This window comes from Streptomyces flaveolus (assembly GCF_014648815.1).
In the GTDB taxonomy this organism is placed as follows: Bacteria; Actinomycetota; Actinomycetes; order Streptomycetales; family Streptomycetaceae; genus Streptomyces; species Streptomyces flaveolus.
The window spans coordinates 1-56601 of record NZ_BMRV01000005.1 but is presented as its reverse complement, the minus strand read 5'-3'; the positions used below and the strand labels follow the sequence as shown (position 1 = coordinate 56601).

Below are 56601 nucleotides of genomic sequence, written 5' to 3'. Positions count from 1 at the left end.
TGCGGAAGAACCCTTTCCGGCAAGCGGGTGTCAGGGGGTGTGGCGGAGCGGAGGGCGGCGGTCAGAGGACCTTGGAGAGGAACGCCCGGGTGCGCGCGTGCCGCGGGTGGTCCAGTACGTCCCCGGGCGGGCCCTGCTCGACGATGCGTCCGTCGTCCATGAACACCACGGTGTCGGCGACCTCGCGGGCGAAGCCGATCTCGTGCGTGACGACGATCATGGTCGTGCCCTGTCGCGCCAGGCCCTTGATGACGTCGAGGACCTCACCGACCAGTTCGGGGTCGAGCGCCGACGTCGGTTCGTCGAACAGGAGCAGCTTGGGCTCCAGGGCCAGCGCCCGCGCGATGGCCACCCGCTGTTGCTGGCCGCCCGACAGGTGCCGTGGGTAGGCGTCCGCCTTGTCGGCGAGGCCCACCCGGTCCAGCAGCCGGCGCGCGGCCTCGGCGGCCTCGCGGCGGGGCCGTTTCAGCGCGGAGACCGGCGCCTCGGTGATGTTCTCCAGGACCGTCAGGTGCGGGAAGAGGTGGAAGTTCTGGAAGACGAAGCCGATCCGGGTGCGCTGCCTGAGCACCTCGCGCTCGGGCAGCTCGCGCAGCCGGTCGCCGGTGCGCCGGTAGCCGATCAGGGCGCCGTCCACGGTGACCGCGCCCCGGTCGACCTTCTCCAGGTGGTTGACGGTGCGCAGCAGCGTGGACTTGCCGGATCCGGACGGGCCGAGGACCACGGTGACCTCGCCGCTGCGCACGGTGAGGTCGATGCCCTTGAGGACCTCCAGGGCGCCGAAGCTCTTGCGGACGGACCTGATGTCGACCATGACGCTCATCGCGTGGACTCCTCGAGCCGGGGGCGGTGGTCCGTCGCGGGACCGGTGGGGGTGTGCAGGAACGCCAGCACGGCCCGTGCGGTGGCGTCGTTCTGCCGGAACGCCACCCCGCCGGTGCGGGGCCGGGTGAACGCGCCGGAACCGCGGGCGTCGGTGTGCGGGCCGAGCGCGAACCGCCGCGGGTGCGGCCGGCCGGTGCGTTCCAGGACCCGCCCGTCGGCGCGGTCGACGGCCAGCAGCCCGTCGGGGGTGGCGGCGGCGCCGTCGGTGTGCAGGGCGCGCAGCAGCGGGTCGCGGGCCCGCTCGACGGTGGGGTGCGGCAGCCGCGCCTCGACCAGGGCCCGGGCCTCCACGACGGAGCCGGGCACGCTCGCGCCGGACGCGCGGAAGACACCGTCCCCGGCGGTGACGGTCATGCCGGCGCCCAGGAAGCGCACCACGCCGGCCCGGGACAGCGCGAGCAGCTGCCGCAGCCGGGGGGCGGGTGGGCCGGAGGCGAGGTAGCTGAAGAAGCCGTGCCACCAGCCGCCGACGTCGCCGAGCCGGACCAGCTGCCCGTAGACGGAGAGCAGGGCGAGGAAGACGGCCAGGTCGGGGCTGTGTTCCGGGTCGTGACGACGCCGCAGGTCGTCCTCGACGTACCGGCGCAGCCCCTCCTGGAGCTCGTCGGGCGTGCCGTAGCGCACCCCGTCGAGAGGCCGGTCGAGGGCGGTGAGGTCGAGCCGGTCGGCGGGGTCGGGCACGGCGGCGGCGACGAGGCCGGCGCGTCCGGCCCGGTCCGCGGCGGCGAAGCGGGCCTCGAAGGCGGGCCAGGCGAGGGTCACCCGCTCGGGATGGGCGGTGAACAGCCGGTGGTAGTGGGCGAAGCCGAGTTCCTTCTCGACCAGCGGCCACACGTCCCGCCGGAAGTCGAAGCCCTCCGGCCGGGCGAGCAGCGCGTCGACCTCGGCGGGTCCGAAGAACCGCGGCAGCGGGGGCCGGTCGCCGGTCCAGTCGTAGCCGATCTTGGCGTGGTACGGCACTCCGCGCCGCGAGCCGACGTACAGCACCGGCTCCCGCCCGGACGGCACGTACGTGTCGCCGTCGTACCGTCCGCCCCTGCCCTCGGTCAGCAGCACCATCAGGTCGACGAAGGCCAGCCCGAAGCCGCGGACGAGGACGGGTTCGCCGGGGCGCAGCGCGGACAGGTCGCTGTCGGCGGTGAAGTCCGGCGGGAGGTGGACGAGGCCGTGGGTGCGGGCGTACGCCGCAAGGTCCCGCTGCTCGTCGTCGGGTTCGGCGTCGAGGTGGCCGAGGGTGAGGACGACCAGGTCGGCGAGGAGGGGGAGGGTCCGGCCCTGGAGCCACACGCGCTGGCGTCCCTCGCGCGGACCGTCGACCCGCACCGCGCGCCGGGCGTGGTGGTACACCACGAAGCCCGGGGGCAGGCCGGCCACGGCACGCTCGTACGCCCAGCGCAGGTACGCGCCCTGCACCCGGCGGCCGGCGAAGGTGCGGCCGTGGAGGCCCGCCCACTCGTGCAGGGTGGGGCCCGGCTTCACGGGACCGGCCATCTCCACCGTCTCGTCGGTGAACATGGTGACGTCCTCGGCGTGCGAGTTCATCCACAGCAGCGGTGACTGCTCCTCGCGCCAGATACGCCCGGCGCCCGGCGGGTGCGGGTCCACCAGGTGGATGTCGAGGCCGGAATCGCCGTACAGCTCGGGCGCGTTGGCGGCGATGCGTTCCAGCAGGCCGGTGCCGCGCGGTCCGGCGCCGACGATCACCAGCGCGGGCCGGGTCATCGGGTGTGCTCCGTGCCGCGTGCGTAGTGCTTCTCGACGTAGTACTGGCCGACGCCGAGCACCGAGGTGACGACGGTGTACCAGACGGTGGCCACCATCAGCAGGGGGATGACCTGGTAGGTGCGGTGGTAGACGAGCTGGACCGAGTAGAGCAGGTCCTGGACGGCGATGACGCTGACGATGGAGGTGCCCTTGAGGGTGCCGATCAGCATGTTGCCGGCCGGGGGCACGATGGAGCGCATCGCCTGCGGGAGCACGATCCGCCGCCACCGGCGCCACCGGCCGAGGCCGAGCGCCTGGGCGGCCTCGATCTGACCCCGGTCCACGGAGAGGATGCCGCCGCGCACCACCTCGGCGGCGTACGCGGCCTCGTGCAGGGTCAGGCCGATGATCGCGACGGTGACCGGGCCGAGCAGGTCGACGGTCTTCACGCCGAGGACCTGGGGGTACAGGGCCCCGATGTTGAACCACAGCAGGAGCTGCACCAGGATCGGTATCGACCGGAACAGCCATACGTAGCCCCAGCTCACCGCGCGCAGCACGGGGTTGGCGGAGAGCCGGAACGCGGCGAGCAGCGTGCCGAGCGCGAAGCCGAGGACCATGACGACGGCGGTCAGCCAGAGGGTGAGCCACAGGCCGCGCAGGACGGCGTCGGAGGTGAAGTAGTCGGCGACGACGTCCCACTGGAAGGCGTCGTTGCGCAGGACGGAATTGACGGCCAGTCCGAGGAGGACGAGGACGGCGACGGCGGCCGTCCACTGGCCGATGCGGCGTTGCGGAACGATCCGCGGGACGTCCGCCTTGTCCGGGGCGTCCGGTACGGCGGCGGGTCGGTCGAGGGTGTCGGAGGACATGCGAAGGCTCCGTGACATCGAGTCAGTCGGACACGGTGGGTGGTGCCTTCACACGGCCGAGCCCCTCAGCAGAGCCGTGCGCCGAGAGTACGGGGCGGTTTCGGTGCGCTGTCAAGGCTGTCCACACTGTGAGCCGCGCGTCTCAAGTCGTTGACGCGGAACCGGATGCCTGTTCCACTTGGCCCATGCATCCACAGCAGTGGCTGGTCACGCGCTCCCACATCGACTTCGGTCGAGTGTGGTCCTGTTCCTGTTGAGCCGACCCCCCTGCCTGCCCTGATCGCCTGACTCCGTCGGGGCTCTTCGGGTTTCCCGTCTTCTCTTCACCGCCTTCGCCTTCACACGCGCACCCCTCCCCTCGTGCCGCCCTTCTGCCTTCTTCCGCTCTCAGGAGACCACTGACATGCGTACGCCCACGCGTGCCCGAAAAAGACTCTTCACACCTTTTGCCCTGATCGCCTCGGCGGCGCTGCTCCTCACCGCGTGCGGCTCGGGTGATCCCGCCGGCGACGTCGCGGGTGCGGCGGCCGGCTCCGACGCGATCCCCACCACGGACGTCGTCTCAGGCGTCGAGAAGAACCCTGCCGCCGTGAAACTGCTGCCGCCCGGCACCGACGGCGTCACCCTCGCCGTCAGCGTCGGCGGTACCCCGCCCGGCACCACCTACCTGACCGACGGCAAGACGCTGACCGGCCAGGACGTCGACTTCGCGCACGCCGTCGCCAAGGCGCTCGGCATCCGGCTCAAGACCGAGCAGGCGTCCTTCGAGGCGATCCTCCCCGCCCTGGACAGCGGCAAGTACGACGTCGGCGCCGCGAACTTCGGTGTGACCGAGGAGCGGCGCAAGACGATCGACTTCGTCACCTACATCAACGACGGCCAGGGCTTCGCCGCCCGCGAGGACAGCGACCTGTCGAAGGTCACCGACCTCGCGCAGCTGTGCGGCCTCAAGGTGGCGACCGGCGCCGGCACCACCTTCGAGGCCACCCTGGAGGAGAACAGGCACCGGTGCACGGACGCCGGGAAGAAGGCCTACGAGGTGCAGACCTACAGCGAGCCCGGCGCCCTGTGGTCGTCCCTCCAGCAGGGCCGCAGCGACGTCGTGATGTCCACGATCAACGGCCTGCGCTACGCGGTCGCGCACCAGCAGGGCCTGAAGTTCCTGAACGAGTTCCACCGCCTGGACGTCGGCTTCGCCCTCAGGAAGGGGTCGAAGCTGGCGCCCGCCCTCCAGGCCGCGGTGAACGGGCTCATCGCCGACGGGACGTACGACAGGATCCTGAAGAAGTGGGGGACGACGGAGTCGGCGATCCCCAGGTCCGAGATCTCGCCCCCCGAGCTGAAGGACTGACGGCCTCTCAGCAGTCGCACCCGCAGCCGTCGCAGCAGCACCCGTCGTCACCGCAGCAGTTGCCGCAGTTGCTGCAGCAGTCACAACAGTCGCAGCAGTCACCGCAGCTCTGGCACAGCCCTTCCCTGCGCTGCCTGCTCCAGGGATCCTCGAACGTGCCGCAGCACATCTGGCACGTGCAGGCCAGCCCCAGCCACACGGCGCACCCCGCGAGCAGGCCCCGCCGGTCGCGGCGCGGCGGCTCCGGAGGCACCGGCGCACCGGGACCGCCCGGTGCGCCGGGCGGGGCGTACGGGTGGCTGCCGTGCGCGCAGGAGGGGGTGCCGAAGGCGCGGTCGACGGAGGTGCCCAACTCGTGCACCAGCAGCCGGTGCACCAGCCGGCCGTCGGTGCTGTGTCCTTCCGGGGAGACCCCGGACCCCCAGGCGACCTCGCGCAGCGCCAGCCGTATCCCGTGCACGGCGTCGTCGGCCAGCCGGCGGGCCTCCGTGCGCGGGGTGCCGGTGGCGGTGAGCGGGTTCCAGGCGCCCGACGCGGCGTCGGTCTCCTGGTCCTCCACGGCGTCCAGGAGATGGGCGAGCCGCCCGAACAGGCGCCCCGCCTCGGCGAGCGGTGCGGCGTTGTCCGGCCGTCCGGCGAGGTGGGCGGTGTGGGCGAACGCGGCGGCGGTCGCGGTCTCGGTCGGCTCGGTGACGGTGAGGAGCGGTGTCCCGGGCCCGGCGAGCACCTCGATGCCGACCTGCCGGTCCACGGCGTCGACCAGGACGGCGGTGTCGAACCCGACGGCACCGCCGCTGCGATGCCCGGCCGCGTCCCAGCCGGCGGCGACCCGGCGGGCGGCGCGGGCCACCGGCCGCCGGGCCAGCAGTCCGTCGCCGTCCGCGACATGGTCGCGCACCTTCGCCGAGGCCAGCACCAGGGAGACGGCCGCCGCGAGCCGGGCGCCCTCACCGTGCGCGACGGACGCGGTGCGCATCCCGCGCAACGGGCACGGCCCCGCCGTGCGCCGGCCGGCGCCCGCGCCGCCCCGCTCGGCCTGAGCCTCCGTCAATACCGATATGAGCAGCCCGTCATAGTTCGTCACGATCCGCGCGAACTGTCCGTGGTCCTTGCGCAGCGCGAGGCACAGCCCGCACAAATGCGCCATCCACTGGCTGGTGAGGTTCTCTCCGAGCCGGTGCCTGCATGGCCTGACGATTCCGAACACGACACTCCCCCGTGGGTTCGTACGACGCTGAGCTGCGGCATCGTACCGACAGCCGCTTTCACCCGTACGCACCCTCTCTCACCCGTCCGCCGGGAAGAATCATATTTCACTCACAGTCAGCATCCGTTTGGGAAACGACCCTTGGGACACAAGGACTCTCGACGGATTCGCTGTGCACCAGTACCGTCACAAACCCCCCGCGCGGCGTCTATCCACTTGGCGCGACGTCCGCATCATGGATGACCATAGGGATGCGGAAGGCACGAAAGACCGCTGTGAGAGGAGGCGTCCATGGGATCGGTACGCAAGGCGAGTGCGTGGCTCGGCCTCGTCGACGACAACGATGACGAGCGCTACTACGACGACGACTACTCCGAGGGCACCGAGTCCCCGGACGCCTGGGTCACGGACCCGCGGGTGAAGGTGGCCTCGGACGTCGCCGAGGAGAGGGGCCGCCGGATCGGCACGGTCACCCCGGACAGCTTCCGGGACGCGCGGGCCATCGGCGAGCTGTTCCGGGAAGGTGTCCCGGTCATCATGAACCTGACGGCGATGGAGGCCGGCGACGCCAAGCGCGTCGTGGACTTCGCGGCCGGGCTGATCTTCGGCCTGCGGGGTTCGATCGAGCGGGTCTCCACCCGGGTGTTCCTGCTGAGCCCGGCGGACACCCAGGTGATCAGCGGCGATCCGGCCGCGCACCGGTCGGACGGTTTCTTCAACCAGAGCTGAGGCGGGGCCGCGCACCACGGCCCCGCCCCCGCCCGCGCCTCACCGGAAGGCGTCGAGTCCGGTGAGCGCCTTGCCCAGCACCAGCTGGTGCATCTCCACGGTGCCCTCGTAGGTGAGCACCGATTCCAGGTTCGTCGCGTGCCGCATCACGGGATATTCGAGGGAGATCCCGTTGGCGCCGAGGATCGTGCGGGCCGTGCGGCAGATGTCGATGGCCTCGCGCACGTTGTTGAGCTTGCCGAAGCTGACCTGCTCGGGACGCAGGCGGCCGGCGTCCATGCGCCGCCCGAGGTGGTGGGCGAGCAGAATCCCCTTGTGCAGTTCGACCGCCATGTCGGCGAGCTTGGCCTGGGTCAGCTGGAATCCGCCGATGGGCCGCCCGAACTGCTCCCTCGACTTCGCGTACTCCAGGGCCGCCTCGAAGGAACTGCGGGCCGCTCCCATCGCGCCCCAGACGATGCCGTAGCGGGCGTGGGAGAGACAGCTGAGCGGTCCGCGCAGGCCGGTGACCTCCGGCAGCACGGCGTCGGCGGGCAGCCGTACGTCGTCGAGGACGAGCTCACTGGTGACGCTGGCCCGCAGGGACCACTTGTGCTTGATCTCGGGGGCGGAGAAACCGGCGCTGTCGGTCGGCACCACGAACCCGCGGACGCCCTCCTCCGTCTGCGCCCACACCACGGCGACGCCGGCCACGGACCCGTTGGTGATCCACATCTTGCGGCCGTTGAGCACCCAGTCGCCCCCGGCGTCGCGCTTGGCGTGGGTGCGCATGTTCGCGGGGTCGGAACCGTGGTCGGGCTCGGTCAGCCCGAAGCAGCCGATGACCTCGCCGGCGGCCATCCGCGGCAGCCAGGCCTGCTTCTGCTCCTCGCTGCCGAAGCGGTGGATGGCGTACATGGCGAGGGAGCCCTGCACGGAGACCAGCGAGCGGATGCCGGAGTCGGCCGCCTCCAGCTCGAGACAGGCCAGCCCGTACTGCACGGCCGTCGCGCCGGCGCAGCCGTAGCCCTCCAGCGACATGCCGAGCGCGCCGATGGAGCCGAGCTCGCGGGCGAGATCCCGGATGCCGGGCAGCTCGCCCTTCTCGTACCAGTCCGCGATGTGCGGCAGCACGCGGTCGGCGGCCCAGCCCCGCACGGTGTCCCGGATCGCCAGGTCCTCCGGCTCCAGCAGGTCGTCGATGCCGAGGGGATCGACGGGGTCGAACGCGGGCAACTTGGGGGACGAGGCCATGGGACACCCTCCGGGGCAGATAAAACTAGCACTGCTAGTCACGGTCGCATGCCGACGTTACGACGCGCCGCCTCCTACGTCCACCATGCTCACCCACCCACGCATCGCCCGCGGCCAGTGCCCCTTCAGCCGGTCACACCGAGACGCGTGACTCCACGGCGTCCCGAGGCGCGGGCACCGTCACCGCCTCCCCCTCGCACTGCATCACCCGCGGCAACCGCAACGCCATCACCGCCCCCAGCAACAACAACCCCGCGCTCACCAGCAACGTCACATGCAGCCCATGCACGAACGCATCACCCGCAGCCCGCCGCAAGGCGAACCCCGCAGGTCCCCCCAGCTGCGCAGCAACCTCGTACGCCTCCCCCAGCGAATGCCCCGCCGCCACCGACGCCGACGCCGGCACCCCGGCGACACCCCCGGTCAGTCCGGGCGCGTACGCCGCGTTCATCACAGTGCCCAGCAGCGCGATCCCGATCCCGGCGCCCAGCTGGTACGACGTCTCGCCGATCGCCGCCGCCCCGCCGGACTGCTCCTGCGGCGCCTCGCTCAGCATCGACTCGTACGCCCCGAACAGCGTCGTCTCCAGACCGAAGCCGAGCAGCACGAACCCGGACAGCATCAGCGCACAGTTGTCCGCCCGGCCCATCGCCGTCAGCAGGACCACCGCCACCGCCGTCAGACAGAACCCGGCGCACACCATCCGGCGCGGCCCGAACCGCCGCAGCAGACGCGCGCCCGCCAGGCCCGCCGCCATCGCCGCGAAGGTCAGCGGCAGCAGCCGCAGCCCGGTCTCCAGCGGTGACAGCCCGAGCACCAGCTGCAAGTACTGGGCCGCGATCAGCTCCAGCCCCACCAGCGCCAGCATGGCCAGCACGATGCAGCCCACCGACGTACTGAACGCCGGCCGCCGGAACATCCGCAGGTCCACCAGCGGATGCGTCCGGCGCCGCTGCCGCCGTACGAAGCCGGTCAGCAGGGCCGCGCCCACCACCAGCGGCACCACGGTGAGCAGGCTCGCCACCGGCTCACCGCCGCCGAGCCGCTTCACGCCCAGGACGACCCCGAACAGCCCGGCCGCCGCCATCAGCGCGCCGACGACGTCCCAGGGCCCGGTGCCGTCGCCCTTCGACTCGGGCAGCAGCAGACGCCCCATCGGCAGGCTGACCAGCATCAGCGGAATGTTGACGAGGAACACCGAGCCCCACCAGAAGTGCTCCAGCAGGAAGCCGCCGAGCAGCGGCCCGACCGCCGCGCCCACCGCGGCCACGGCGCTCCAGATGCCTATGGCCAGCGCCCTCTCCCGCCGGTCGGGGAAGACCTGGCGCAGGATCGACAGCGTCGCCGGCATGATCATCGCGCCGCCGACGCCGAGCAGCGCCCGGGCCGCGATCAGGACCTGGGCGCCCTCGGCGAGGGCCGCCAGCGCGGAGGCGACACCGAAGAGGGCGTACCCGAGGAGCAGGATCCGTCTGCGGCCGACCCGGTCGCCCAGCGTGCCGAAGAGGATCAGCAGCGAGGCGCAGACGAGGGGATAGACGTCGACGATCCAGAGCAGTTCGATCGCGCCGGGCCTCAGGTCCTCCGTGACGGCGGGGACCGCCACGTGCAGGACGGTGGCGTCGACGGCGACGAGCAGCAGGCTGACGCAGAGGACCACGAGGACCACCCAGCGGTTGGCGCCGGCCCCGGCAGCCCGGCGGCGCAGCGTGGCGGCAGCCGTGGTCGTCCCGGACATGCACGTACCTCCAAGATGTTCCCTCGCGTCCGGCGGGCTGCGCGGGGTGGGGACTCCCCGGCGGCTCGGCCGGAGAGGAGCGGGGCCTCCGGGCCGTGCAACGGAACGCGAGTGACTCGCCAGCGTACGCGAGTCCGTCGCACACCCGCGTGGTCGAGCTCACACATCCCGGGTGACCTGTGTGGTGTGCGCCACCGCGCCTGCCGGGCACCGGCGGGGTCGCCGCCCCCGGCCGGCCGCCCCGCCGGGTGCCCAGCGGATAATCGGGCCCGTGACCGATCTTGAAACGCGCGTGGTGGCGGGCCGCCCCGGAGCCCTGCGCCGGGCCGCCCCGGCGCTCCTCGGCTACGCGGCCGTCCGCGCCCTGGGCCTGCTCGTCCTGGCCCTGTGGAGCGCCGCGCGCGACAAGAGCGCGTACACCCTGCTGACCGCCCGCTGGGACTCTCTCTGGTACTCCAGGGTCGCCGAGGGGGGATACGGCTACGAGGTGCGCCTACCCAACGGCGACATCCACTCCGACCTGGCCTTCTTCCCCCTGCTCCCCTGGCTGGAGCGGCTGGGCGCGGCCGCGGGTCCGCTGTCGTACGCCGACGCGGGCTTCGTGGTGAGTCTGCTCGCCTCGCTCGCCGCGGCCTGGGGGATCTTCGCGGTGGCGGATCATGTGTACGGCCGCCGGGCGGGGGTGTGCGCGGCGGTGCTGTGGGCCGTGCTGCCGGTGGGGATCGTGCAGTCGATGGCGTACAGCGAGTCACTGTTCACCGCGCTCGCCGCCTGGTCGCTGTACGCGGTGCTGACCGGGCGCTGGGTGACGGCGGGGGCGCTGGCCGCGCTGGCCGGGCTGACTCGGCCGGTGGGGCTCGCGGTGACGGCGGCGGTGTGGGTGGCCGCGATCGCGGCATTCGGGCGAAGCAGGAGCGGCACCGCCGTGCGCGGCGCCCTTTCTCCGGAGCGCGCCCCCACCGAGGGCGTGCGGCGCGTGCTCGGCATGCTCCTCGCGCCCCTGGGCGCCGCCGGCTACGTGCTGTGGGTCGGCCACCGCACCGGTCAGGGCCCGCTCGGCTATCTCGACGTCCAGGCGGGCTGGCGCAACGGCTTCGACGGCGGCGTGTCCTTCGCCCGGTTCGTCGGCGGGAAACTCACGTCGTTCCCGTCGGCCCTGGCGGGCGTCGGGCTGATCGCCGGGGTCGCCCTCGTGCTGTGGCTGTACGTCGTCTGTGTACGGCAGCGCCAGCCGCTCGCGCTGCTGGTGTACTCGGGGATCGTCACGGCGCTCGCCCTGTGCGCGTCGAGCTACTTCGGCTCGAAGCCCCGGCTGCTGCTGCCCGCCTTCCCCCTGCTGCTGCCGCTCGCCCTGGCCCTGGCCAGGCTGCGAAGCTCCAGGTCGGCGCTGGTGGTCGCGGGGGTCGCCGTCGTCTCGGCCGGGTACGGGGCGTTCTGGCTGAACGGCTCCGGTCCGCCCTGACCGCCCCGTTCGTCCGATGAGCGCCGGGGAAATTGCGTACCAGCATTCGGTTAACGAATTCATAAGCACGATAAAACCGTCGACCGGGCCGATCAAAGGAATTGAAGCCCACAGCGGGGCCGGATTGCGGATTCCTCGGGAAAAGACCACTCCTGAGAGGAATCCCACATCACATCGTCATCACAAAGCCGTTGTTTCGGCAAGGATCACTCCTCACTCGCTGTAACGTCGATTGGGTGCGTACCGAACGGAACCTCACCCGTCTGGACCGGGTGTTCGCGAGACTCGACCGGGAGCCGGAACGACCGGCCCACCTAGATGTGCCGGTGATGAGCCGGCACCGCATCGCGCTGTTCTCCGGCACCCTCGCGTTCTATATCGCGATCGTGTGGGCCGTGCTGATCACCTCGTGGCTGGTCCGGCTCGACTGGCAGGTCATGTTCTTCCGGCCCTACCAGCAGTGGCCCGAGATCCACGCGTTCGTCGACTACTACGTGGTCCTCGGCCAGCGCGGCCCCACGGCGGTGATGGTCGCGGCCTGGCTCGGCTGGCGGTCCTGGCGCCAGCACACCCTGCGGCCGCTGCTCGCGCTCGGCGCCTCCCTGCTGCTGCTCAACGTCACCGTCGGTGCCGCCAAGATCGGCATGGGCCGGCTGGGGCCGCACTACGCGACCACGGTCGGCGCGAACGAGATGTGGCTCGGCGGCGATATATTTCCGAGCGGTCACACCGCGAACGCCGTGGTCACCTGGGGAATCCTGGCCTATCTGGCATCGACGCCGAGGGCGCGGCGCTGGCTGTCGGCACTGTCGGCGGTCACCTCCCTCGGGGTCGGGATGTCCACCGTCTACCTCGGTACGCACTGGCTCAGCGACGTGCTCCTCGGCTGGACGGCGGGACTGCTGATCCTGCTGGCGCTGCCGTGGTTCGAGCCGCTGATCGGGCGCACCGAGGCCGCGATCCTCGGCCTGCGGGACCGGTGGTCCGCCCGGCGCGGCCGTACGCGGCCGGCGAAGGAGCCGGTCGCCGCTCCCGTGGTGCTCGCGCACCCCGTGCCCGGCCGGGAGGAGGCCCCGGCGCGCGAGCCGGTCGCGGCGCCCCGCACCACCCGGGCCCCGGCGTACCTGGCCCCGGGCCCGCACACGGCCCGCTCGGACCGCACGCCGGTCACCCCGGCGGGCAGCCGCCGCCCGCCGCACTCCGACCGGCATCCGCGCAGCACGGCCCCGGCGGCACGGCCCCTGTCCGGCGGCTGACCACCCCCACGGGCCCGCGGGGGCCGGTACGCACAGCCTCTCCCCCGCAGCACGACGGCCCCGGCTCTCCGCACAGGAGGGCCGGGGCCGTCGGCGTGTGTCAGCCCTTCCAGGCGCGGGCCACGCGGCCGTCCTTCACCTCGAAGTTGAGCCGGCCCACGCGGTACTCCATGGTGATGACGGTCCCGGGCGCCAGCGACCGCACCGTCGACCAGCCCCGCTCGCGCGCGAGCCGTTCGGCCGCACCGGAATCGAGGCCCACGTAGGCGTCCGGACTGTCCTGGGGTTCGGTGGGGGGTGTCGGAATCGGTGGCATGTCACCACGCTATGCCCTGCCCCACGGGCGGGGAAGCCCAGGCCCGTATCAGGAGCCACACAGGCCCCTACGGTCACATTTCTGTCACAGGACCACGGGGTGCGTTTTGGTCGAACTCCGTCACCCGGATGGACGCTTCCCAACAGCTTCTGTGAGCGCGGCCGGGCAATTCCCGTGCGACGCTCCGACCCCTCGAATATGCGAACGGAAAAAGAAGCCGAAGCGCCCCGGCGACTGCGTTCTCTTTCTTTCGGGCGAGCCGGAACGGACATGCGGCGATCGGATATCGACACAGGAAACACACCCTTTGCTCACATGTTCCCCGTGCCCGGCGCGGACGCCGTGGACCGGGCGAGGGAGCGCCCGAGCCGGTCGTGGGCCGCCCTCATCACCTCGGTCAGCCCGGCGGGCTCCAGCACCTCGAAGTCGAAGCCCGTCATCATCAGGTGCACCACCATGACGTCCAGGCTCGCCGCGCCGGTGCGCAGGACGCAGCTGTCCTCGCCCTCCGCCTCCAGCACCCCGACGGTCGGTGAGATCCGCTCCGCGGCCTGCTCCAGGGGCACCAGCAGCCGTACGACCGCCCGCGCGGCGTACACACGCGTGGAGACTCCCTCGGAGACGTACGCGGCCAGGTCGTCGGCGGGCGGCTCACGCGGGGTGAAGCGGGGGCCGTGCGGCGGCTTCGGGGTGATGCGGTCCACCCGGAACGTGCGCCAGTCCGCGCGGTCCAGGTCGAAGGCGACCAGGTACCAGCGCCGCTCGGAACACACGAGCCGGTACGGCTCGACGGCACGGCGGGTCTCGGCGCCGTCGTGACCCCGGTACGCGAAGCGCAGCCGTTCGCCGTCCCGGCACAGATGCGCCAGCTCGGTGAGGACGGCCGGGTCCACCGCGGAGGGCAGCGGGCCGCGCAGCATCGGCACGGTGAAGGCGTTGAGGGCGCCCACGCGGCGGCGCAGCCGGTCCGGCAGCACCTGTTCCAGCTTGGCGAGGGCGCGCACGGAGGTCTCGTCGATGCCCTCGATGCCCTGTCCGGCGGCCGTGCGCAGCCCGACGGCGACCGCGACCGCCTCGTCGTCGTCCAGGAGCAGCGGCGGCAGCTCGGCACCCGCGCCCAGCTGGTAGCCGCCGCCGGTGCCGGGGCTGGCGTTGACCGGGTAGCCGAGCTCGCGCAGCCGGTCCACGTCCCGGCGCACGGTGCGCGGGGAGACGCCGAGCCGGTCGGCCAGGGCGGTGCCGGACCACTCACGGTGGGCCTGGAGGAGGGAGAGCAGGCGCAGCAGTCGTGCCGAGGTCTCGAGCATGCGGGCGAGTCTGCCAGTGGTCGCGGACAGCCCGTGTCCGCGATCGTCAGTCGGCCGGCGCGGTGACGGACACCGACAGGTCGTTGTCCGCCGTGTAGCAGGGGCCGGCCTCCACGGGGCCGCGCCGCGTGTCCACGCGCACGCGCGGGAAGAGCAGGACGGGCTCCTTGTCGGCGATGTCGTCCAGCAGCCGGGCGACGCGCACGGCGGGACCCGGCTCCCCGGCGGGCCGCAGCCACAGGTCCCACCGGCCCGGCGCGAGGGCGTCGTAGGCGATCCGGAGCCGGAACTCCGCCCGGTCGGCGGTCAGGCCGAGCCGGCGCACGCCGTCCTCGCCCGCGCCGGGCCGGGTTCGCAGCTCGGCGTGGGCCCCGGCGGTGAGAGGGGTGCCGTAGACCCGTCCCCGTACGCTCAGCCCGTCGTCCGCGAGGTGCAGCTCGGTCGTCTCGGCGTGGGGTGCGCGCAGCCAGCTGCGGACGGTGAGGTTGCCCTGGCGGGTGGCGTACGGGATGCGGACGGCGACGTGGCCGAGCAGACCGCTCGGGGTGCGGTCGGCGAGGGAGCGCAGGTCGGTGACGCCGGGGACCAGGCGCCGCGGAACGCCGTCGGAGATGCGCGCGTAGGCGTCCCAGCGGCCCTCGGGCAGACAGACGCTGCTGGGCAGCGCTGCGCGCAGCCGGCCCTCGGCGGCCGGGGCGAGCGGCAGGCCGACGGTCTCCTCGGCGGCATCGGCGTCGCTGCGGCGCAGGAGCAGGTGGGCCGTGCCCATGGGGTCGTGCGCGGCGACGTCGAAGGTCAGACCGCCCGCGGAGTCGGCGATGCAGTCGGCGCGCAGCGGGGCGGCCGACGGGGTCTGCGACGTCATGCGGTGCGGTTCCTCCCCGCGTCTGTCCGGGTCCGTCCGTCTCTCTCCTCGTCCGGTCAGACCCGGAACCCACTCTTCTGGTTGTCCGCGTCCGATTGCGATGCGGTCACGACATGCGGCGACACGCCGGTCCGGGCGCGGTGCACATGCCGAGGGCCGACTCTTTTCTGCCACCCGGTTCATTCGCTGATTTCCTGATTTGTCGACCTGCCGATGCAGCGACCTTCGGCTCCCTCTTCCTCGGCAACTCCCCTGCAAGCAACGGCTCTTGACGGCGACCCGAGCGTCGTCGCGGCCGCCCGGCTCCGGTGCCGGGCGGTTCGATTCCGTTCGTCTCGGGGCGTGACTCCCGCCGCGGATCGCCCGTTGTCTTCTGCATGAGCCGGGGACCCACCCGGACCGCGGGCCGGGAGCCACCCGGCCCGGTCACGCACCGCATCCCGAGGGAGCCACCCGTGCCGCGCATGCTCGACGTCAGCGACGACGTACGCGCCGAGATCGGCGACGAAGAAGCCGACCGCCTGCTCGCCGGGGAGTCCGCCCCGGGCAGCTACGACTGCACGTCCTGCCGCACTCCGGGCGACTGCGAGCAGGAGCGCACCAGCACCGTTCTCTTCGTCGGCGACGAGACCGCCGTTCTCGCCTTCGCCCACGCCGGCTGCCTGCCCTCACAGGTCGTCAAGGTCACCGAGGAGCAGCTCCAGGGGGCCGTGAAGTCCATCACCGGCGACTCCGCCCGCCCGCAGCCGCAGCCGGCCGCGGCCGAGCAGGCCGTGCTGGGCGTGACCAGCGGACTCGTCCTGATCGCCGACGAGCTGCACCCGGCCCTCGTGGTCGAGCCGACCGCCCCCATCGTGCGGCCGGGCACCACCGGCCGCGGCGACGACTTCCTGCCGCTGCTGATCGAACAGGGCTTCATGCCGGTCGTCGCGCTGTCCACCGCCCCCACCGTGCTGCACGGCTGGTCGGTGCTGCTCGCCATGGGCCAGCTGCACGCGGTGCTCCAGCCCGGGACCAACGGCGGACGGCCGGTCGCCTGGTGGCAGGCGCACCAGCCCCTCCAGGTCACCGAGGGCTGGCGCACGGCGGCCAACAAGCAGCAGCAGGTGCTGATGTTCGCGGCGCCGGTCGGGACGATCGGCCGGCAGCCCCGGGAGGACCTGCTGCGCGACGCGCTGGACAAGGCGGCGGCCAACGGACAGCTGGTCGCCGCCGCGTTGCCCCTGGCAGGGACCTGATCACCGAGCGCGGGTGACCGCCCTCCCGGCCGCATCCCTTCCGGCCCGGGGTCGTTTGGACATACGTGCACGCATACGACTCCTCCCACCGCCACGGTGGCCCCTCGGCCACGCCGATCTACGACGCGCTCTACGCCGAGTACGTCAGGTCCTTCCGCTCGCTGCCGGGGGATCGCAGCGGCGAGGAGGAGCTGGAGTTCACCGGGTTCGGGAACATGTCCCGCGGCCGGGGTTACAGCGCCTACGGCCTGGGCGCCCACAGCACCCGGCCCGGCCAGCAGTCGCCGTGGCAGCGCGTCGGCCAGCTCGGCCCGCACGGCACCGGGACGATGCGCCACGTCCCGGCCGCGCTGCCGCCGGCACCGCGCAGGGGCGTCTGAGAGCGGGTGAGCAACGAGAGGGGGCGGTCCCGGCCGGGACCGCCCCCTCTCGTTGCTCATCGCTACTTCTTCTTCGCGCCGCGCTTCTCGCGGACCCGCACCGAGATGTGGATCGGCGTGCCCTCGAAGCCGAACTCCTCACGCAGCCGGCGCTCGATGAAACGCCGGTAGCCCGCCTCGATGAAGCCGGAGGCGAAGAGCACGAACCGCGGCGGCTTGGTGCCCGCCTGCGTGCCGAACAGGATGCGCGGCTGCTTGCCGCCCCGCACCGGGTGCGGGTGGGCGGCGACCAGCTCGCCGAGGAAGGCGTTCAGCCGGCCCGTCGGGACGCGGGTCTCCCAGCCGGCCAGAGCCGTCTCGATCGCCGGGACCAGCTTCTCCATGTGCCGTCCGGTCTGCGCCGAGACGTTCACCCGCGGCGCCCACGCCACCTGGCCGAGCTCGGTCTCGATCTCCCGCTCCAGGTAGTAGCGGCGCTCCTCGTCGAGGGTGTCCCACTTGTTGTAGGCGACGACGATCGCGCGGCCCGCCTCGACGGCCATGGTGACGATCCGCTGGTCCTGCACCGAGATGGACTCGGAGGCGTCGATGAGGACGACGGCGACCTCCGCCTTCTCGACGGCGGCGGCGGTGCGCAGCGAGGCGTAGTAGTCGGCGCCCTGCTGGAGGTGGACGCGCTTGCGGATGCCCGCCGTGTCGACGAACTTCCAGGTCACGCCGCCCAGCTCGATCAGCTCGTCGACCGGGTCGCGGGTGGTGCCGGCCATCTCGTTCACGACGACGCGCTCCTCGCCCGCCACCTTGTTCAGCAGGGAGGACTTGCCGACGTTGGGCCGGCCGATCAGGGCGATCCGGCGCGGGCCGCCGACGGCGGTGCCGAAGGTCTGCGCCGGGGCCTCGGGCAGGGCCTCCAGCACCTTGTCCAGCATGTCGCCGGTGCCGCGGCCGTGCAGCGCGGACACCGGGTGGGGCTCCCCCAGTCCCAGCGACCACAGATAGGACGCGTCGGCCTCGCCGCTCGGGCCGTCCACCTTGTTGGCGCACAGCACGACCGGCTTGCCGGCCTTGCGCAGCAGCCGTACGACGGCCTCGTCGGTGTCGGTGGCGCCGACCTTGGCGTCCACGACGAAGACGACCGCGTCGGCGGCCTCGATGGCGTACTCGGCCTGGGCGGCCACGGAGGCGTCGATGCCGAGGACGTCCTGCTCCCAGCCGCCGGTGTCGACGACCTTGAAGCGGCGGCCGGCCCATTCGGCCTCGTAGGTGACGCGGTCGCGGGTGACGCCGGGCTTGTCCTCGACGACCGCCTCGCGGCGGCCGATGATGCGGTTCACCAGGGTCGACTTGCCGACATTGGGGCGGCCGACGACGGCGAGGACGGGCAGCGGGCCGTGCCCGGCCTCCTCGATGGCGCCCTCGACCTCCTCCAGGTCGAAGCCCTCTTCCGCGGCGAGCTCCATGAACTGCGCGTATTCGGCGTCGCCAAGCGCCCCGTGGTCGTGCTCCTCGCCCGAACCCTCGGAGTGGATGTCGTCGTTCATGAAGTCCGTACCTCGTTCATCGTGGTGATCGGTGGACACCCCTGTACCGGGTGATCCACTACTCGAGTGTCGCCTGGCGGCCGGTGAGCCGCCTGGCGTTTTCCAGGTGCGCGGTGAGCTGCTTCTGGATGCGTTCGGTCGCCTCGTCCAGCGCCTTGCGGGTGCGCCGTCCGCTGCCGTCGCCCGCGTCGAAGGGGTCGCCGAAGACGACGTCTACCCGGGAGCGCAGGGGTGGCAGCGCCTTTATCAACCGTCCGGGTCTCTCGGAACTTCCCAGGACGGCGACCGGGACGATCGGGGCGCCGCCGCGCACGGCGAAGTAGGCGAGGCCGGCGCGCAGCGAGGCGAAGTCGCCCTCGCCGCGGGTGCCCTCCGGGAAGATGCCCAGCACGCCGCCGCTCTCCAGGACGCCGAGCGCCTGGCCGATGGCCGTGCGGTCGGCGGAGTGACGGTCCACCTTCAGCTGGCCGATGCCGGTCAGGAACGGTCCGAGCGGCCCGACGAACGCCTCCTTCTTGATCAGGAAGTGCGTCGGCCGGGGCGCCACGCCCATGACCATGGGGCCGTCGACGTTGTGCGCGTGATTGACGGCGAAGATCAGCGGGCCCGTCGTGGGCACCCGCCAGGCGCCGAGCACGCGCGGCTTCCACAGGCCGTACATCAGGCCGACGCCGATGCGCCGCCCGACCTCGGCGCCCTTCTCGGAGGGAACGGAGGGTGAGGTCACTTACCCGCCCGCTTCTCCTCGACGAGGGTGACGACGCACTCGATGACCTGCGGCAGCGTGAGGTCGGTGGTGTCCACCTCGACCGCGTCGTCCGCCTTGGCGAGCGGCGAGGTCTTGCGGCTGGAGTCGGCCGCGTCCCGCTTGATCAGGGCCTCGCGGGTGGCCTGCACGTCGGCGTTCTTGAGCTCGCCGCTGCGGCGGGCGGCGCGGGCCTCCGCGGAGGCGGTCAGGAAGATCTTCAGGTCGGCGTCGGGCAGCACGGTCGTACCGATGTCGCGGCCCTCGACGACGATGCCCCGCTCGGCGGCGGCGGCGATGGTGCGCTGCAGCTCGGTGATCCGGGCCCGCACCTCGGGGACGGCGCTGACCGCGCTCACCTTGGAGGTGACCTCCTGGGTGCGGATCGGGCCGGCCACGTCCACACCGTCGACCGCGATGGTCGGGGCCGCCGGGTCGGTGCCGGAGACGATCTCGGGCTTGCCGGCCGCGTCCGCGACGGCGTGGGGGTCGGCTATGTCGATGCCGTTGGTCACCATCCACCACGTGATCGCCCGGTACTGGGCGCCGGTGTCCAGGTAGCTCAGGCCGAGCTGCGCGGCGACGGCCTTCGACGTGCTCGACTTGCCCGTGCCGGAGGGGCCGTCGATGGCGACAATCACGGCCGGGGCGGTCGGGGCGGCGCCGTTTTCCACGAGGGGACACCTTCCTGGTGCGGTGCGGTGGGTGGTGTGCGGGACGCGAGCGCGTCCCGCACAAGGTTACTGGGTCCGCGGGGCCCCTCCGACAGGCGCATGACCCCGCGCGGCCCCGGGCCTCACTGCCGGATCGCCCAGCCCCGTTCCTTCAGGGCCGCCGTCAGCACGGCGGCGGCCTTCGGTTCCACCATCAGCTGCACCAGACCGGCCTGCTGTCCGGTGGCGTGCTCGATCCGCACGTCCTCGATGTTGACGCCGGCCCGTCCGGCGTCCGCGAAGATGCGGGCGAGCTGTCCCGGCTGGTCGTCGATGAGGACGACCACGGTCTCGTAGACGCGCGGCGCGGAGCCGTGCTTGCCGGGGACCCGGACCTGGCCGGCGTTGCCGCGTCGCAGGACGGCCTCGATGCCGGCGCTGCCCTCACGGCGCTTGTCGTCGTCGGAGGACTGCAGGGAGCGCAGCGCGCGCACCGTCTCCTCCAGGTCGGCGGCGACGTCGCCGAGCAGGTCGGCGACCGGGCCCGGGTTCGCGGAGAGGATGTCGATCCACATCCGGGGGTCGGAGGCGGCGATCCGGGTCACGTCGCGGATGCCCTGCCCGCACAGCCGTACGGCGGCCTCCTCGGCGTGCTCCAGGCGGGCGGCGACCATGCTGGAGACCAGGTGGGGCATGTGGGAGACGAGAGCCACGGCACGGTCGTGGGCGTCGGCGTCCATCACGACCGGCACGGCACGGCAGTGCGAGACCAGTTCGAGCGCGAGGTTGAGCACCTCGGTGTCGGTGTCCCGGGTCGGGGTCAGCACCCACGGGCGGCCCTCGAAGAGGTCGCCGGTGGCGGCCAGCGGGCCGGACTTCTCGCGGCCGGACATCGGGTGGGTGCCGATGTAGGCGGAGAGGTCGAGTCCGCGCGCCTCCAGTGCGCGCCGGGGGCCGCCCTTGACGCTGGCGACGTCGATGTAGCCGCGGGCGAGCCCGCGCTCCATGGCGTCGGCGACCACGTCGGCGACCAGGGCCGGCGGGGCGGCGGCGATGGCGAGGTCGACGGGGCGCTCGGGTGCCTCGTCGGTGCCGGCGCCGAGGGCGGCGGCGGTGCGGGCCTGCTCGGGGTCGTGGTCGGCGAGGTGCACGGTGACGCCCCGCTGGGTGAGAGCGAGGGCGGCGGAGGTGCCGATGAGGCCGGTGCCGATGACGAGTGCGGTTCTCACTGGGCGATGTCCTTGCGCAGGGCCGCGGCGGCGCCGAGGTACACGTGGGCGATGTCGGCGCGGGGCCGGTCGGACTCGATGTGGGCGAGGACCCGGACGACGCGGGGCATGGCGCCCTCGATGTCCAGTTCCTGGGCGCAGATCAGCGGGACGTCGGTGATGCCGAGCTTGCGGGCGGCGGCGGCCGGGAAGTCGCTGTGCAGGTCGGGCGTGGCCGTGAACCAGATGCTGATCAGGTCGTCGCCGGTCAGCTCGTTGCGTTCCAGGATGGCGGTCAGCAGGGCCGCGACCCGCTCGTCCATGTGCCCGGCTTCGTCCCGTTCCAGTTGGACGGCGCCCCGGACCGCTCGTACCGCCACGGCGATGCTCCTTGCTGACGTGCGTTTCGGCTCTTGGTCCGTCCAGCGTAGTCAGCCCGCGCCGGGCCGGTGCGCGGCGCCCGCCTCCTGAGACGCTGGTGCCGGCCGCGACCCCCGCCCCCCTCACTCCCGGAGCGACGCCATGACGCACAGCACGACCCGCCGTACGGTCCTTCTCTGCACGGGCGCGGCGGCGCTTGCCGTGAGCTGCGGCGACGGGGGCGACGACAGCGGCTCCTCGGCCGTCTCGCCGGGGCGGGAGCTGGCGGCGACGAGTGACATCCCGGTCGGCGGCGGCAAGGTCTTTGACGCCGAGAAGACCGTGGTGACCCAGCCGGAGCAGGGCGACTTCAAGGCCTTCTCCGCGGTCTGCACCCACCAGGGCTGCATCGTGGCGGACGTGCGCGACGGCACCATCCTCTGCGCCTGCCACGGCAGCAGGTTCGCCATCACCGACGGCGCGGTGGAGCAGGGCCCGGCCACGAAACCGCTGCCCGAGAAGCGGATCACCGTGGAGGGAAATTCGGTCCGCCTGGCGTGAGGGTCCGACGTACGCTCCCGGGCATGCACCCCGAGACCCTGGTACGCGACCACACGATCTACGCCTGTGTCATGGGTTCGCGCGCCTTCGGTCTGGCGACGCAGGACAGCGACACGGACCGCCGGGGCGTCTTCCTCGCCCCGACCCCGCTGTTCTGGCGCTTCGAGAAGCCGCCGGCCCACGTCGAGGGGCCGGCCGAGGAGCAGTTCAGCTGGGAGCTGGAGCGCTTCTGCGAGCTGGCGCTGCGCGCGAACCCGAACATCCTGGAGTGCCTGCACTCCCCGCTCGTGGAGTACGCCGACGAGACCGGCCGCGAACTCCTCGCGCTGCGCGGGGCGTTCCTCTCCCGCCGGGCCCACGAGACGTTCACCCGGTACGCCCACGGCCAGCGCCGCAAGCTGGACGCCGACGTGCGCACGCACGGCGTCCCGCGCTGGAAGCACGCGATGCACCTGCTGCGGCTGCTGACGTCCGCCCGCGACCTGCTGCGCACGGGCACGCTCACCGTCGACGTCGGCGACCGGCGCGAGGCGCTGCTCGCCGTGAAGCGCGGCGAGGTGCCGTGGCCGGAGGTGGACTCCCGGATGGCCCGCCTGATCGAGGAGAGCGAACAGGCCGTCCGCCACAGCCCCCTCCCCGACGAACCGGACCGGCACCGCGTGGAGGACTTCCTCGTCCGCGTGCGCCGCGCCTCAGCCCTCCAGGCGGGTCCGTACGACGAAGTCGTGCAGGGCGTCGTACGCGGCCGGGGCGCCGGGCAGCACTGACGCCGCCTGCGCCTCGTCCAGGACCGTGTGCAGCCGCTCCACGTCGGCCCGCACGCGCGCGTGGTCGACGTCGGCGTCGCCGTGCTCGCGCTCGGCCTTGGCGGCGATCAGCTCCGGCAGGAAGGCCGGGGCGGCGTCGACCTCGCCGACGAGCGTGGGCAGATGGGGCTGCACCTCGCCGGCGCGCATCAGGTGGATGCCGGTGAGCAGGACCCGGAAGGTGTACAGCAGCGGCTTGAGCTCGCCGCTCTTCTCGAACAGCCGCCACTGGGTCTGCGCGAACCCGCGGTAGTGGTGGGCGTGGTGGCTGGTGAGCACGCCCGGCGCCAGCGCGGCCAGTTCCCGGTGCGCGTCGGTGGTGTGCACGACCAGCGGCGACAGCAGCTGCTCCAGCACATAGCCGTTGCGCCGGAGCATCAGCCGGACGAACTTGCGCAGGTCGTGCGTGACCAGGTCCATCTCGACGCCGTCCCGGTCCCACATCCGCGACCGCGTCTCCTCCGGCTCGCGCAGGCCGACCAGGTCGGCGGCGGGCAGCAGGTGGACGCCGCGCAGGTCGACGTCCGAGTCGCGGGAGGGGAAGCCGTACAGGTGGGCGCCGGAGACGGTGGCGAACAGCACCGGGAAGGGCTGCTCGGCCACCACCGGGGCCAGGTCGATGTCCAGGGCGCCGATCATGGCTCAAGCGTCCCAGAGCCGCCCGAGGTCCAGCAGGCCGGCCCGGTACTCGATGCGGTCGGACCATGCGGCCGGCCATGCGTCGGCGCCCAGGTGGGCGCCCGCGAAGGCGCCGGCGAGGCAGGCGATGGAGTCGGAGTCGCCGGAGGTGCAGGCGCCGCGGCGCAGGGCCGTCAGCGGCTCGTCGACGAAGAGCAGGAAGCAGAGCAGCCCGGCGGCCATGGCCTCCTCGGCGATCCAGCCCTCGCCGACCGCCAGGCACGGGTCGGTCTCCGGGGAGACGGTGCGCACCGCGTGCTGGAGCCGGTCGAGTATCGCCAGGCACTCGTCCCAGCCGCGGGCGATGAAGTGCTCGGGCGTGGGGTCCTGGGCGCGGGTCCACAGGTCACCGAGCCAGCGCTCGTGGTAGCGGGTGCGGTTGTCGTAGGAATAGGAGCGCAGCAGGCCGACCAGTCCGGTCGGCTCGGCGCCCTCGGCGAGCAGCCGTACGGCGTGCGCGGTGAGGTCGGAGGCGGCGAGCGCGGTGGGATGGCCGTGGGTGAGCGCGGACTGCAACTGGGCGGCGCCGGCGCGCTGTTCGTCGCTGAGGCCGGGGACGAGTCCGACGGGGGCGACGCGCATGTTGGCGCCGCAGCCCTTGGAGTGGATCTGGCTGGCGTCCTGCCAGGGGCGGTCCCCTCGCTCCAGCAGGTCGCAGGCCGTGAGGCAGGTGTTGCCCGGGGCCCGGTTGTTCTCCGGCGACCGGTTCCAGGCGATGAACTCCCGCCGTACCGGCTCGGTCATCCCCTCGGGCGTCAGGCTCCCTCGGTCCATGGCCGTGCGCAGCCCCCGTCCCAGGGCCAGCGTCATCTGGGTGTCGTCGGTGACGATTGCGGGCCGGGGCAGCTCCATCTGCCGCCAGGGCCCGCACTTGGCGAGGATCGACGGGACGTCGTTGAACTCGGTGGGGAAGCCCAGCGCGTCCCCGAGGGCGAGTCCGGTGAGCGCCCCGGTGGCGGCGCGCTTGGTGACGGTGGTCGTGGTCATGCGGGGCGTCCTTCCCGAGGGGTTCGGAGCAGGGGCGGGTGCAGGGCGGTGGCCGGGCCGGCGCGGTAGAGGGCGGCCGGTTTGCCGCGGCCTCCGGTCAGCCGGGCGGCCCCGGGGACCGGTTCGACGAAGCCGGGCGTGGCGAGGACCTTGCGGCGGAAGTTGGGCCGGTCCAGGGCCGTGCCCCACACCGTCTCGTAGACCTGCTGGAGCTCGCCGAGCGTGAACTCGGCCGGGCAGAAGGCGGTGGCCAGGCAGCTGTACTCGAGCTTGGCGCCGACGCGCTCCCGGGCGTCCGCCAGGATCCGGTCGTGGTCGAAGGCGAGGCCCTGCGCCTTGTCGTACGGGACCCAGCGGGCCTCGGCCGCGTCGGTGCCCGCGTGCGGTTCGGGTGGGTCGGGCAGCAGCGCCGTGAACGCGACGGACACGACCCGCATCCGGGGGTCCCGGCCCGGCTCGCTGTAGGTCCGCAGCTGCTCCAGGTGCAGCCCGGTCACGTCCGCCAGGCCGGTCTCCTCGGCCAGCTCCCGGCGGGCCGCCCGCTCCGCCGACTCCTCGGGCAGCAGAAAGCCGCCGGGCAGTGCCCAGCGGCCGGCGTACGGCTCCTGACCCCGCTCGACGAGCAGCACGTGCAGCGCGCCCGCGCGGAGCGTGAGGACGGCGAGATCGACGGTGACGGCGAAGGGCTCGAAGGCGTGCTTGTCGTAGCCGAGCACGGGCGGCCACCCCCTTAATAGTCACTCAGACTATAAAAGGGGGTGGCCGCCCGTCACAACCCTCCGGACCCCTAGAGGTCGACCTCCTGCATCAGCATCCCGACCTCCGTGTTGGACAGCCGGCGCAGCCAGCCCGACTTCTGGTCGCCCAGCGTGATCGGGCCGAAGGCGGTGCGCACGAGCTTGTCCACGGGGAAGCCCGCCTCCGCCAGCATCCGGCGGACGATGTGCTTGCGGCCCTCGTGGAGCGTGACCTCGACCAGGTAGTTCTTGCCGGTCTGCTCCACCACCCGGAAGTGGTCCGCGCGCGCGTACCCGTCCTCCAGCTGGATGCCGTCCTTCAGACGCTTGCCGAGGTCGCGCGGGATCGGGCCGACGATGTGCGCGAGGTACGTCTTCTTCACGCCGTACTTCGGGTGGGTCAGGCGGTGCGCCAGCTCGCCGTGGTTGGTGAGCAGGATGACGCCCTCGGTCTCGGTGTCGAGCCGGCCGACGTGGAAGAGACGCGTCTCACGGTTGGTGACGTAGTCACCGAGGCATTGCCGGCCCTCCGGGTCCTCCATGGTGGACACGACACCGGCCGGCTTGTTGAGCGAGAAGAACTGGTACGACTGCGTCGCGACGGTCAGACCGTCGACCTTGACCTCGTCCTTCTCCGGGTCGACCCGCTTGCCCTGCTCCAGGACGATCTCGCCATTGACCTCGACGCGCGCCTGCTCGATCAGCTCCTCGCAGGACCGCCGGGAGCCGTAGCCCGCGCGCGCGAGGACCTTCTGCAGCCGCTCGCCCTCCTGCTCGGCGCCCGGGAAGGTCTTGGGCAGCTTGACGTCCTTCTTGCCCGCGTACCGCTCGCGGTTGCGCTCCTCGGCGCGCGTCTCGTACTCGCGGGACGTGGCCGGGACCGAGCGCCCCCGCTGCAGGGGCTTCTTCGGCCCGCCCTTGGCACCGCCGCGCGCCGAGGGGCCGCGGCCCGACTTGGGACCCTCCTGGGTCGCGCCGGGACCCACGTCGTAGCGCCGCTCCTCGGGGCGCGGCTTCTTGGGACGGCCGCCCTGCCTGTCGTCGCGGTTGTTACCGGCGCCGCGGGGGTTACCGCGGCCACCGCTGCTCCCGCCGCGGCCGCCGCTGTTGCCACCACGGCTCCCGCCGTTGTTTCCGCTGCTGTTCCTGCCGCTGCTGCTTCGCATCAAAGTTCCGTCTTGTCGTCTGCGTCCTCGGAATCCGGGGCGTCCGGATCGAACGACGGGACCCCTTCCAGCGTCTCGGCCTCGATCGCCGCCGCCTCCGGGAGGAAGGGCGCGAGCTCCGGAAGCTCGTCCAGGCCGCGAAGGCCCATCCGCTCCAGGAAGTAGTTCGTCGTCACGTACAGGATCGCACCTGTTTCGGGTTCCGTGCCCGCCTCCTCCACCAGACCCCGTTGCAGGAGGGTGCGCATCACGCCGTCGCAGTTCACGCCGCGCACCGCGGAGACGCGGCTGCGGCTGACCGGCTGGCGGTAGGCGACCACCGCGAGGGTCTCCAGCGCGGCCTGGGTGAGACGGGCGTGCTGGCCGTCCAGGACGAAGCCCTCGACGGCCGCGGCGTACTCGGGGCGGGTGTAGAAGCGCCAGCCGCCCGCGACGAGCCTGAGCTCGAAACCGCGGCCCTGGACGGTGTACTCGTCGGCCAGCTCGCGCAGCGCGTCCGCGATCTGCCGCCGGGGCCGTTGGAGGACCTTCGCGAGGTGCTCCTCGGTCGCGGGCTCGTCGACGACCATGAGGACGGCTTCGAGGGCGGGCCTGAGGTCGAGGGCGGCGACGTCACGCGGCCCGTCCGGGAACTCCGTGGTCCCGTCACTCACGTCACTCACCCTGCTGCTCCTCCTCGGTCTTCTCGTTCTCCCCGGGCTCCCGGTCGAACTCGTCGGTCACCACCGGCCCGGCGTCCCCGTCCCCGCCGGTCCAGCGCACCAGCAGATCGCCGAGCGCGGTCTCCTGGTCGAGCGCGACGGCCTTCTCGCGGTACAGCTCCAGCAGCGCGAGGAAGCGGGCCACCACGGTCAGGGTGTCCTCGGTGTCGTCCACCAGGACACGGAAGCTGGCCTCACCCAGCTCCCGCAGCCGGGCCACGACGATCTGGGCCTGCTCCTGCACGCTCACCAGGGGCGCGTGGATGTGCTCGACGTACACCTGCGGCTTGGGCTTGGGCTGCATCGCCTTCACTGCGAGCCTGGCGAAGCCCTCCGGGCCGATGCTGATGACGACCTCGGGCAGCAGCTCGGCGTGGTGGGGTTCGAGGCCGACGGTACGGGGGTAGCGGCGGGCCTCGGCCTCCAGACGCCCGTTGAAGATCTCCGCGATCTGCTTGTACGCGCGGTACTGCAGCAGCCGCGCGAAGAGCAGGTCGCGGGCCTCCAGCAGCGCGAGGTCGGCCTCGTCCTCCACCTCGGCGGCCGGGAGCAGCCGGGCCGCCTTCAGGTCGAGCAGGGTGGCCGCGACGACCAGGAACTCGGTCGTCTCGTCGAGGTCCCAGTCCGGCCCCATGGCACGGATGTGCGCCATGAACTCGTCGGTCACCTTGGACAGCGCGACCTCGGTGACGTCCATCTTGTGCCGGGAGATGAGCTGGAGGAGGAGGTCGAAGGGCCCCTCGAAGTTGGCGAGCCGGACCTTGAAGACCCCGTCACCCACGCCCTGGGGCGCGTCGTCGGCAAGGCCGTGGGACGCCGCTCCGGAAGCGGACCCCTCGGGCCCGCCCGCCGCCGAAGTGACCGGATCCGCGTGGACGGGCTCCAAGCCCCCCGGAGACGGGCCGGCGGCCCCCTCGGGACCGCGCACCGGGCCCTCCGCCACGGTGCCGGACCTCCTCGGCCCGGCTGCCGCCCGCACGTCGGACTCGGACGCCGCACGTGGCGTCACCCCGCCCGGCGACGGGACCTCTACGGCGGGGACCGCCTGCATGGCTTCGGAGTGCTCCGGAGCGCCGTGCGGCGGATGCACGCGGTCCGTGGGCCGTTCCCCCGGCCCGGGTCCCTCCGGCGAGGCCTCCGGACGTCCCGCGGCGGACGGCCGCGGTCCGTGGGCCGTGTCCCCCGGCCCGGGTCCCTCCGGCGAGGCCTCCGGGGCGTCCTGCGGCAGATGTCCGCGAGTGGTGGGCCCGCGCTCCGGCCCGGCCGCTTCGGGGCGGGAACTCGTCGGGGCTTCCGGGGCGTCCGGCGTGGTGGCCTCCCGGCCGACGGGCCCCGCGTCGGGCTCCGCTGCCGTACCCGGCCCCGCTTCGGGCAGCGCCTCCGCGGGCCCGGTGCCCTGCGTGGTCTCCTCGGGCGGCGGGGCCACCCGAGGCATCCCGGGCCCCCTGCCCAGCGCGCGCCGACGGCCGGCGGGGGCGCCGGGGCGGGGAGCGTCGTTCGAGGTCATGGCCCCCGCAGGCTACCGCTACCGCCCGCGCAGCCGCCGTACGAGGATGCTGGCGTCCCCGCGGCTCTCCAGGTCGGCGAGGACCACGGCGACCGCCTCGCGGACGATCCGGCCGCGGTCGACGGCCAGCCCGTGCTCGCCCCGGAGCACCAGTCGGGCGTGCTCCAGATCCATCAGCTCCTCGGCGGAGACGTACACGGTGATCTTCTCGTCGTGCCGCTCACGGCCGCTGGGACGCCGCGAGGCGGCCCGGCCGCGCTTGCGGGACTGGGCGGCGGCAGAACCTTCCTGCGCGTCCGTTCCGGGGTCCGGGCGCCGCGCCGAACGCTCCGCGCCCCGGCTGCGCGACTCTCCCGCCGCGCCCGGTTCCGCGTCCGCCGCGGCGTGCTCCGCGCCCTCGCCGTCGCCGCCCTGGGCGGGCACCGACTGCGGCGCGTCCTCGGCGGCCGCCTGGTCGCTCTCCCCCGCCGGAGCCGGTACCCGGGCGTCGCCGCCCCCCGGTCGCCGCGGGGTGGACGCCTGGAGCGCCATCCCCCCTGTCGTACGGAAGAGTTCGTCGGCCCCCGGCAGACTCACTCGGCGTGACACCGGGCGAGCACCTCCCTGGCGAGCTGGCGGTAGGCGGCGGCACCGACGGAGTTGGAGGCGTACGTGGTGATCGGCTCACCGGCGACCGTGGTCTCCGGGAAGCGGACCGTGCGCCCGATGACCGTGTGGTAGACGTGGTCGTCGAACGCCTCGACGACACGCGCGAGCACCTCACGGCTGTGCACCGTGCGCGAGTCGTACATGGTGGCGAGGATGCCGTCGAGCTCCAGGTCGGGGTTGAGCCGCTCCTGGACCTTCTCGATGGTCTCGGTCAGCAGCGCCACACCGCGCAGCGCGAAGAACTCGCACTCCAGCGGCACGATCACCTTGTGCGCGGCGGTCAGCGCGTTCACCGTGAGCAGGCCGAGCGAGGGCTGGCAGTCGATGACGATGTAGTCGTAGTCGTCCATCAGCGGCTTCAGCGCCCGCTGGAGCGTGGACTCGCGCGCGACCTCGCTCACCAGCTGCACCTCGGCCGCCGACAGGTCGATGTTGCTGGGCAGCAGGTCCATGTTGGGGACCGCCGTCTTCAGCAGCACCTCGTCGGCCGCCATGCCCCGCTCCATGAGCAGGTTGTAGACGGTGAGGTCGAGCTCCATCGGGTTGACGCCGAGGCCGACCGACAGCGCGCCCTGCGGGTCGAAGTCGACGAGCAGCACCCGGCGCCCGTACTCGGCGAGCGCGGCACCCAGGTTGATGGTCGACGTCGTCTTGCCGACGCCGCCCTTCTGGTTGCACATCGCGATGATCTTCGCGGGGCCGTGATCGGTCAGCGGGCCCGGGATCGGGAAGTAGGGCAGCGGGCGTCCGGTCGGGCCGATGCGCTCGCGGCGCTGGCGGGCCGCGTCGGGCGCGAGCGTCGCCGCGTACTCGGGATCGGGCTCGTACTCCGCGTCCGGATCGTAGAAGTGCCCCTCGGGCAGTTCGTCGTAGTCGGCGAAGTGGTTGCGGGGCGCGCCACTTCCGTCGCCGGCCATGGCGTTCACGTGTTGGCCATCCATACTCATGTGTGCTGTCTGAGTTGCCTGCGGACTCTGGTGGGCGGCTGCGAAGGTGCGTACAGCGACGGAGCCGACAGCCTCGAGACGCCCGGGGCCGTGGGCCCGTGCAGGCATTCCTGGTTGACCACCCCCGGGAGTAAATGTCGACTCATTCACAAGTCGTCTTACCTCCTTGGTGACCAGGAAACTTCTCGACAGGTCAGCGTGACACCATGCCGACGTTCGGCGACTCTATGGCGTGTCGGCCGTCCGCAGCAACACAATCCGCCGGACCCGGCCCGATGTGTCGGCAATGAAACATCCCTCTGTCAAGGGCGTACGGCCGTCGCACAGCAGGTTTCACCGGTGCGCGAATCGGTTGAAGCGTTACGTTCGAGGCGAGTTGGCCGAGAATCGCAAAGTGACCATACACACACCCGGCCGGACCTTGTCGGGCAAGGTCCGGCCGGGTGTGCGGGGTTGACGACGTCTGTTGACGTATCGCCTTTCCCGGTTGCTGACTTAGCCGATGTACCGGCCGCGACGGGTCAGGCGAGCAGCGAGTCCAGCTCGACGTGCTCCAGGCCGTGCGCCTCGGCGACCTCCTTGTAAACGACCTTGCCGTCATGGGTGTTGAGGCCCTTGGCCAGCGCGGGGTCGCGGCGCAGCGCGTCGGCCCAGCCGCGGTTGGCCAGCTCCACGATGTACGGCAGCGTGGCGTTGGTCAGCGCGTAGGTGGAGGTGTTCGGGACCGCGCCGGGCATGTTGGCGACGCAGTAGAACACGGACCCGTGCACCGGGAAGGTCGGCTCGGCGTGCGTGGTCGGGTGCGAGTCCTCGAAGCAGCCGCCCTGGTCGATCGCGATGTCGACAAGGACACTTCCGGGCTTCATCCGGGACACCAGCTCGTTGGTGACCAGCTTCGGGGCCTTGGCGCCCGGGATCAGCACGGCGCCGATCACGAGGTCGGCCTCCAGGCAGGCCTTCTCCAGCTCGAAGGCGTTGGAGACGACGGTCTGGATCTTCGTACCGAAGATCTTGTCGGCTTCCTTGAGCTTGTTGATGTCCTTGTCGAGCAGGGTCACGTGGAAGCCCATGCCGATGGCGATCTGCGCGGCGTTCCAACCGGAGACGCCGCCGCCGATGACGACGGCCTTGCCGGCCAGCACGCCGGGGACACCGCCGGGCAGCACGCCGCGGCCGCCGTTGGCGGCCATCAGGTGGTAGGCGCCGACCTGCGGGGCCAGGCGGCCCGCGACCTCGGACATGGGGGCGAGCAGCGGCAGCGCGCGGTTCGGGAGCTCGACCGTCTCGTAGGCGATCGCGGTGGTGCCGGACTCGATGAGCGCGTCGGTGCACTCCTTGGAGGCGGCCAGGTGCAGGTAGGTGAAGAGCGTCTGGTCCTTGCGGAGGCGGTGGTACTCCTCCGCGATGGGCTCCTTGACCTTGAGCAGCAGGTCGGCGGTGGCCCAGACCTCGTCGGCGGTGTCGAGTATCCGCGCACCGGCGGCGATGTACTCCTCGTTGGGGATCGAGGAGCCGACGCCGGCGTCACGCTCGATGACGACCTGGTGACCGTGGCGCACCAGCTCATGCACGCCGGCGGGGGTGATGGCCACCCGGAACTCGTTGTTCTTGACCTCGCGGGGAATGCCGACCTTCACGTGGATCACGGTCCTTGGCTCAGAGAATGGGGCTATTACAAGGCATACCCGCTCAGGCTCGGGCACACCGGGGTAGACCGCAGGAGAACGTGCGGCAGAGCCAGTCTAATGAAGGTGTTCCCGCTGTCTAGCCTTTCAAAGCATCAATCTTCATCGGATGTGCTGCGGATTTCGCAGGCATCAGCGGCTTCCTCCCTCAACATCCGCTCGGCCGTGCTCCGGTGCAGGCCGGCCGCCGTGGGGTCGCCGAGGTGGTCGAGGGTGTCGGCGAGCCTGAGGTGCAGGGCGGCCTGGAGCCGGACGTCCTCGGCCCGGCGCGCCCACTCGACGGCCTCCTGGCAGGTGCGCAGCGACTCCTCGGGCCGCCCGGCGTACTCCTGGACGCGGGCCAGCTCGCTCAACGCCCGCGCGTGGGCCGGGAGATCGCCGGTCCTGCGGTACCCGGCGACCGCCGCGCGCCAGGACCGCGCCGCCTCGCCGTAGCGGCCGGCGTAGGTGTGGGCGGTGGCGATGCGGCCGTAGATCCGGGCGGCGTCGGCGCGCTCCTCTCGGGCGAGCCGCTGGGCGAGGGCCCGGCCGAACCAGTCGGCGGCCCGGTCGTAGTCCCCGAGCTCCAGGTGGGCGCCGCCTACGGATTCCATCGCGCGGCCGGTCGCGTACGGGTCGTCCGCCGCGCGTCCGGCGTCCAGCGCGGCCCGGTAGCGCGCCAGCGCCTCGGCGGTACGGCCGGTCCGGGCGTCCAGGTCGCCCAGGTTCAGCAGGGCGGCCGCCTTCTCCCGGGGCAGGTCGCGGCGCTCCGCCACGTCGAGGACGAGCCGGTGGACGTCGTACAGGTCGGGCGCCGCCGCCTGGGTGCCGAAGTGGGCCACCATGGCCCGCACCAGCTGGGACATCAGCCTGCGGGCGAGGGTGTCCAGCTCCCCGTCGGCGACCGCGAGCCGGGCCGCGGCCAGCAGGGCGGGCCGGCGGAGGCGCAGCCAGTCGGCGGCGGCCCTCGGGGTGGGGAAGCGCAGGGCCCGCGGCATGCCGTCGAGCTTCTCGCGGGCCCGGTCGCTGTCGGTCTCGGTGATCGCCCGGCACGACTGCAGCAGCCGCACCGTCCGCTCCAGCATCCGGGCGCGGGCCAGCTGGAGCTCGGCGGGCCGGTCGTGCCGCGCGGCGAGGGTCCTCAGCAGGGGATGCAGGCAGCCGGGGACCTCGTACTGCGGCAGCGCCGACCCGACCGGGTGCAGCAGGCCGAGGGCGACGAACTCGTCCAGGACCGAGCGCGCGTCGCCCACGGAGCAGCCGGCGAGCGCGGACGCGGTGTGCGGGTCGACCAGGCCGGCCGGGGCGAGGGAGAGCAGGCGCAGCATCCGGGCGGCGGAGCCGGGCAGCGACGCGTAGGCCAAGCGGAAGACGCGGCTGAGCGGCGTTCCCTGGTCGTCCTCGGCGTGCACCTGCTTGGCGAGGTCGGCTACGGCCGCCTTGGGGCGGGCGGCGAGCCAGCCGCCGGCCAGGATGAGGGCGGCGGGCTGCGCCTGGCAGATTTCGGCCAGCTGCTCGGCGGCCCGGGGGTCGACGGTGATGCGGACCGAGCCGGTGAACCGGGACAGCAGCTCCACGGCGGACTTCGTGTCCAGGCCCCCCAGCGTGCACGGGCGGACGTCCGCGATGCCGGTCAGCGGGCCCTCGGAGACGGCGACGGCCAGGCAGTCCGGGGTGTCCGGGAGCAGGGCGTCGACCTGCTCGGCGTCGGCGGCGTCGTCGAGCAGCAGCAGGACCCGGCGGTCGGCGAGTGCCTCGCGCAGGGCGGCGGTGAGGTCGTCCTCGCAGGCGCCGGGCGGGGTCGGGCGGTCCAGCTCGGTGAGCAGGTCGCGGGCGAGCCGCCCGACGGGCACGCGCCGGCCGTCCGGTTCGCTCAGCCGGGCCCGCAGGACCCCGTCGGGGTAACGGTCGGCGACCTGGGCGGCGAGTTCCTCGGCGAGCGCGGTGCGGCCGGAGCCGGGCCGGCCCGCGATGAGCAGCACCCGTGCGCGGGGCGCCTTGCGGCCGGAGATGGTGTCGAGCCCCGCCCGCTCGATGTCGGCGCGCAGCTGTTTCAACTCGCGGGTGCGGCCCAGGAACCGAGTTTCCTCGGCAGGGTCGCCCGACAGCCGTACGCCGTCCGTGTCCACCGCCTGATCCGTCACGGGCCACACTCCCGATCCCACCGCACGCCGGCGCCCGCCGGAACTCCGGTTCGGGCGTTTCCCGAGCCTAGTTCACGCTGTGCTACGGACCGGGTGGAGCGCGGCGGGCACATCCCCTGATCGGATCAACAGATGGTCACACCGCAGAGGAGGGGCGGGCGCCGCGCAGGGCGGTCACGGGCGCCGCGCGGGACCGGAGGGCCGCTCTCAGGCCTCGAACGGGCGGGCCGGCCACGGTGCCTCGGCCGGGCGCAGCGCGTCCAGCCCGTCGCCGTGCTCCGCCGCGACCAGCGAGAGCACGCCCACGACGAGGCAGTTGTTGTGCAGGTCGCCCGCGAGCACCCCCCGGACCAGGTCCGCGACGGGCACCCGCTCCAGCTCCATGTCGGCCTCTTCGTCCTCGACCTCGAAGCGCTCGCCGTCGGCCTCGGACAGGTTCCGGGCGAGGAAGATGCGTACGGCCTCGTCGCAGCCGCCGGGGGTGGTGTAGACGTCGCTCAGCACCCGCCAGTCCTCGGCCTTGACGTGCGCCTCCTCGTACAGCTCGCGCTGCGCGGCGTGCAGGGGGTTCTCGCCGGGCACGTCGAGCAGGCCGGCCGGGATCTCCCAGAGCTTCTCGCGCACCGGGTGCCGGTACTGGCGGATCACCAGCACCCGGCCCTCGTCGTCCAGGGCGAGGACGGCCACGGAGCCGGGGTGGACCTGGTAGTCGCGGCTCGCGACGGAGCCGTCGGGCATGACCACCTCGTCCGTGCGGACGGAGGTCTTCTTGCCCCGGAAGGGGGTCTCCGTCGCCCGGACCTCCCACTCCTCGGGGGTGTCCTTGATGGTCGTGCCCGTCATGCCCTGTCCTTCCAGACGTACGCGAAAAGGCCGGGACGCGCCCCGTTGAATGGACGCGTCCCGGCCACCGTACAACTGGTGTGCTACTTCGACGTCTTCCGCTCGACCGCGGCCTTGACCAGCCCGGCGAACAGCGGGTGCGGGCGGGTCGGGCGCGAGCGCAGCTCCGGGTGCGCCTGCGTGGCGACCAGGTAGGGGTGGACCTCGCGCGGGTACTCGACGTACTCGACGAGCTTGCCGTCCGGGGAGGTGCCCGAGAAGACGATGCCGGCCTTCTTCTCCAGCTCCGCGCGGTAGGCGTTGTTCACCTCGTAGCGGTGACGGTGCCGCTCCTCGACGTACTCCTTGCCGTCGTACACCTCGCGCGCGATGGAGCCCTCGGCCAGCTTGGCCGGGTACATGCCGAGCCGCATCGTGCCGCCCATGTCGCCCTCGCCGGCCACGATGTCCAGCTGCTCGGCCATCGTGGAGATGACCGGGTGGGCGGTGGCGGGGTCGAACTCGGTGGAGTTGGCGTCGGTGATGCCGGCCAGGTTGCGCGCGGCCTCGACCACGATGCACTGCAGGCCGAGGCACAGGCCGAGCAGCGGGATCTTGTTCTCGCGGGCGTACTTGATCGCGCCGACCTTGCCGAGCACGCCGCGGTCGCCGAAGCCGCCCGGGATGCAGATGGCGTCGACGTCACCGAGCTGTGCCTTGGCGCCGGCCGGGGTCTTGCAGTCGTCGGACGTGACCCACTTGATCTTCACGCGGGCCCGGTTGGCGAAGCCGCCCGCACGCAGCGCCTCGGTGACCGAGAGGTACGCGTCGGGCAGGTCGATGTACTTGCCGACCAGGGCCATGACGATCTCGTGCTCGGGGTTGTGGACGCGGTCGAGCAGGTCGTCCCAGGTCGTCCAGTCCACGTCGCGGAACGGAAGGTCCAGCTTGCGGACGACGTAGGCGTCCAGGCCCTCGGTGTGGATCACCTTGGGGATGTCGTAGATCGAGCGGGCGTCGGGGCAGGCCACCACGGCCGCCTCGTCGACGTCGCACATCAGCGAGATCTTGCGCTTGATCGCGGTCGGCACCTCGCGGTCGCAGCGCAGCACGATCGCGTCCGGCTGGATACCGATGTTGCGCAGCGCCGCCACCGAGTGCTGGGTCGGCTTGGTCTTCAGCTCGCCCGAGGGGCCGATGTACGGCAGGAGCGAGATGTGCACCACGAAGACGTTGTCGCGGCCGACCTCGTGGCGGACCTGGCGGACGGTCTCCAGGAACGGCAGCGACTCGATGTCGCCGACCGTGCCGCCGACCTCGGTGATCACGACGTCCACCTCGTCCGTCGCCATGCGGCGGATGCGGTGCTTGATCTCGTTGGTGATGTGCGGGATGACCTGCACCGTGTCGCCCAGGTACTCGCCGCGCCGCTCCTTGGCGATCACCGTCGAGTAGACCTGGCCTGTAGTGACATTGGCGGAGCCGTCCAGGTCTCGGTCGAGGAAGCGCTCGTAGTGTCCGATGTCCAGGTCGGTCTCGGCGCCGTCGTTGGTGACGAAGACCTCACCGTGCTGGAAGGGGTTCATCGTGCCAGGGTCGACATTGAGGTACGGGTCGAGCTTCTGCATCACGACGCGCAGACCGCGAGCCTTGAGCAGCATGCCGAGGCTGGAGGCCGTCAGCCCCTTCCCGAGCGAGGAGGCGACACCCCCGGTGACGAAGATGTGCTTGGTCGTCGAGGCTGTGCTGTTTCGGAAAACAGTGGGCGGCATGGCCAAGAGGGGGCTCCCGTGGTCGCGGTCTGGGGTGCTGTGCGTCCGTCGTACGGCCCGGTTCTCCCGGGTTGTCGTCGGCGGCGCCGTCGCTGCGGTTCCGGGGTTTGTCTCCCACCGGTCCACGGGCTACCAGCGTATCAGCGCCGGAGAGCGAAGGCTTCCGGCCACGCTCCGCGCACACCCGGACACGGACGCGCGCGGCTCACCGGATTCTCACCCGGTGGTCACTCGTTCGGCGGACCCGTGTTGCCCCGAGGGGCACACAGATCATCTACGTGCGTCGTATCCTGCTCGGACGTTCGCTGCCGAGCCCGCCCGGCGACAGGGCACCACCCCTCGCCCGTCAGCGCCGGAACAACGAGAGCTCGTCAGTTCGTTGAGCGACAATTGTCGTTTGCGGCACAGCGTTTGGCTTCAGGGCCGGACGGCTGCTTTGCTTCATGGCTCAACAACGCATGACACCCCCCTTGACCGCACTAGCGACCGCCCCCACGCGGGGTGACGTGGCCGTTCGACTGGAGTTGCACGTGGCCGGGCGCATCGAAGACTACGCACTCATCGGAGACATGCAGACCGCTGCCCTGGTCTGCCGGGACGGCACAGTCGACTGGCTGTGCCTGCCCCGCTTCGACTCGCATGCCATCTTCGCCGGTCTGCTGGGCACCGGGGAACACGGCTTCTGGCGGCTCGGGCCCGCCTACGCCCCCGGCGCCGAGCCGCCCGTCGCCGCGCGGCGCGGCTACCGCGGCGACTCGCTGATCCTGGAATCCGAGTGGGACACCCCCCGCGGCACGGTCCGGGTGACCGATTTCATGCCGCCGCGTGACGGTGCCCCGCAGCTGATCCGAATCGTGGAGGGCGTCTCCGGCCGGGTGCCGATGCGTTCGGAGCTGCGGATGCGGTTCAGCTACGGCCGGGTCGTGCCGTGGGTGCACAAGCACGAGGGCCGCACGGTGGCCGTCGCGGGCCCCGACTCCGTGTGGTTCGACACAGAGGCCGAGACCTACGGCAAGGCGCTCACCACGTACGCGGACTTCACGGTCGCTCCGGGTGACCGGATCGCGTTCACCATCTCCTGGGAGCCCTCGCACAAGGAGCCGCCGGCGCTGCCGGAGCCCGAGCAGTCGCTGGTGGCGACGGAGGACTTCTGGCGCGAGTGGGTCGAGCACTGTACGTACCACGGTCCCTACCGCGAGGCCGTGGTCCGCTCCCTGATCACGCTGAAGGCGCTGACGTACGCCCCCACCGGCGGCATCGTCGCCGCGCCGACCACCTCCCTGCCGGAGGAGATCGGCGGCGTCCGCAACTGGGACTACCGCTACACCTGGCTGCGCGACGCTGCGATCACCCTGTCCTCGCTGCTGCGCACCGGATACCGCGAGGAGGCCCGCGCCTGGCGCGAGTGGCTGCTGCGCGCGGTCGCCGGCGATCCGGAGAACCTGCAGATCATGTACGGCATCGCCGGCGAGCGCGAGCTCGGCGAGGCGGAGCTGGACTGGCTGCCCGGCTACGAGGGCTCCACCCCGGTCCGGGTCGGCAACGGCGCGGCCCACCAGCTCCAGCTGGACGTGTACGGCGAGGTCACCGAGGCCCTGCACCTGGCCCACATGACGGGCCTGGCCCGCAACGACTACGCCTCGGTGCTCCAGCTGAAGCTGATCCGCTACCTGGAGGACCACTGGCAGGAGCCGGACGAGGGCATCTGGGAGGTGCGCGGACCGCGCCGCCACTTCGTGCACTCCAAGGTGATGGCCTGGGTCGCCGTCGACCGCACCATCAAGCTGATCGAGTCCGGCGACGCCGACGGCCCGCTGGAGCGCTGGAAGCAGCTGCGCGACGACATCCACCGGGACGTGTGCGAGAAGGGCTACGACAAGGAACGCAACACCTTCACGCAGTCCTACGGCTCCCAGGAGCTGGACGCCTCGCTGCTGCTGATCCCGCAGATGGGCTTCCTGCCGCCGGACGACAAGCGGGTCATCGGCACCATCGAGGCCATCCAGCGGGAGCTGTCCACGTCGGACGGCTTCATCCTGCGCTACCCGACGGACGGCAAGGACGAGGGCGTCGACGGTCTGCCCGGTGACGAGGGCGCCTTCCTGGCCTGCTCGTTCTGGATGGCCGACGACCTGGCGATGATCGGCCGGGTGGACGAGGCGCGCAAGCTCTTCGAGAAGCTGCTGTCCCTGCGCAACGACCTGGGCCTGCTCGCCGAGGAGTGGGACCCGCGCCTGCAGCGCCAGGTCGGCAACTTCCCCCAGGCGTTCAGCCACGTGCCCCTGATCGACACGGCCCTGCGTCTGACGGCGAGCGGGGCGTACGGGGGCTGAGGACGCTGAGGAGGAGGACGTGGCCGCACCCGCCTAGGCTGGAGGCAGACTCCAACCCCTTTCCGGACGGGGGCGGCCATGACTTCCCTTTCGACGGCGGGTGCGGCGATGGCCGCGCTGCGCGAAGAACTCACCGGCGAGGTGTTCGCCCCCGGTGACCCGGGTTACGACGAGGCCCGGGCCGTCCACAACGCCATGATCGACCGGCGGCCCGCCGTGATCGCGCGGTGCGCGCACGAGGACGACGTGGTGCGCGCCGTGCGCTTCGGCAGAGAGCTGGACCTGCCCATCGCGGTACGCGGCGGCGGCCACAGCGTGTCCGGCCAGGCCCTCAACGACGGTGGTCTGGTGATCGACCTGCGTCTGATGCACGAGGTGACGGTCCACCCCGCGGCCCGGGCGGTACGGGTCGGCGGCGGGGCGACGATGAGTCACCTGGACCGCGGCACGCAGCCCTACGGCCTCGCCACCACCGGCGGCCGCGCCTCCACCACCGGCGTCGGCGGCTTCGTACTGGGCGGCGGCACCGGCTGGCTGGACCGCTGGTGCGGACTGGCCGTGGACAATCTGCTCGGTGTGGAGCTGGTCACCGCCGACGCCCGCAGGATCCAGGCCGGCCCCGAGGAGAACGCGGACCTCTTCTGGGGGCTGCACGGCGGCGGCGGGAACTTCGGCATCGCCACGGCGCTCACCCTGAAGCTGCACGAGCTGCCGGAGTTCTCCCTCGCCCTGGTGCTGTACCCCCCGGAGGCCGGAGAGCTCGTCGTCCGCACCTTCCGTGACGTCATCGAGTCGGGCCCCGACGAGGTGGGCGGCGGCGTGCTCTACTTCACCGGCCCGCCCGCGGAGTTCGTGCCCCCGCACCTGGTGGGAACCCTGCTGTGCGGGATGCTCCTCACCTACGCGGGCCCGGAGGCGGGCCTGCGCGGGTTCGCCGAGCCACTGCTGGCGCTGCCTCACGAGGCGGAGGTCGTCGGCGCGGTCCCGTACGCCGACCTGCAGTGCATGATCGACGACCCGCCGGGGCTGCGGAACTACTGGTCGGCCGAATACCTGACGGGGCTCCCCGACGAGGCCGTGGACGTGTACTGCGCCCGCGCGGCCTCCATGCCCGTGCCGAGCGGCACCCAGCACACCCTGTTCCCGCAGGGCGGCGCGATCTCCGACGGGCCGTCCGACTACCCGGTGCCCTACCGGGACGCCTCGTGGGTGGTGCACCCCTTCGGGGTGTGGGAGGACCCGGACGACGACGAACGCGGCGTCCGCTGGGTGCGGGACGTCCGCGCGGACGTGCGGCCGTGGAGCACCGGCGCGGTGTACCTCAACTTCATCGGCGACGAGGGCGCGGACCGGGTGGTGGCCGGGCTGGGCACCGAGAACACCCGCAGGCTCGCGGAGCTGAAGCGGCGGTACGACCCTGACAACGTGTTCCGGTTCAACCACAACATCCGTCCCGCATGACGCACCGGCGTGGGGCGACCGGGCGCGATGTGCCCGGCAGCGGCCCCCGCGGGTAGCGTCCGGCTCATGGACAGCGGCAAAGTCAACAGCGGCGACGGCTTCGGGGACGGCGGATACGGGCCACGGGGGGCCGGCATCACCGTGCAGCGGGCCCTGGAACTCCCCGGGCTGCGCAGCGGCCTGCCGGAGATCCTCGCCGGCGCCGACCGCCTGCACCGCACCGTGCGCTGGGTGCACGCGGGCGAGGTGCCCAACATCGCCTCCCTCCTCAAGGGCGGCGAGCTCCTGCTGACCACGGGCTACGGCCTCGGCACCCGCCCCGCCGAGCAGCGGGCGTTCGTCCGCACGCTCGCCGAGCGGGGCATCGCGGCCCTGGTCGTGGAGCTGGGACCGCGCTTCGCCCGGCTGCCCGCGACCCTCGTGGACACCGCCCGCGCGGCCGGTCTGCCGCTGGTCCAGCTGCACCGCGAGGTGCCGTTCGTGACGGTCACCGAGGAGATCCACACCGAGATCGTCAACGGCCACTACGCGCTGCTCCAGCGGGCAGAGGAGGTGCACCGCCGCTGCACCGGGGCCCTCCTGGGCGGCGGCGGGGTGCCCCAGGTGCTCGGCATCCTCGCCGAGTTCGGCGACAACCCGGTCTTCCTGGAGACGACCGACGGCCGCCTGCTGTACGCCGCCGGCTCCGGACCCGAGGGCGCCGATCCGCTCCAGGTGTGGGAGGGGCTGCGGGGCCAGCACAAGGAGACCCCGCCCCCGGCGGGCTCGGTCCTGGTGGACGTGCCCGGGGGCGGCCCAGGCGCCGGGTCGGTGCGCGCCCGGCTGGTCCTGCTGCCCGTACGGTCCCCGCTGGCGCCGGTGCACCGGATGGCGGCGGAGCGGGCGGCCGGCATCCTCGCCGTGGTGCTGATGCAGGCACGGCAGGAGGAGGAGCTGGCGGCGCGCGGGCGCGGTGACTTCCTCACCGACCTCGCCGAGGGCCGGATCACCGCCGAGGACGCCCCTGCGCAGGCCCGCGTCCTCGGCTTCAAGCCGGGCGGCAGCCCGCTGCTGCCGGTGGTGATGCGGCTCGGCGACGCCCTCGCCCCCACGGGCGGCGGCTGGGCGGTGCTGGCCCGCGCGGTCTCCGAGGAGCTGGCATCGGTCGGGGTACCGGTGCTGCTGGGCGTGCGGCCGGTGGAGGGCCGGGTGCCGCTCCTGCTGGGCCTGCGCTCGGAGTCGGAGCGGGCGGCGGTCGCCGACCGGGTCGCGGCGGCGCTGCGGGCGGGCGTGGAGCGGGCCGGGATGCAGCGCCCGGGCACGCACCCGCCGGTCGTGGTCGTCGGGGTGGCCGGCGGTTGGGCGGCGGCGTCGGCCGGTCTCCGGCACGCGGCGGAGACGGCGACCGCGGCCCAGGGCCTCGGCGACCGGCCGTGGTACGACGCCCGGCGCCTCGACATCGACCTGCTGCTGTGGCGGCTGCGCGACCATCCGGACCTGGCGGCGTTCGTCGGCCGGGCGATCGGCCCCCTCCAGGACCACGACAACCGTTCCAGGCCGCCCCTGCTGCCCACCCTCCAGACGTACTTGGCGCACGCGGGCCGCAAGGCGGAGACGGCACGCGAACTCCACCTGAACCGGCAGACGCTGTACAACCGGCTGGCGCGGATAGGGGAGTTGCTGGGCACGGACCTCGACGACCCGCAGACCGTACTGGCGTTGAGCCTGGCCCTGCGGGCACGCCGGCACCTGCCCTAGGTCGAGAACGCCTAGAGCAGCGGCGTGGGCCGGGTCAGCTCGTCGTAGACGCTGAGGACCTGCGCGACCGTCTCGTCCTCGGTCGGCCAGGTGGCCGCCTGCCGTACGCCCCGGTCGCGCAGCGCCTCGCGCCGCGCGGCGTCGCCGAGCAACCCGACGACGGCGTCGGCGAGTGCCCCGGCGTCCCCGGGCGGGACGAGTTCGGCGGCGTCGCCGACGAGTTCGGGGATGCCGCCGGTGGCGCCGGCGACGAGCGGCAGGCGCGCGTGCAGGGCCTCCTGGGCGAGAACGGAGCGCCCCGCTCCACGGTGGTTCGGCAGCAGCGCGAGGTCGGCCGCCGCCAGCAGGTCGGTGACGTCGTCGCGGCGGCCGATGAGCACCACCGGCAGTCGCTCGTCCTCGATCCGCCGCTGCAGCTCCCCGCGCAGCGGGCCCTCCCCGGCGACGACGACCAGCGGCACGGGGTCGAGACGGCGCCACGCGCGCGCGGCGTCGAGCAGGACGTCGTGCCCCCGGTGCGGCTCCAGGGAGCCGACCGCGATGAGCAACGGGCGGCCGACGGCGCCGAGTTCGGCCCGGACCTTCGGACGCGTCCGGTCGGGGTCCTCCGGCCCGGCGGCCCGGCGGGGACGGCCGGGAAGCGCGACGGGACCGAGCCGGGCGTCCCGCGCGCCGGTCAGCCGAGCCCGGTCGACCAGGTCCGAGGTGGTGCCGAGCACCACGGTGGCGGCCCGCATCACCCGCCGTTCCAGCACCCGCAGCAGATGGGCGCGCGCCCCTTCGGCGTGGGCCCGGTCGTGCCAGGTGACGACGAGCGGGGTGCGGATCCGGCGCCCGCCGAGGGCGAGCACGGCACGGAAGGAGGCGTGCAGCCCGTGCGCGTGCACCAGGTCGGCGTCCGCGCACACCGTCCGCAGCGCCGCCACGGAGACGGGGTCGCTGCTGCGGGGCACGTGCACGTGGTCGGCTCCGGCGCCGGCGAAGTCGTAGGTGCGTTCCGCATCGGCGGGGGCGCACACCGTGACCTTCACGCCCCGCGCGACGAGCCCCGCGGCCAGCGAGCGCACGTGCGCGCTGCTGCCGGCGTTGCCTCCGCCCAGCACCTGCACGGTGCGCAGCGGCGCCGGGCCGAGCGGTGAGTGGCTGCTCACGGGGGTCACGTGTCCCGGGACTCCTGGTTCGGCGGGGGACGGTCACGAAGAACGTACAGAAGGATGGTGCGGTCGGGGCGCGCCGACGGTTTCCTGTGCGTCACTCCGTCAAGGATGCCAGCACGTACGGATGTTCCGGGAACGACGATCCCCGCGCGCACGCGACCACGGGGGCAACGAAGCAGGACCGGTTCACTCACACGAGTGACGCGCCAGCTCGCTCACCCGGTCTCCGCAGACCGCCGCGGCCACCAGCGCGACGGCGTGCGCGGCGAGTCCCGCCCTGCCGTTTCCCTGCACGACGGCGGCGCCCAGGGCCGCGCCGAGTGCGTGCGCTCCGGTGTCGCCGAGCATCGTCCGCCCGGCGACGTCGTCGGGGAGTACGGCCGCGGCGGCCCCCATCGTGGCGGCGGCCGTCTCCGCTCCGGGCCCCTGCCGCAGCAGCCCCGGCGCCCCGAGCGCGAGGACGACGGCGGCGGCCCTGCCGGGGCGCACGTCCACGAGGTTGACGAGGTGCGCGGCGCCGGCGATCACCACGCCCGCGAGCGCCTTGTCCAGCGGCCGTTCCCTCATCACCGCACCCGCGAGGAGCCCGGCCCCGCAGATCCCGAACAGCTTCACCGCCCCGCTGGTGACCTCACCGTCCCGCAGCGCCGTCAGATGCGCCCGGAACCCCCGCCGGGGATCCTGGGCCCCCGCCACGTCGTCGTAGGCCCCGCAGACCCCGGCGGCGAGCACGGCGAGCCCGGCGGCGGGCCGCACCCGCCCCGCCCCGACCGCCACCGCCACGGCGGAGGCGGGCCCGGCATACAGCCCGACGGTCCGCCCGGCGTGGTTCTTCCGCTCCCAGCGGTCCCGGCCGCCCGGAGCCGCGGCCCGCAGCGCGGTCAGGCCGGTCCGGGCCACGGCGGCGGCGAGGGCGAAGGAGACACCGGTCCGGCGACTTCGCTTGATCATCCGGCCACCCTACGGNCCCCCCCCCCCCCCCCCCCCCCCCCCCCCCCCCCCCCCCCCCCCCCCCCCCCCCCCCCCCCCCCCGATCCCGCCCGAACCGCCGCCTGAGGCTCGCACCGGGTCCTCCGTGCCGCCCCCGCCCACGGAGCCGCCCCTGCGGAGGACGTGCGGCCCGAAGCCCGCCGACGCGGCGTCCGCGCACGAAGCCACCCCAGCGGAGGTCGCCGCGGCCCAGAAGCCCGCCGACGCGGCGTCCGCGCACGAAGCCACCCCCGCGGACGGCGTGCGTCCCGGGGTCGCCGCGCCCGGCAGGCCGCCGACGCGGCGTCCGCGCACACGGCCACCGCCTCCGGAGGTCAGAGGCATCCCGGCGGGTCACCGCGGCCGGCGGCCCCGCCGACGCAGCGCCGGCCACCGCACCGGCGTCCGCCGGGCCACGCGCCTACCCGTCGTCCCTCGCCGTCGCGAGCAGCTCCTCCGCGTGGGCGCGGGCCGTCTCCGAGTCCTCCTGGCCCGCGAGCATTCGGGACAGCTCCCGGATCCGCTCCTCGCCCTCGAGGACCTTCACCCCGGAGCGGGTGACCGAGCCGTCGTTCGTCTTCTCCACCAGCAGCTGCCGGTCGGCGAACGCGGCGACCTGCGGCAGATGCGTGACCACGACGACCTGCGCGGTCTTCGCCAGCCGCGCCAGGCGCCGCCCGATCTCCACCGCCGCCTTGCCGCCGACCCCGGCGTCGACCTCGTCGAAGAGGTACGTCGGCACCGGGTCGGTCCCCGCGAACACGACCTCCACGGCCAGCATCACCCGCGACAGCTCGCCGCCGGAGGCGCCCTTGGCGATGGGCCGCGCCGGCGCGCCCGGGTGCGGGGCGAGCAGCAGCTCGACCTCGTCGGCGCCCGACGGCCCGTACGCGACCGTACGTCCGCCGACCTCGACGCCCTCGGGGTCCTCGGTCTGCCGGACGTCGAACGACACGCGCGCGTGCGGCATGGCGAGCGAGGCCAGCTCGGCGGTCACCGCGGCGGCGAACCGCTCGGCGGCCTCGGTCCGCGCGTCGGTCAGCGCCTGCGCCAGCCCGCCCAGTTCCGCCCGCAGCGCGTCCCGCTCGACGGTCAGCTCGCCGATCCTCTCGTCGTCGCCGTCCAGCTCGGTCAACCGCGCGGCGCTCTGCTCGGCCCAGGTCAGCACGGCGGTGACGTCCTCGCCATACTTCCTGGTCAGCGCGGTGAGCGCGGCCCGCCGTTCCTCGACCGCCGCCAGCCGCAGCGGATCGGCGTCCAGGTCGTCGGCGTACCCCGCCAGCTCCCCGGCCACGTCCCGCAGCAGGATCCCGACCTCGCCGATCCGCTCGGCGAGCGCGGCGAGTGCCGGGTCGTGCGACCGCACGGCGTCCAGGGCCCGCTGCGCGCCCGCGACGAGCGTCGCCGCGTCCACGCCCTCGGGGTCCTCCGGATTGCCCGCCAGCGCGGCGTGCGCGGCCGTCGCGGCCGATGCCAGCGCCTCGGCGTGCCCGAGCCGCTCGGCCTCCTCCGCGAGTTCCACGTCCTCGCCGGCGCGCGGTTCGACGGCCGCCACCTCGTCGAGGCCGTAGCGCAGCAGATCGGCCTCCTGGGCGCGCTCGCGCGCCCGCGTGGTGATCTCCTCCAGCTCCGACACGACGGCGCGCAGCCGACGGTAGGCCCCGGCGTACTTGGCGAGCGGCACGGCGACCGCGTCTCCGGCGTACCGGTCCAGTGCCTGCCGCTGCCGGGACTGCTTCAGCAGCCCCTGCTGGTCGGTCTGCCCGTGCACGGCCACCAGCTCGTCGGCGATCTCGGCGAGCATCCCCACGGGCACGGACCGCCCGCCCAGATGCGCCCGCGAGCGCCCTTCGGCGGAGACGGTACGGCTGATCAGCAGGGCACCGTCGTCCAGCTCGGCCCCGGCCTCCTCGGCCCGCAGGGCCGCGGCGGCGTCACCGGGCACGGCGATCCGCCCCTCGACGACCGCGTTCTTGGCCCCGATCCGCACCAGGGCCGCGTCCGCGCGCCCGCCCAGGAGCAGCCCGAGACTGGTGACCACCATGGTCTTGCCCGCGCCCGTCTCACCGGTGACAGCGGTGAACCCGGGCGACAGCTCGACAACAGCGTCGTCGATGACTCCGAGCGACCGTATCCGCATCTCCTCAAGCACGGACACGACCTTACGAGGTCCGGGGCGTGGAGTGCGACCGGCCCGCCCTTGTCACCCGGGCGGGTGGAAGCGCCCCCTCAAGGACGCGGGGCTGTGCCGATCTGCGGCTGCGCCGCGCGGGCGCGAGGAACCACATACAACCCGCACACGCCGGCGCTCCCGTGCCCCTACGGCGCTAATGCGGAGCACCCCGCCACCCGGAGACGGGCAGCGCGAACTTCGCCACCAGCCGATCCGTGAACGACGCGTGGTGCAGCCGGGCCAGCCGCACCGGCACCGCCCCCCGCCGGACCTCCACCCGCGCCCCCGGCGGCAACTCCACCGTCCGCCGCCCGTCGCACCACAGCACCCCCGGCGGGATGTGCGGCAGCACCTCCACCGCGAGCACCGAGTCCGGCGAGGTCACCAGCGGCTTCGCGAACAGCGCGTGCGCGCTGATCGGCACCATCAGGAGCGCCTCGACCTCGGGCCACACCACCGGCCCGCCGGCCGAGAAGGCGTACGCCGTCGACCCGGTCGGCGTCGACAGCACGATGCCGTCGCAGCCGAACCCCGTCACCGGCCGCCCGTCGATCTCCAGCACGACCTCGAGCAGCTTCTCGGCACCGGCCTTCTGCACGGCGGCCTCGTTCAGCGCCCAGTCGGTGTGGACGATGTCGCCGTTGCGGTGCACGACGACGTCGACGGTCATCCGCTCCTCGACCTCGTACGCCCGGCTCACCACCCGGTCGACGACCTTGTCGAGGTCGTCCCGCTCGGCCTCGGCGAGGAAGCCGACCCGGCCGAGGTTGACGCCGAGCATCGGCACCCCGGAGGCCCGGGCGAACTCGGCGCCGCGCAGCAGCGTCCCGTCACCGCCCAGCACGATGAGCAGCTCGCACCCGTCGAGGCACTGCGGAGTGGCCTCCCCGACCAGCTCCACCTCGTCCGGCAGCGGCAGGTCGCGCGCCTCGGCCTCCAGGACCCGCACCCCGATGCCGGCCAGCAGCAGCCCCTTGACCACGAGCTCGGCGCTGCGGATGGCCGCGGGCCGCCCGGTGTGGGCGAGCAGGAAAACAGTTCGAGCTCGGTTCTGTGTCAACGCGGCCCCTCCGCCACTGCACGGTCAACGTCGGCCGGGTCCAGTTCACCGGCCCCGGCCCGCAGCCACAGAAAGTACTCGACGTTCCCGGAGGGACCGGGCAGCGGACTGGCGGTGACCCCCTTCACACCGAGCCCCAGGTCCCAGGCCCTGCGGGCGACACCCCGTACGGCCTCGGCCCGCAGCTGCGCACTGCGTACCACTCCCCCGCTGCCCAGCCGCTCCTTGCCCACCTCGAACTGCGGCTTCACCATCATCACCAGGTCGGCGTCCGGCCGCGTGCACCGCACCAGGGCGGGCAGCACCAGCCCGAGCGGGATGAAGGACAGATCCCCCACGACAAGGTCCACGGGCTCCCCATCGATCGCGTCCAGCGTCAACTCACGTACGTTCGTACGGTCCTTGACGGTGACGCGTTCATCCTGCTGGAGGGACCAGGCGAGTTGTCCGTATCCGACGTCCACGGCGACGACGTGCGCGGCGCCCGCCCGCAGCAGGACGTCGGTGAAGCCGCCGGTGGAGGCGCCGGCGTCGAGCGCGCGCCGCCCCTCGACGACGAGGCCCTGCGGCAGGAACGCCGCGAGGGCGCCGGCGAGCTTGTGGCCGCCGCGCGAGACGTAGTCGGGGTCGCTGTCGTCCTGGGTGACGACGATGGCCGCGGCCGTCTCCACCTGGGTGGCGGGCTTGGTCGCGACGGTCTTGCCGACGCTCACCCGGCCGGCGGCGATCAGCTGGCTGGCGTGCTCGCGCGAGCGCGCCAGCTTGCGGCGGACCAGCTCCGCGTCGAGACGGCGGCGTGCGACTCCTGCCACGTTCGGTTCAGCTCCTGTGTTCGTGCGGCGAATGGGACTCGTGGCCCGACGGCCCCCGTTGAGGGGTGGTGGTCGGGCGACGGGTGGGCACCGGAGGTCCCGGGCGGGCGTCGAGCGCGGTGAGCGCGTCGCGCAGCCCCCGGTGTACATCCTCGTACACCTTGACGTGCCCGTCCGTGGCGAGGTGGTCGGCGTCGGCCAGGCGCCGCAGTCCGGCGTCCACCTCGGCGTCGCCGGTGGGTGTGCGCGGGACGCCGAGGGGGGCGGGGCCGGCCGGGGCGTACTCGTCCCGCGCCTCCCGGGGCCCCGCCTCGGCGTCCGCCTCCTGGCCCCCGGCCCGCGGTACTGCGTCGTTCATGCCCCGACGCTACCGCGAACGCTGCGGTACGGTCTGTCCCGATGGCGACGACTGAGGAGTGCCGTGACGCACTCGACAAGCTCTCGGACAACATGCACGGCGCCGAAGGGGACGTGCGGGCGGCGACCGCGCTGGACCGCTCGGTGAGCTGCCACATCACCGACCTGGACGTCACCTTCGCGGGCCGCATGGCGGACGGCCGGATCGACGTGCGCGAGACCCTCGACGGGCCGCCGCGCGAGAAGGCCGAGATCAGGCTGGCGATGACCGGCGACGATCTGGTGGCCCTGGTCGACGGCGAGCTGAACTTCGCCAAGGCCTGGGGCTCGGGCCGGGTGAAGCTGGAGGCGGGTCTGCGCGACCTGTTCCGCCTCCGGAAGCTTCTGTAGCCGCCCTCAGGACGCCTTTGCCGCCGACACCTTCTCGCGCTCGCCGGTGACGCGTGCCTTGCGCGCGGCCGGCACCACCAGCGGCGTGCCCGTCTCCGGGTCGTCGATGATCTGGCAGCGCAGTCCGAAGACCTCCTCGACCAGTTCGGCCGTGACGATGTCGTTCGGCGCGCCCTCGGCGATGACCTTCCCGCCGCGCAGGGCGATGAGGTGGGTGGCGTACCGGGCGGCGTGGTTGAGGTCGTGCAGGACGGCCACCAGGGTGCGGCCCTGGGTCTCGTGGAGTTCCGCGCACAGGTCAAGGACGTCGATCTGGTGCTGGATGTCCAGGTACGTCGTCGGCTCGTCGAGCAGCAGCAGCGGGGTCTGCTGGGCGAGCGCCATGGCGATCCACACGCGCTGGCGCTGCCCGCCGGAGAGTTCGTCGACGTAGCGGTCGGCGAGTTCGGTGATGCCGGTCTGGGCCATCGACTCCTGGACGACTCGCTCGTCCTCGCTCGACCACTGGCGCAGCAGGCCCTGGTGCGGGTAGCGGCCCCGGCCCACCAGGTCGCCGACGGTGATGCCGTCGGGCGCGATGGACGACTGCGGCAGCAGGCCGAGGGTCCGCGCGACCTGCTTGGCGGGCATCGACTGGATGACCGACCCGTCGAGGAGCACCCGGCCCCGCGTCGGCTTCAGCATCCGCGACAGGGCGCGCAGCAGGGTCGACTTGCCGCAGGCGTTGGGGCCGACGATCACCGTGAAGGAGTTGTCGGGTATCTCCACCGACAGCTGCTCGGCGATGACCCGCTGGTCGTAGGCGAGGGTGACGTCCTCGGCGGACAGACGGTTCACGATGCTCCCTTGGTTGTTCAGTCCGCTGGTGGCGGTGGCGCCGGCGCTCATATCCGGCCCGCCTTGCGCTCGGTGACCAGCAGCCACAGCAGGTAGACACCGCCGAGGACGCCGGTCACCACGCCCACGGGCAGCTGGTCGGCGCCGAAGGCCCGCTGCGAGACCCAGTCGGCGCCGACCAGCAGGGTGGCGCCCATGCAGAGCGACGGCAGCAGGTTGGGGCCGGGCGAGCGGGTCAGCCGCCGGGCGAGCTGCGGCGCGGTGAGCGCGACGAAGCTGACCGGCCCGGCGGCGGCGGTCGCGGCGGCGGTGAGCAGCACGGCGGCCACCATCAGCAGCATCCGCACGCGCTCGACGCGCACGCCGAGGGCGTACGAGATGTCGTCGCCCATCTCCATCAGCCTGAGCGCCCGGCCGTTGACGAGGACGAGCGGCACGAGCACCGCGCACAGCGCCAGCAGGGGCCAGACCTGGGCCCAGTCACGGCCGTCGAGGGATCCGGTCATCCAGACGACGGCACGGGCGGCGTCGACGATGTCGGCCCGGGTCATCAGGTAGCCGTTGATCGCCGTGACGATCGCGGACATGCCGATGCCGACCAGCACGAGTCGATAGCCGTGCACTCCCCGCTTCCAGGCGAGCACGTAGATGCCGATGCCGGTCACCAGTCCGCCCGCGAGCGCGCCGAGGGTGACCTGGGTGGCGGTCCCGGAGAACAGGACGATCATCACGAGGGCGCCGGCCGTCGCTCCCTGGCCGAGGCCGAGCACGTCCGGACTGCCCAGCGGGTTGCGCGAGATGGCCTGGAACAGCGCGCCGCCCAGCCCGAGCGCGGCACCGACCAGCAACCCGACCAGGACCCGCGGCAGCCGCAGTTCGTTGACGATGAACTCCTGGCTGGGGTTCCCGTCGCCGGCCAGGGTCTTCAGCACGTCCCCGGCCGGTATCTCGAACTCGCCGGTGCCGATCAGCAGGACGCTCGCGGCGAGCGCGACGACCAGCAGGAGGGCGACGACGGCCACGGCCCGGACGTCCAGACGCAGCGAGAGCCCTCCCGGACTCCGTACAGCACGATGGGTCTTCACAGCTGGGCCGTCCTCCGCCGTCGTACGAGAAAGATGAAGACCGGTCCGCCGAGGACCGCGGTGACGATGCCGACCTGGAGTTCCGAGGGCCGTGCGACGATCCGGCCGAGGACGTCCGCGCCGAGCAGCAGCACGGGCGACAGGATCGCGGCGTACGGCAGGATCCAGCGCATGTCGGGCCCGGTGAAGGAGCGCACGATGTGCGGGACCATCAGGCCGACGAACACGATCGGTCCGCAGGCTGCGGTCGCGGCCCCGCACAGCACGGTGGCGGCGAGCATGGACAGCGCCCGCGTGCGGTTCAGGTTGGCGCCGAGCGCCCTGGCGGTGTCGTCGCCCATCTCCGTGGCGTTGAGCGGCCGGGCGAGCGCGAGGGCGAGGACCGTGCCGACGGCGAAGAACGGCAGCACCTCCTTGATGGTCCCGTTCGTCGCCGAGGACAGCGAGCCGACGGTCCAGAAGCGCATCCGTCCCAGCGCCGCGTCGTCCATGATCATGACGGCCTGGAGGTAGCCGAAGAGCGCGGCGCTGATCGCGGTGCCGGCCAGCACCAGCCGTACCGGCGTGGCCCCCCGGCTGCCGCCCAGGAACCACACCAGCGCACCGACGCCGGCCGCGCCGAGGAAGGCGAACCAGACATAGCCCGTCAGCGAGGTGACGCCGAAGAAGGTGATGGCCGTGACGACGGCCGCCGAGGCGCCCGCGTTGATGCCGAGCAGGCCGGGGTCGGCCAGCGGATTGCGGGTGAGCGCCTGGAGCACGGCCCCGGCGAGGCCGAGCGCGGCGCCGGCCAGCAGACCGAGCACGGTCCGCGACAGCCGCTCGCTCACCACGACGTCGCCATAGGTGCCCGAGTCGTGGAACAGGCCGTGCCAGACCTGAGCCAGCGACAGGTCCTTCGCGCCGATCGCGAGGCTCGCCATCGCGATCAGCACGAGGATCGCTGCGGAAACGGGCAACCCAACGGCACGGAGCGCACGGCGCTTCGGGGGCGCGGGAGCGGTCTCCGCGCGCTGTTCGGGGGGACTGTCGACCAACACGCAGTTAGGTTAGCCTACCCTGCCAACCGATCACGATCCCCGGGATGCCGCCCCGGCACCGCTGTTGAAGCCAGGCGGGCTCCTTCCCCTTCCTCCGGTGCCCAACCCCGGCTCACAGCCCCAGCCGCGCCAGCGCCTTCCCCGTGTCCAGCGCGCACGCGCTCTCCCCGCCCGCCGTCCAGGCCGCCGCGCACAGCGCGCGCAGCCCGTCCAGCGCCTCGCCTTCGCCCTCCAGCTCCAGCCGCTCGTCACCCGCGGTCGCCGTCCAGCCGCCGCAGCGGAACCCGCCGTCCTCGTCCCCCGTGACCTCCGGCTGCCCGGTGAGCAGTCCGCGCAGATCGGCGTCGACGTACGTCGGCCGGTGCTGCGGGGGCGCGGCCAGCAGCTGGGCGCCGTCGGTCACCCCGGTCAGGACGAGCAGCGAGTCGACGTCCCCGTTGAACGCGCCCTCGATGTCCGTGTCCAGCCGGTCCCCGACCACCAGGGGCCGCTTCGCGCCGGTCCGCAGGATCGTCTCCCGGTGCATGGGAGGCAACGGCTTCCCCGCGACCTGGGGATCGGCCCCGGTGGCGATCCGCACGACCTCCACCGCCGCGCCGTTGCCCGGTGCGATGCCCCGGGCGCCCGGAATCGTCAGGTCGGTGTTGGAGGCGTACCACGGCACGCCGCGCGCGATGGCGTAGCACGCCTCGGCGAAGCGCCCCCACGGCAGGTCGGGCCCGCCGAAGCCCTGCACCACGGCCGCCGGGTCGTCCTCCGCCGACTCGACCGGCACGAGCCCGCGCTCGCGCAGCGCCACACGCAGACCCTCCCCGCCGATCACCAGCACCCGCGCGCCCGACGGCACCTGCTCGGCGATCAGCCGCGCCACCGCCTGCGCCGAGGTGATGACGTCGTCAGCTTCCGTCGGTATGCCCAGCTCGGTCAGGTGCGCGGCGACCGCGTCGGGCGTGCGGAGCGCGTTGTTCGTGACGTACGCCAGGTGCATGCCGCCCGACCTGGCCGTGGCGAGGGACTCCACCGCGTACGCGATCGCGTTCCCCCCGGCGTACACCACCCCGTCCAGGTCAAGCAGCGCCGTGTCGTACGCCTCGCTCAGGCCCCGCCCACTGCCGTCGGGCCTCGTCCTGACGCTCCGGCTCATTGCACATCGCTCCTCATCAGACGCCTTTCCCCCGATCATCCCCCATGCCGCCGACAGTCGTACGATGCCGGGATGGATACTGCGGGTCACCCGGAAGCAACGGCGCGCCGGGGCCTGGAACTCACCCCGTTCCGAGGCCTCCGCTACGACCCCGACCGGGTCGGCAGCCTGGCCGCCGTGACGTCCCCTCCGTACGACGTCGTGGTCCGCCCCGACGGACTGCTCCACCTCGAGTCCGCCGACCCGTACAACATCGTCCGGCTGATCCTGCCCCAGGCCGCCACACCGGAAGCCCGCAACGAGCAGGCCGCCGACACCCTGCGCAGCTGGCAGTCCGAGGGCGTGCTGACCGCCGATGCGGAACCGGGCCTGTACGTGTACGAACAGCGCGACGGTGCCGGCCTGCTGCAACGCGGCATCATCGGCGCCCTGCGGGTGTCCGACCCCTCGGACCGGGTGGTGCTGCCGCACGAGGACGTCATGCCGCACGTCGTCGCCGACCGCGCGGCACTGATGCGGGCCACGTCGGCGAATCTCGAGCCGCTCCTGCTGACCTACCGGGGCAACGACGCGACGGCAGCGACGACCACCGTCGTGGAACGCGTCGCCGAACGGCCGCCGCTCCTGTCGACGACCACGGAGGACGGCTTCTGCCACCGGCTGTGGTCGCTCACCGATCCGGAAGCCGTGGCCCGCGTCCGGGCCGAGCTCGCGGAGCACCAGGCCCTGATCGCCGACGGCCACCACCGCTGGGCGACCTACCGCAGGCTCCGCGCGGAGCACCCCTCCCCCAGCCCCTGGGACCACGGCCTCGTCCTCCTCGTCGACACGGCCCGCTATCCGCTCCGGGTCCGCGCCATCCACCGCCTGCTGCACGGCCTCCCGGTGAGCGACGCGGTGACGGCCCTGGACGGCCGCTTCCGCGTCCGGCGCCTGGAGACGTCCCTGACCGAGGCCATGGACGCCCTGTCCCGGGCGGCCGGTGCGGGCAACGCGTTCCTGCTCGCCGGCGACGGCACCTTCCACCTCGTCGACCGTCCGGACGCCGGCCTCCTGGCCCGCACGGTCCCCGCCGACCGCCCCGAGGCCTGGCGCACCCTGGACGCCACCGTGCTGCACGCCACGCTCCTCGCCCACGTCTGGCACATCCCCGAGGACTCCGCGGCGCACATCTCGTACATCCACGACACGGCGGCCACGGTCGAGAAGGCGGAACGCGACGGCGGTACGGCCGTACTGATGCACCCCGTGCGCGAGGAGGTCGTCCGCGACCTGGCCCGACAGGGCGTCACGATGCCCCGCAAGTCGACGTCGTTCGGCCCGAAGCCGGCCTCGGGCCTGGTGCTGCGCGCACTGGATCTGTGACCGGACATGACGAAGGGGCGGGACCTTGTATGGTCCCGCCCCTTCGTCATGCTGTGCGGACGTCAGTCCTTTTCGACGTCCTCGACGTCGTCGCCGGACGGACCGTCCACGTCGCTCTCGCGCACGCCGTCTTCCTCGCGCTCGTCAAGGGCGTCCATGAACTCCACCCCGTCCAGCTCGGCGAGGCGGTCGGAGGCGTCCGTGCTGCCGTCCCGGTCGGACTCGACGGCCTTGGCGAACCACTCCCGCGCCTCCCGCTCCCGGCCGGCGGCCAGCAGCGCGTCGGCGTAGGCGTACCGCAGCCGCGCGGTCCACGGCTGCACGGAGTTGGAGGCCAGCTCGGGGCTCTGCAGCGTCACGATGGCCGCGTCCAGCTGCCCCATGTCGCGCCGGGCGCCGGCGGCCACGAGCCGCATCTCGACCTGCCCGGCCTTGTCCAGCTTCTGCACCTCGGGGGCACCGGCCATGTCCAGCGCCTTCTCCGGCCGGCCGAGACCGCGCTCGCAGTCGGCCATGACCGGCCACAGCTCCACGGAGCCGGTCATCCGCCGGGCGGCCCGGAACTCGGCGAGCGCCTCCGCGTACTTCTGGTTGGCGTACGCGGCGAAACCGCCCGCCTCGCGCACGGCGGCCACACGCGACGCCAGTCGCAGCGCCACCTTGGAGTAGCCGTACGCGGCCTCGGGGTCCTCGTCCAGGAGCCGGGCCACCATCACCAGGTTCCTGGCGACGTCGTCCGCGAGCGTCTTGGGCAGGCTCTGCAGCTCCTGCCGTACGTCCTTGTCGATCTCCTCGCCGGTGACGTCGTCCGGGATCGGCAGCCGCTTGATCGGCTCCCGGTCGCGGTCCCGCTCCTCGCGGAAACGGCCACCGCCGCCCTGCCGGTCGTCGCGTCCACGGTAGCCACCCGGGCGCCCGCCACGGTCGTCACGGCGGGGTCCGCGGTCATCCCGGCCCCGGAACCCGCCACGGTCGCCACCACGGCTGTCGTCCCGACGGAAGCCACCGCGGTCACCGCGGTTGTCGTCCCGACGGAACCCACCGCGGTCGTCGCGCCGGTCGTCACGTCGGTCGTCACGACGGTCGTCACGACGGTCGTCACGACGGAAGGTGGGACGGTCCCCGCGATCCCCGCGGTCGTCTCGACGCTCGTCACGACGGAAGGTGGGACGGTCGCCACGGTCGTCACGACGGAAGGTGGGACGGTCCCCACGGTCACCGCGGTCGTCACGCCGGAAGGACGGACGGTCCCCGCGGTCATCACGCCGGAAGGACGGACGGTCGCCGCGGTCGTCGCGGCGGAAGGTGGGACGGTCCCCGCGGTCACCGCGGTCATCACGCCGGAAGGACGGACGGTCGCCACGGTCGTCGCGGCGGAAGGTGGGACGGTCCCCGCGGTCGCCACGGTCGTCCCGGCGCTCGTCGCGACGGAAAGACGGACGGTCGCCACGGTCGTCACGACGGAAGCCACGGTCGCGGTCACGGTCGTCGCGGCGCGGACCACGGTCACGGTCGTCACGCTGCCCGTACCCGCCGCCACCACCACGGTTGTCGTCGCGGCGGAAGCCACCGCGATCCCCGCGGTCGTCACGTCGCTCGTCACGCCGGTCATCGCGCCGGAAACCACCACGCGACCCGCGGTCATCGGGCCGGCGGTCATCGCGCCGGCCGAAGCCACCACGCTCACCGCGGTTGTCGTCACGACGGAAGGCGGGGCGGTCACCGCGGTCGCCACGGTCGTCACGCCGGAAGGTCGGACGGTCACCCCGGTCGTCGCGGCGCGGACCACGGTCACGATCGTCACGACGCGCGTACCCGCCGCCACCGCCACGGTTGTCATCGCGGCGGAAGCCACCGCGGTCACCGCGGTCATCACGCCGGTCGTCCCTGCGGAAGCCGCCACGATCGCGGTCGCCGCCCTCACGGCGGCCGGAACCACCGCGGTCGTCGCGACGGAAGCCGCCACGGTCCCCGCGCTGACCACCGCGTTCACCGCGGTCCCCACTGTCCCGTCGCCGCTGGTCGCGCTCCGGTCGATCGTCGGGAGAGTTGGTGGACATCGGTGACTCCTGTCTTCGGTACCGCAAAGTCGTTCTCACGCAACCGGGTACCCGGTGCGCCCTGGAAAAACGAAAGGACCCCTGGTCCCAGCTGAACGCTGGTGACCAGGGGTCCTTCCCAAAGATTGTTCGGCGGCGTCCTACTCTCCCACAGGGTCCCCCCTGCAGTACCATCGGCGCTGTAAGGCTTAGCTTCCGGGTTCGGAATGTAACCGGGCGTTTCCCCTACGCTATGACCACCGAAACCCTAATGGTTTCGAGCGAACAAGCACACTCTTTAATTGTGCGTTCTACTCAAAGCCGGCAACAGTCGTTGCCTCAGAACTAACACAGTGGACGCGAGCAACTGAGGACAAGCCCTCGGCCTATTAGTACCGGTCACCTCCACACCTTGCGGTGCTTCCAGATCCGGCCTATCAACCCAGTCGTCT

At 72.9% G+C, this 56601-nt stretch carries 52 protein-coding genes and 2 rRNA genes (1 of these 54 only partly in view); 13 read left to right on the top strand and 41 right to left on the bottom strand.

The window, feature by feature from the left end:
- The 4 genes in view from IEZ05_RS13990 to IEZ05_RS13975 are tightly spaced (at most 60 nt apart) and all read right to left on the bottom strand, a layout consistent with a single transcriptional unit that may run on beyond the window.
- On the bottom strand, position 1 holds a 1-nt sliver of the coding sequence (locus IEZ05_RS13990; RefSeq protein WP_189230412.1) for an LLM class flavin-dependent oxidoreductase. The gene continues 1088 nt to the left of window position 1, outside the view; a 1-nt sliver of its 1089-nt coding sequence is all that appears in the window; only part of the start codon is in view: it crosses the left edge, with 1 base visible at position 1; its stop codon lies off the left edge, out of view.
- 60 nt (positions 2-61) lie between these two features.
- Positions 62-823: an amino acid ABC transporter ATP-binding protein gene (locus IEZ05_RS13985; RefSeq protein WP_308426930.1), complete on the bottom strand. Its 762-nt coding sequence runs from the start codon at positions 821-823 to the stop codon at positions 62-64.
- The gene (locus tag IEZ05_RS13980; protein ID WP_189230411.1) at positions 820-2607 is read right to left on the bottom strand and encodes an FAD/NAD(P)-binding protein; all 1788 of its coding nucleotides are present in this window, start codon (positions 2605-2607) and stop codon (positions 820-822) included. Before IEZ05_RS13980 ends, IEZ05_RS13985 begins: the two co-directional genes overlap by 4 nt.
- A complete protein-coding gene (locus IEZ05_RS13975; RefSeq protein ID WP_189230410.1) occupies positions 2604-3461 on the bottom strand; it encodes an amino acid ABC transporter permease in 858 nt (285 codons plus the stop codon). The genes IEZ05_RS13980 and IEZ05_RS13975 overlap by 4 nt, the downstream gene beginning before the upstream one ends.
- Positions 3462-3864: 403 nt before the next feature.
- On the opposite strand from IEZ05_RS13975, the gene IEZ05_RS13970 reads away from it, so the two are divergent.
- A complete protein-coding gene (locus tag IEZ05_RS13970) occupies positions 3865-4812 on the top strand; it encodes an ABC transporter substrate-binding protein (protein ID WP_189230409.1) in 948 nt (315 codons plus the stop codon).
- Positions 4813-4819: 7 nt separating this feature from the next.
- Here IEZ05_RS13970 and IEZ05_RS13965 read toward each other — a convergent pair whose 3' ends face one another.
- Entirely contained in the window at positions 4820-6019 is a 1200-nt protein-coding gene (locus IEZ05_RS13965; protein WP_189230408.1) for a DUF5685 family protein, read from the bottom strand.
- Positions 6020-6310: 291 nt separating this feature from the next.
- Between IEZ05_RS13965 and IEZ05_RS13960 the strand changes: the two genes are divergently transcribed.
- Positions 6311-6748 (top strand): cell division protein SepF, encoded by a 438-nt coding sequence (locus tag IEZ05_RS13960; RefSeq protein ID WP_189230407.1) that lies wholly within the window; start codon positions 6311-6313, stop codon positions 6746-6748.
- 39 nt (positions 6749-6787) lie between these two features.
- Here IEZ05_RS13960 and IEZ05_RS13955 read toward each other — a convergent pair whose 3' ends face one another.
- Positions 6788-7981, bottom strand: a complete 1194-nt coding sequence (locus IEZ05_RS13955; RefSeq protein ID WP_189230406.1) for an acyl-CoA dehydrogenase family protein — start codon at positions 7979-7981, stop codon at positions 6788-6790.
- Positions 7982-8114: 133 nt separating this feature from the next.
- Complete coding sequence (locus tag IEZ05_RS13950) at positions 8115-9719, bottom strand: MFS transporter (RefSeq protein ID WP_189230405.1); 1605 nt, start codon at positions 9717-9719, stop codon at positions 8115-8117.
- 271 nt (positions 9720-9990) lie between these two features.
- On the opposite strand from IEZ05_RS13950, the gene IEZ05_RS13945 reads away from it, so the two are divergent.
- Positions 9991-11181 carry a mannosyltransferase family protein gene (locus IEZ05_RS13945; RefSeq protein ID WP_189230404.1) on the top strand — a complete coding sequence of 397 codons (1191 nt, stop codon included), beginning with the start codon at positions 9991-9993 and terminating at the stop codon, positions 11179-11181.
- A 236-nt stretch (positions 11182-11417) separates the two neighbouring features.
- Positions 11418-12437, top strand: a complete 1020-nt coding sequence (locus tag IEZ05_RS13940) for a phosphatase PAP2 family protein (protein WP_189230403.1) — start codon at positions 11418-11420, stop codon at positions 12435-12437.
- A 100-nt stretch (positions 12438-12537) separates the two neighbouring features.
- On the opposite strand, the gene IEZ05_RS13935 is transcribed toward IEZ05_RS13940, so the two are convergent.
- The 3 genes from IEZ05_RS13935 to IEZ05_RS13925 form a co-directional block, all read right to left on the bottom strand.
- On the bottom strand, positions 12538-12753 hold the full coding sequence (locus tag IEZ05_RS13935; RefSeq protein ID WP_189230402.1) for an I78 family peptidase inhibitor: 216 nt from the start codon (positions 12751-12753) through the stop codon (positions 12538-12540).
- Between the two features lie 311 nt (positions 12754-13064).
- A complete protein-coding gene (locus IEZ05_RS13930; RefSeq protein ID WP_189230401.1) occupies positions 13065-14060 on the bottom strand; it encodes a helix-turn-helix transcriptional regulator in 996 nt (331 codons plus the stop codon).
- 46 nt (positions 14061-14106) lie between these two features.
- Positions 14107-14925 carry a hypothetical protein gene (locus IEZ05_RS13925; RefSeq protein ID WP_189230400.1) on the bottom strand — a complete coding sequence of 273 codons (819 nt, stop codon included), beginning with the start codon at positions 14923-14925 and terminating at the stop codon, positions 14107-14109.
- 455 nt (positions 14926-15380) lie between these two features.
- Here IEZ05_RS13925 and IEZ05_RS13920 point away from each other — a divergent pair, with 455 nt between their 5' ends.
- Positions 15381-16163, top strand: a complete 783-nt coding sequence (locus tag IEZ05_RS13920) for a hypothetical protein (RefSeq protein ID WP_189230399.1) — start codon at positions 15381-15383, stop codon at positions 16161-16163.
- 65 nt (positions 16164-16228) lie between these two features.
- A complete protein-coding gene (locus IEZ05_RS13915; RefSeq protein WP_189230398.1) occupies positions 16229-16543 on the top strand; it encodes a hypothetical protein in 315 nt (104 codons plus the stop codon).
- A gap of 62 nt (positions 16544-16605) precedes the next feature.
- Here IEZ05_RS13915 and der read toward each other — a convergent pair whose 3' ends face one another.
- The 5 genes from der to aroH all read right to left on the bottom strand — a co-directional run bounded on the left by der (position 16606) and on the right by aroH (position 21070).
- Positions 16606-18084, bottom strand: coding sequence for a ribosome biogenesis GTPase Der (gene der / locus IEZ05_RS13910; RefSeq protein WP_189230397.1), 1479 nt, complete (start codon positions 18082-18084; stop codon positions 16606-16608).
- A gap of 58 nt (positions 18085-18142) precedes the next feature.
- Positions 18143-18745: a lysophospholipid acyltransferase family protein gene (locus tag IEZ05_RS13905; protein ID WP_229869723.1), complete on the bottom strand. Its 603-nt coding sequence runs from the start codon at positions 18743-18745 to the stop codon at positions 18143-18145.
- Between the two features lie 62 nt (positions 18746-18807).
- The gene (gene cmk / locus IEZ05_RS13900; protein WP_189230395.1) at positions 18808-19503 is read right to left on the bottom strand and encodes a (d)CMP kinase; all 696 of its coding nucleotides are present in this window, start codon (positions 19501-19503) and stop codon (positions 18808-18810) included.
- A 122-nt stretch (positions 19504-19625) separates the two neighbouring features.
- Positions 19626-20711, bottom strand: a complete 1086-nt coding sequence (locus tag IEZ05_RS13895; protein WP_189230394.1) for a prephenate dehydrogenase — start codon at positions 20709-20711, stop codon at positions 19626-19628.
- The gene (gene aroH / locus IEZ05_RS13890; protein ID WP_189230393.1) at positions 20708-21070 is read right to left on the bottom strand and encodes a chorismate mutase; all 363 of its coding nucleotides are present in this window, start codon (positions 21068-21070) and stop codon (positions 20708-20710) included. Before aroH ends, IEZ05_RS13895 begins: the two co-directional genes overlap by 4 nt.
- A 142-nt stretch (positions 21071-21212) precedes the next feature.
- On the opposite strand from aroH, the gene IEZ05_RS13885 reads away from it, so the two are divergent.
- Positions 21213-21611, top strand: a complete 399-nt coding sequence (locus IEZ05_RS13885) for a Rieske (2Fe-2S) protein (protein WP_189230392.1) — start codon at positions 21213-21215, stop codon at positions 21609-21611.
- Between the two features lie 23 nt (positions 21612-21634).
- Positions 21635-22378 carry a nucleotidyltransferase domain-containing protein gene (locus tag IEZ05_RS13880; RefSeq protein ID WP_189230391.1) on the top strand — a complete coding sequence of 248 codons (744 nt, stop codon included), beginning with the start codon at positions 21635-21637 and terminating at the stop codon, positions 22376-22378.
- On the opposite strand, the gene IEZ05_RS13875 is transcribed toward IEZ05_RS13880, so the two are convergent.
- The 12 genes from IEZ05_RS13875 to IEZ05_RS13820 form a co-directional block, all read right to left on the bottom strand.
- Entirely contained in the window at positions 22304-23056 is a 753-nt protein-coding gene (locus tag IEZ05_RS13875; protein ID WP_189230390.1) for a nucleotidyltransferase domain-containing protein, read from the bottom strand. The two genes, IEZ05_RS13880 and IEZ05_RS13875, sit on opposite strands and share 75 nt — an antisense overlap.
- A gap of 3 nt (positions 23057-23059) precedes the next feature.
- Entirely contained in the window at positions 23060-24082 is a 1023-nt protein-coding gene (locus tag IEZ05_RS13870) for an ADP-ribosylglycohydrolase family protein (protein WP_189230389.1), read from the bottom strand.
- Complete coding sequence (locus tag IEZ05_RS13865) at positions 24079-24798, bottom strand: NUDIX hydrolase (protein WP_189230388.1); 720 nt, start codon at positions 24796-24798, stop codon at positions 24079-24081. The genes IEZ05_RS13870 and IEZ05_RS13865 overlap by 4 nt, the downstream gene beginning before the upstream one ends.
- A gap of 71 nt (positions 24799-24869) precedes the next feature.
- On the bottom strand, positions 24870-25985 hold the full coding sequence (locus IEZ05_RS13860) for a pseudouridine synthase (protein WP_189230387.1): 1116 nt from the start codon (positions 25983-25985) through the stop codon (positions 24870-24872).
- A complete protein-coding gene (gene scpB, locus IEZ05_RS13855) occupies positions 25985-26638 on the bottom strand; it encodes an SMC-Scp complex subunit ScpB (RefSeq protein ID WP_189230725.1) in 654 nt (217 codons plus the stop codon). Before scpB ends, IEZ05_RS13860 begins: the two co-directional genes overlap by 1 nt.
- A gap of 1 nt (position 26639) precedes the next feature.
- The gene (locus tag IEZ05_RS13850; RefSeq protein ID WP_229869721.1) at positions 26640-27737 is read right to left on the bottom strand and encodes a segregation and condensation protein A; all 1098 of its coding nucleotides are present in this window, start codon (positions 27735-27737) and stop codon (positions 26640-26642) included.
- Between the two features lie 474 nt (positions 27738-28211).
- Positions 28212-28724 carry a hypothetical protein gene (locus IEZ05_RS13845; protein ID WP_229869712.1) on the bottom strand — a complete coding sequence of 171 codons (513 nt, stop codon included), beginning with the start codon at positions 28722-28724 and terminating at the stop codon, positions 28212-28214.
- 41 nt (positions 28725-28765) lie between these two features.
- Positions 28766-29896, bottom strand: a complete 1131-nt coding sequence (locus tag IEZ05_RS13840; protein ID WP_189230385.1) for a ParA family protein — start codon at positions 29894-29896, stop codon at positions 28766-28768.
- Between the two features lie 413 nt (positions 29897-30309).
- Positions 30310-31434, bottom strand: coding sequence for an alanine dehydrogenase (gene ald, locus IEZ05_RS13835; RefSeq protein ID WP_189230384.1), 1125 nt, complete (start codon positions 31432-31434; stop codon positions 30310-30312).
- A 134-nt stretch (positions 31435-31568) separates the two neighbouring features.
- Entirely contained in the window at positions 31569-33596 is a 2028-nt protein-coding gene (locus IEZ05_RS13830; RefSeq protein WP_189230383.1) for a tetratricopeptide repeat protein, read from the bottom strand.
- Between the two features lie 207 nt (positions 33597-33803).
- The gene (locus IEZ05_RS13825; RefSeq protein ID WP_189230382.1) at positions 33804-34439 is read right to left on the bottom strand and encodes an NUDIX domain-containing protein; all 636 of its coding nucleotides are present in this window, start codon (positions 34437-34439) and stop codon (positions 33804-33806) included.
- 83 nt (positions 34440-34522) lie between these two features.
- Positions 34523-36190: a CTP synthase gene (locus tag IEZ05_RS13820; protein ID WP_189230381.1), complete on the bottom strand. Its 1668-nt coding sequence runs from the start codon at positions 36188-36190 to the stop codon at positions 34523-34525.
- A gap of 530 nt (positions 36191-36720) precedes the next feature.
- On the opposite strand from IEZ05_RS13820, the gene IEZ05_RS13815 reads away from it, so the two are divergent.
- The 3 genes from IEZ05_RS13815 to IEZ05_RS13805 all read left to right on the top strand — a co-directional run bounded on the left by IEZ05_RS13815 (position 36721) and on the right by IEZ05_RS13805 (position 41721).
- Complete coding sequence (locus IEZ05_RS13815; RefSeq protein ID WP_189230380.1) at positions 36721-38523, top strand: glycoside hydrolase family 15 protein; 1803 nt, start codon at positions 36721-36723, stop codon at positions 38521-38523.
- Positions 38524-38601: 78 nt separating this feature from the next.
- Positions 38602-39984: an FAD-binding oxidoreductase gene (locus tag IEZ05_RS13810; RefSeq protein ID WP_189230379.1), complete on the top strand. Its 1383-nt coding sequence runs from the start codon at positions 38602-38604 to the stop codon at positions 39982-39984.
- 66 nt (positions 39985-40050) lie between these two features.
- Positions 40051-41721, top strand: coding sequence for a PucR family transcriptional regulator (locus IEZ05_RS13805; protein ID WP_189230378.1), 1671 nt, complete (start codon positions 40051-40053; stop codon positions 41719-41721).
- Positions 41722-41732: 11 nt separating this feature from the next.
- On the opposite strand, the gene IEZ05_RS13800 is transcribed toward IEZ05_RS13805, so the two are convergent.
- The 6 genes from IEZ05_RS13800 to IEZ05_RS13775 all read right to left on the bottom strand — a co-directional run bounded on the left by IEZ05_RS13800 (position 41733) and on the right by IEZ05_RS13775 (position 48250).
- Positions 41733-42881, bottom strand: coding sequence for a glycosyltransferase family 4 protein (locus IEZ05_RS13800; protein ID WP_189230377.1), 1149 nt, complete (start codon positions 42879-42881; stop codon positions 41733-41735).
- Between the two features lie 183 nt (positions 42882-43064).
- On the bottom strand, positions 43065-43829 hold the full coding sequence (locus IEZ05_RS13795; RefSeq protein ID WP_189230376.1) for a hypothetical protein: 765 nt from the start codon (positions 43827-43829) through the stop codon (positions 43065-43067).
- A gap of 439 nt (positions 43830-44268) precedes the next feature.
- Positions 44269-45987 (bottom strand): DNA repair protein RecN, encoded by a 1719-nt coding sequence (gene recN / locus IEZ05_RS13790; RefSeq protein ID WP_189230723.1) that lies wholly within the window; start codon positions 45985-45987, stop codon positions 44269-44271.
- Between the two features lie 187 nt (positions 45988-46174).
- Complete coding sequence (locus tag IEZ05_RS13785) at positions 46175-47080, bottom strand: NAD kinase (protein WP_189230375.1); 906 nt, start codon at positions 47078-47080, stop codon at positions 46175-46177.
- Positions 47077-47892 carry a hemolysin gene (locus tag IEZ05_RS13780; RefSeq protein ID WP_189230374.1) on the bottom strand — a complete coding sequence of 272 codons (816 nt, stop codon included), beginning with the start codon at positions 47890-47892 and terminating at the stop codon, positions 47077-47079. Before IEZ05_RS13780 ends, IEZ05_RS13785 begins: the two co-directional genes overlap by 4 nt.
- Before the next feature lie 7 nt (positions 47893-47899).
- Positions 47900-48250, bottom strand: a complete 351-nt coding sequence (locus tag IEZ05_RS13775) for a hypothetical protein (RefSeq protein ID WP_189230373.1) — start codon at positions 48248-48250, stop codon at positions 47900-47902.
- 41 nt (positions 48251-48291) lie between these two features.
- Between IEZ05_RS13775 and IEZ05_RS13770 the strand changes: the two genes are divergently transcribed.
- Positions 48292-48639 (top strand): SCP2 sterol-binding domain-containing protein, encoded by a 348-nt coding sequence (locus tag IEZ05_RS13770; protein WP_189230372.1) that lies wholly within the window; start codon positions 48292-48294, stop codon positions 48637-48639.
- A 6-nt stretch (positions 48640-48645) separates the two neighbouring features.
- Here IEZ05_RS13770 and IEZ05_RS13765 read toward each other — a convergent pair whose 3' ends face one another.
- The 4 genes from IEZ05_RS13765 to IEZ05_RS13750 form a co-directional block, all read right to left on the bottom strand.
- On the bottom strand, positions 48646-49527 hold the full coding sequence (locus IEZ05_RS13765; RefSeq protein ID WP_189230371.1) for an ABC transporter ATP-binding protein: 882 nt from the start codon (positions 49525-49527) through the stop codon (positions 48646-48648).
- A complete protein-coding gene (locus IEZ05_RS13760) occupies positions 49524-50561 on the bottom strand; it encodes a FecCD family ABC transporter permease (protein WP_189230370.1) in 1038 nt (345 codons plus the stop codon). The genes IEZ05_RS13765 and IEZ05_RS13760 overlap by 4 nt, the downstream gene beginning before the upstream one ends.
- The gene (locus tag IEZ05_RS13755) at positions 50558-51601 is read right to left on the bottom strand and encodes a FecCD family ABC transporter permease (RefSeq protein WP_189230369.1); all 1044 of its coding nucleotides are present in this window, start codon (positions 51599-51601) and stop codon (positions 50558-50560) included. Before IEZ05_RS13755 ends, IEZ05_RS13760 begins: the two co-directional genes overlap by 4 nt.
- 112 nt (positions 51602-51713) lie before the next feature.
- Positions 51714-52745, bottom strand: a complete 1032-nt coding sequence (locus IEZ05_RS13750) for an HAD hydrolase-like protein (RefSeq protein ID WP_189230368.1) — start codon at positions 52743-52745, stop codon at positions 51714-51716.
- Positions 52746-52817: 72 nt separating this feature from the next.
- Between IEZ05_RS13750 and IEZ05_RS13745 the strand changes: the two genes are divergently transcribed.
- Positions 52818-54110, top strand: coding sequence for a DUF1015 domain-containing protein (locus IEZ05_RS13745; protein WP_189230367.1), 1293 nt, complete (start codon positions 52818-52820; stop codon positions 54108-54110).
- Positions 54111-54172: 62 nt separating this feature from the next.
- On the opposite strand, the gene IEZ05_RS36150 is transcribed toward IEZ05_RS13745, so the two are convergent.
- The 4 genes from IEZ05_RS36150 to IEZ05_RS13730 form a co-directional block, all read right to left on the bottom strand.
- Positions 54173-54931 carry a tetratricopeptide repeat protein gene (locus IEZ05_RS36150; protein ID WP_194549682.1) on the bottom strand — a complete coding sequence of 253 codons (759 nt, stop codon included), beginning with the start codon at positions 54929-54931 and terminating at the stop codon, positions 54173-54175.
- Complete coding sequence (locus tag IEZ05_RS36145; RefSeq protein WP_229869720.1) at positions 54823-55899, bottom strand: hypothetical protein; 1077 nt, start codon at positions 55897-55899, stop codon at positions 54823-54825. The genes IEZ05_RS36150 and IEZ05_RS36145 overlap by 109 nt, the downstream gene beginning before the upstream one ends.
- Positions 55900-56297: 398 nt before the next feature.
- A 5S ribosomal RNA gene (gene rrf, locus IEZ05_RS13735) occupies positions 56298-56414 on the bottom strand.
- A 104-nt stretch (positions 56415-56518) separates the two neighbouring features.
- A 23S ribosomal RNA gene (locus IEZ05_RS13730) occupies positions 56519-56601 on the bottom strand; the annotation flags it as partial.

Bases quoted from the DNA above. Each gene is read 5' to 3' on its own strand.
- IEZ05_RS13985 (WP_308426930.1), bottom strand. From the start codon at position 823: ATGAGCGTCATGGTCGACATCAGGTCCGTCCGCAAGAGCTTCGGCGCC.
- IEZ05_RS13980 (WP_189230411.1), bottom strand. From the start codon at position 2,607: ATGACCCGGCCCGCGCTGGTGATCGTCGGCGCCGGACCGCGCGGCACC.
- IEZ05_RS13975 (WP_189230410.1), bottom strand. From the start codon at position 3,461: ATGTCCTCCGACACCCTCGACCGACCCGCCGCCGTACCGGACGCCCCG.
- IEZ05_RS13970 (WP_189230409.1), top strand. From the start codon at position 3,865: ATGCGTACGCCCACGCGTGCCCGAAAAAGACTCTTCACACCTTTTGCC.
- IEZ05_RS13960 (WP_189230407.1), top strand. From the start codon at position 6,311: ATGGGATCGGTACGCAAGGCGAGTGCGTGGCTCGGCCTCGTCGACGAC.
- IEZ05_RS13955 (WP_189230406.1), bottom strand. From the start codon at position 7,981: ATGGCCTCGTCCCCCAAGTTGCCCGCGTTCGACCCCGTCGATCCCCTC.
- IEZ05_RS13950 (WP_189230405.1), bottom strand. From the start codon at position 9,719: ATGTCCGGGACGACCACGGCTGCCGCCACGCTGCGCCGCCGGGCTGCC.
- IEZ05_RS13935 (WP_189230402.1), bottom strand. From the start codon at position 12,753: ATGCCACCGATTCCGACACCCCCCACCGAACCCCAGGACAGTCCGGAC.
- IEZ05_RS13930 (WP_189230401.1), bottom strand. From the start codon at position 14,060: ATGCTCGAGACCTCGGCACGACTGCTGCGCCTGCTCTCCCTCCTCCAG.
- IEZ05_RS13925 (WP_189230400.1), bottom strand. From the start codon at position 14,925: ATGACGTCGCAGACCCCGTCGGCCGCCCCGCTGCGCGCCGACTGCATC.
- der (WP_189230397.1), bottom strand. From the start codon at position 18,084: ATGAACGACGACATCCACTCCGAGGGTTCGGGCGAGGAGCACGACCAC.
- IEZ05_RS13905 (WP_229869723.1), bottom strand. From the start codon at position 18,745: ATGTACGGCCTGTGGAAGCCGCGCGTGCTCGGCGCCTGGCGGGTGCCC.
- IEZ05_RS13885 (WP_189230392.1), top strand. From the start codon at position 21,213: ATGACGCACAGCACGACCCGCCGTACGGTCCTTCTCTGCACGGGCGCG.
- IEZ05_RS13880 (WP_189230391.1), top strand. From the start codon at position 21,635: ATGCACCCCGAGACCCTGGTACGCGACCACACGATCTACGCCTGTGTC.
- IEZ05_RS13875 (WP_189230390.1), bottom strand. From the start codon at position 23,056: ATGATCGGCGCCCTGGACATCGACCTGGCCCCGGTGGTGGCCGAGCAG.
- IEZ05_RS13870 (WP_189230389.1), bottom strand. From the start codon at position 24,082: ATGACCACGACCACCGTCACCAAGCGCGCCGCCACCGGGGCGCTCACC.
- IEZ05_RS13860 (WP_189230387.1), bottom strand. From the start codon at position 25,985: ATGCGAAGCAGCAGCGGCAGGAACAGCAGCGGAAACAACGGCGGGAGC.
- IEZ05_RS13850 (WP_229869721.1), bottom strand. From the start codon at position 27,737: ATGCAGGCGGTCCCCGCCGTAGAGGTCCCGTCGCCGGGCGGGGTGACG.
- IEZ05_RS13845 (WP_229869712.1), bottom strand. From the start codon at position 28,724: ATGGCGCTCCAGGCGTCCACCCCGCGGCGACCGGGGGGCGGCGACGCC.
- IEZ05_RS13840 (WP_189230385.1), bottom strand. From the start codon at position 29,896: ATGCCTGCACGGGCCCACGGCCCCGGGCGTCTCGAGGCTGTCGGCTCC.
- IEZ05_RS13825 (WP_189230382.1), bottom strand. From the start codon at position 34,439: ATGACGGGCACGACCATCAAGGACACCCCCGAGGAGTGGGAGGTCCGG.
- IEZ05_RS13820 (WP_189230381.1), bottom strand. From the start codon at position 36,190: ATGCCGCCCACTGTTTTCCGAAACAGCACAGCCTCGACGACCAAGCAC.
- IEZ05_RS13810 (WP_189230379.1), top strand. From the start codon at position 38,602: ATGACTTCCCTTTCGACGGCGGGTGCGGCGATGGCCGCGCTGCGCGAA.
- IEZ05_RS13805 (WP_189230378.1), top strand. From the start codon at position 40,051: ATGGACAGCGGCAAAGTCAACAGCGGCGACGGCTTCGGGGACGGCGGA.
- IEZ05_RS13795 (WP_189230376.1), bottom strand. From the start codon at position 43,829: ATGATCAAGCGAAGTCGCCGGACCGGTGTCTCCTTCGCCCTCGCCGCC.
- recN (WP_189230723.1), bottom strand. From the start codon at position 45,987: ATGCGGATACGGTCGCTCGGAGTCATCGACGACGCTGTTGTCGAGCTG.
- IEZ05_RS13775 (WP_189230373.1), bottom strand. From the start codon at position 48,250: ATGAACGACGCAGTACCGCGGGCCGGGGGCCAGGAGGCGGACGCCGAG.
- IEZ05_RS13770 (WP_189230372.1), top strand. From the start codon at position 48,292: ATGGCGACGACTGAGGAGTGCCGTGACGCACTCGACAAGCTCTCGGAC.
- IEZ05_RS13765 (WP_189230371.1), bottom strand. From the start codon at position 49,527: ATGAGCGCCGGCGCCACCGCCACCAGCGGACTGAACAACCAAGGGAGC.
- IEZ05_RS13750 (WP_189230368.1), bottom strand. From the start codon at position 52,745: ATGAGCCGGAGCGTCAGGACGAGGCCCGACGGCAGTGGGCGGGGCCTG.
- IEZ05_RS13745 (WP_189230367.1), top strand. From the start codon at position 52,818: ATGGATACTGCGGGTCACCCGGAAGCAACGGCGCGCCGGGGCCTGGAA.